Origin of the sequence: Streptomyces actinomycinicus (assembly GCF_016741775.1) — a bacterium.
Lineage (GTDB): Bacteria > Actinomycetota > Actinomycetes > Streptomycetales > Streptomycetaceae > Streptomyces > Streptomyces actinomycinicus.
Genome location: NZ_JAERRK010000009.1, coordinates 1 through 57671, shown reverse-complemented (window position 1 = coordinate 57671; position 57671 = coordinate 1). Strand labels below are relative to the sequence as shown.

Below are 57671 nucleotides of genomic sequence, written 5' to 3'. Positions count from 1 at the left end.
CGCGCCCGGCGCACCCAGAGCACGTCGTCGAAGAGAAGGGCGTCCTTGTTGCTGGGGGTGAGCCTTTTGAGCTCCAGATCCGGCCGGTGCAGTATGACGCGGCGCAGCCGCCCGGCCTCGGAGTCGACATGGAATCCCATGCCTCCATCCTGGCCGCCGGGCCCCCGCTTCACCCGCGTCTCGGCGGTTTCCGCACCCTCCACTTCTCGTCCCCTTGACGACAAGCGGCGTGATCTTTTATCGTCTTCATGACGAAAACAAGGGGGACCGATGGCCGACATCACCCGGCGCCTGGGCCGGCGCCACCTGCGCGGGACACCGACGGCGCACATCCGGCACCACCGCGGCGGCAAGCTGGTGCATGACGGCCCCGGGCTCAGCTTCTGGTACCGGGCCCTGACCGCCGCGCTCTCCGAGATCCCGGTCGACGACCGCGAACTGGCCATGACCTTCCACGCCCGTACGGCCGACTTCCAGGACGTCACGGTGCAGGCGACGGTCACCTACCGGATCGGCGACCCGGCGCTGGCCGCCGCCCGGCTGGACTTCTCCATCGACCCTGACACGGGCGTCTGGCGCGGCACCCCGCTGGAGCAGCTCGGCACCCTGCTCACCGAGACGGCGCAGCAGCACGCGCTGGACGTGCTCGCCCGTACGCCGCTGTCGGCGGCGCTGGTCGACGGCGTGGCCGCGGTGCGCGAACGGGTCGCGGCGGGCCTGGGCACCGAACCGCGGCTGCCGGCCACCGGCATCGAGGTGGTGGCGGTGCGGGTGATGGCGGTGCGGCCGGAGCCGGAGGTGGAGCGGGCCCTGCGCACGCCGGCCCGGGAGCAGATCCAGCAGGACGCCGACCGGGCCACCTACGAGCGGCGGGCCGTGGCGGTCGAGCGGGAACGCGCCATCGCCGAGAACGAACTGGCCAGCAAGATCGAACTCGCCCGCCGGGAGGAGCAGCTGGTCGAGCAGCGCGGCACCAACGCGCGCCGCGAGGCGGAGGAGCAGGCGGCCGCGGACGCGGTGCGCGCCGACGCCGAGGCGGCGCGCTCGGTCAAGCTCGCCGAGGCGGAGGCCGCCCGCTCGGTCAAGCTCGCCGAGGCGGAGGCCGCGCGCTCCGTCAAGCTCGCCGAGGCGGAGGCCGCGCGCTCCGTCAGGCTCGCCGAGGCGGAGGCCGCGCGGACGGCCGCCCTCACCGAGGCCGAGGCGGCCCGCACCCTCAAGCTCGCCGAGGCGGACGCGGCCCGGGCGGTGCGGGCCGCCCGTGCGGAGGCCGAGGGGGCGCGTGAGGTCGGCGAGGCACGGGCCGCGGCCCAGGCGGCCTGGCTGCGGGTGCACGCGGAGGCCGGTGTCGAGGGCGCGGCGACGCTCCGGGCGCTCACCGCGACCCGGCTGGCCGAGAACCTGCCCCGGATCGACAGCGTGACCGTCTCCCCGGACGTGCTGACCGGGCTGCTGGCGAAGCTCGGCGGCGACCCGGAGGCCGGGGCGTGAGCCTCGCCCCGCGGGCCGTACTGGTGCACCGCACCACGGAGTACGAGGAGCTGGTGGCCCGGCACGGCACGCACGGTCAGGCCGCCTTCTTCCTCGCCTCCCGGGGCCGGGACATCGAGGAGGTCGCCGGACGGCACCGCCGGGCCCGCCGGGCGCTGGCCGAGGTCACCGCCGCGGTCCCGCTGACCTGGCGTCAGGCACGCGTCGAGCGGGCGGATCTGGACCGGTTCCTGTTCGCTCCCGAGGACGTGGTCGTGGTCGTCGGCCAGGACGGACTGGTGGCGAACGCCGCCAAGTACCTCACCGGCCAGCGGGTGATCGGCATCGACGCCGACCCCGGCCGCAACCCCGGTGTGCTGGTCCGGCACCGTCCGCGGGACGCGGCGAAGCTGCTGCCGGCGGGGACGGCGGTGGACGAACTGACCATGGTGGAGGCCGTCGCCGACGACACCCAGCGGCTGGTGGCCCTCAACGAGATCTACCTGGGCACGCCGGGCCACCAGACCGCCCGCTACCGCCTGGGACTCGACGGCGACGGGGGTGCCGCCGAGGCCCAGGCCTCCTCCGGCGTGCTGGTGGGCACCGGCACGGGCGCGACCGGCTGGCTGCGCTCGGTGTGGCAGGAGCGTGGCGGCCGGCTCGCGCTGCCCTCCCCCACGGAGGACCGGCTGGTGTGGTTCGTGCGGGAGGCCTGGCCGTCACCGGCCACCGGGACGAGCCTGGTCGCGGGTGAACTCGGGGTCTCGTCGGCGCTGACGGTGACCGTCGAGTCCGACCGGCTGATCGCGTTCGGCGACGGCATCGAGACGGACGCGCTCCAGCTCACCTGGGGGCAGACGGTCCGGGTCGGGGTGTGCGGGCAGCGGCTGCGGCTGGCCTGTTAGCGGGGGCGGACCGGGGCGGCGGCAGCCCGGCGGGCCGGCGAGACCGCACGCGGCGGCTCCGGTCGCCCGGCCGGCGGGGGCGGGCCGGGGCGGCGGTGCCGGGCGGGGCGTCAGATGGCGGTGCAGGGCACCGGCCACTGCCGGAGGCGTGGGGGCAGGGTCACCGCCCATCCGCCGGTGGCCAGGACCAGCCGCTCGGCCGTGAGGAGACCGAGCGCCTCGCGCTCGGCAGGGTCCAGGGCGGCCACGGGCGTGGGCTCCAGCAGCCGGAGGAAGGCGGCGACGAGGCGGGGGTGGTCCAGGGTGAGCCGGACGGCCGTGCCCCGCTCCCTGCGGTCCAGCACGGTGACGAAGTCCGGGCCGCGCCGGTGGTAGAGGATGCCGTGCGCGTGGTCGGCCCGCCACGCCTCCAACAGGGCCAGGGACGCGGGTAGTTCGGCCGGCGGGGGCAGGTGGTGCAGGATGCCGGGGTCGTACCCGGGCGTGCCCGTCGCCCGCCAGGTCACCCGCAGACCGCGGCCCTGGCACTCGCGCAGGAAGCACACCGCCTCCGCCGTCCCGCGCCCGGTCCCGCCGATGTCCAGGGGCGCGGCCGTCTCCACCCGGCGCCCGGTGAGCCGGTGCGGCACGGCGCCGGGCAGCCCGCTCACCGGCCCCCCTCGGGCAGCCGCACCGGTTCGCCCCAGGTCGGCAGGGAGACGTAGGTGGCGCCGTCACGGAACAACAGGCCGAGGGCGAAGGCCTGCCGGACCCAGTCCGTCAGCTCCTGCACCGCCATCCCGTGGCCGTCGGCGGTCAGCAGCCGGTGCAGCGCGGGGACGGTACGGCCGTCCTCCAGGCCCCGCAGGGCCGCGGCGCGCCAGCCGGCGAACCGGTGGGTGCCGGGCGGACGCCCGTGCCGCCGCTCGTGCACCAGCAGTTCCGCGCCCGCCTCCTCGAACAGCAGCCGCGAGTGCGCGTGCCCGGCCCGCCACGCGGCCACGGCGTCCGTGAGCCGTTGCTCGACCGGGCCGGCGATGCCCGCGTCCTCGGTGTCGAAGAGGTAGACCAGGTCGCCGAGTTCGTCCTCGGGCAGGTCGTACACGTGCTGGTACATCTGCGCCGGGCGGCGTTTGCCGAAACCGAGGCCCGGGTCGGTGAAGTGCGGGCTGAACCGCTCCAGCTGGATGCGGTGGGCCCCGCTGGGCGGTTGCAGGTGCACCAGGGCCGGGAGCTGGTCGATGACGGGCGTGTAGTCGTCGGCACTCTCGCCCGGGAAGCCGTACAGCAGGTTCCAGGAGCAGGTCAGGGCGTGGTTCTCGCACTCGCGCAGGGTGCGGACGTTGCGGGCGCCGGTGACGCCCTTGTCCATCAGGTCCAGGACGCGGCTGCCCAGGCTCTCGATGCCGGGCTGGATGTGCACCGTGCCCGAGTCGCCGAGGAGCCGGAGCTGGGCGGGGGTGAGGTTCGACTTGACCTCGTAGTGCAGCCGCAGGTCCCAGCCGCTCGCGGCCACGCGGGGCAGGAAGTCACGGAAGTAGGCCATGTCGATGATGTTGTCGACGGTGACCACGTCGAGGATGCGGTGCCGGCGCACCAGCCGGTCGATCTCTGCCCACAGCCGCTCCCCCGGCTTGGCCCGGAAGGCCATGGCGGAGCCGTTCAGCCCGCAGAACGTGCAGTGGTGCTTCTCGCCCCACCAGCAGCCGCGGGCGCCTTCCACGACCAGCTTCGGATGGATGTGCTCCTGCACCGGGGAGGCGTCCAGGGCGGCTTGCCACTGGTCGTAGTCGGGCGAGGGGATGTCGGCCGGGGGAACGGTCCGCCGGGTCTCGGGGTTGGCCCGGGACACCGGGCCGTCCCACCAGCACAGGCCCGGGACGTCCGCGGGCCCGGTGCGCGCGTCCAGGTGGTGCAGCAGGGCCGGGAAGGCGTGCTCGGCCTCGCCGCGGACCACGTGGTCGACGAACGGGTGGTTGCGGTGCAGGGCGTGTCCCATGGGACCGTCGCAGTTGCTGCCACCGAGGACGATCGTCAACCCCGGGCGTCTTCGCTTGAGTTCACGGGCCAGGGCGAGCGAGGGGACGTTCTGCATGAAGGTGGTGGTGAAACCGACCACGTCCGGCTCGGCGGCCAGCACCTCGGTGGCGCAGGCGTCGACGAAGGGGGCCGCGTACGGGCGCATGGCGACGGCCGTTTCGACGGGGACGCCCCGGCCGGACGCGTAATCCCGCAGCCGGGCCAGACCCCAGCCGGGGTCGTCGTACAGGGCTCCGGAGAAGACCCAGTCGCCGAGGCCGTGGAAGATCGCGTCGCTGCCGACCTCCACGCAGTCCGCCGGCCGCAGCCGGCCGCCGGACCGCTCCAGCAGGAACTCGGCCCAGCGCAGCGAGCCGTGGAACTCGGTCACCTCGTCGCCGGGCCGGGCCTCCCGCACGATCCGGTTCAGCAGGCCCAGTTGCAGCGAGGGCAGGTCGAGCGGATGCCACGGCATCGTGACCAGATGGACGCGCATGGTCTCAGCGGGTCGGCCGCTTCTCCAGGATGGCCGGCCGGCGGGTGGTGCTCTGCTGGTCCTCGCGGACCACGACCTTCTTGATCTCCACGCCCACCGCTCCCCTCACGACGCGCGAACACCCTTGTGCCGCACGGCCGTCCACCATATGGACAGAACTGTGTGCGACACAAGGGCGATCTGTGACGGGCCGCCTACAGGCGCGGGTCCACCGGCTCCGACTCCAGCGCCAGCACCCCGAACACGGCCTCGTGCACCCGCCACAGCGGTTCCCCGTCCGCGAGCCGGTCCAGGGCCTCCAGGCCCAGGGCGTACTCGCGCAGCGCGAGCGACCGCTTGTGGTTCAGGAAGCGCCGGCGCAGACGGGCGAGGTTGTCCGGCCGGGTGTACTCGGGACCGTAGATGATCCGCAGGTACTCGCGGCCCCGGCACTTGACGCCGGGCTGCACCAGGCGCCCCTCGGCGTTGCGGACCAGCGCGCCGAGCGGCTTGACGACCATGCCCTCGCCGCCGCGGCCGGTCATCTCCAGCCACCAGTCGACGCCCGCGCCGACCGACTCCGGGTCGCCGGTGTCGACGTACAGCCGCCGGGTGGTCTGCAGCAGCCCGGTACCGTCGTGCTCCACCATCCGGTCGATCAGGGCCAGCTGCCCGTCGTGCGGGAGCACGGCGAGGTTGCGGCCCTGGGCGGCCAGGAGCTGGAAAGGAGCCAGCCGGACCCCTTCCAGGCCCTCGGTGGTCCAGCAGTAACGGCGGTAGGCGGCGGTGAACGCGGCCGCGTCACCGGCCCGTTCCCGCTGCCGCTCCAGCAGTCCGGCCACGTCGGCGCCACGGGCCGCGGCGGCCTCCAGTGCGGCGAGCGCACCCGGGAACACCGCCCCGGAGGCGGCGCCCACGGCCGCGTACTGGCTGCGCAGCAGGCCGGAGGCCTTCAGCGACCAGGGCATCAGCTCGGCGTCCAGCAGCAGCCAGTCCGTGCCGAGTTCCTCCCACAGTCCGGCGTCCGTGATCGCCGAGCGCAGCCGGCCGAGGATCTCCTCGGTCACCTTCTCGTCGTCGAAGAACGGCCGGCCGGTACGGGTGTACAGGGAGCCGGTGGGGCCCGTTCCGCTCTCGTGGCCGCCCGGACGGGAGGCGTCCCCGACGCCGAACCGCTTCCGGGCCGCCTCCGCGTCCCGGCACACCAGGGCCACGGCCCGCGAGCCCATGTGCTTCTCCTCGCACACGACCCGCGCGACCCCGTCGGCCGCGTACTGCGCGAAGGCCTCCCGCGGATGCTCCAGGTACCCCTCGACCTGCGAGGTCGCCGTCGGCGCCATGGTCGGCGGCAGGTACGGCAGCAGGCGCGGGTCGGTCGCGAAGCGGCTCATGACCTCCAGGGCCGCGGCCGCGTTCTCCTCCCGGACCGCCACCATGCCCGCGTGCCGGGTCTCCACGGCCCGGCGGCCGTGCACGTCCGCCAGGTCCAGCGGCCGGCCGTCGTGCCCGCCGGGCGCCTCCGAGCGCAGCGGCTTCGCCGGCTCGTACCAGACCCGCTCGGCCGGTACGTCGACCAGCTGCCGCTCCGGCCAGCGCAGCGCGGTGAGCTTGCCGCCGAAGACGGCACCGGTGTCCAGGCAGATGGTGTTGTTGAGCCAGGTGGCCTCCGGGACGGGAGTGTGGCCGTAGACCACCGCGGCGCGGCCCCGGTAGTCCTCCGCCCACGGGTAGCGCACCGGCAGCCCGAACTCGTCGGTCTCGCCGGTGGTGTCGCCGTACAGGGCGTGCGAGCGGACCCGGCCGGAGGTGCGGCCGTGGTACTTCTCGGGCAGGCCCGCGTGGCAGACGACCAGCCTGCCGCCGTCGAGGACGTAGTGGCTGACCAGTCCGTCCAGGAACTGCCGAACCTCGGCCTTGAACTCCTCGCTCTCGCCCTCCATCTGCGCGACGGTCTCGGCGAGGCCGTGGGTGAGCTGGACGTTGCGGCCCTTGAGGTAGCGGCCGTACTTGTTCTCGTGGTTGCCCGGCACGCACAGCGCGTCGCCCGACTTCACCATCGCCATCACCCGGCGCAGCACCCCCGGGCTGTCCGGGCCGCGGTCGACGAGGTCGCCGACGAACACGGCGGTACGGCCCTCGGGGTGCACACCGTCCACGTAGCCCAGCTCGGCGAGCAGGGCCTCGAGTTCGGACGAGCAGCCGTGGACGTCGCCGATGATGTCGAAGGGGCCGGTGAGGTGGGTCAGGTCGTTGAAGCGCTTCTCGGTGACGACGGTGGCGTTCGCGGCCTCCTCGGCCCCGCGCAGCACGTGCACCCTGCGGAAGCCCTCGCGCTCCAGGTGACGCAGCGAGCGGCGCAGTTCGCGCACGTGCCGCTGGATGACCCGGCGGGGCATGTCGGCGCGGTCGGTGCGGGCCGCGTTGCGTTCGGCGCACACCTCCTCCGGCACGTCCAGCACGATGGCGATGGGCAGCACGTCGTACTTCTTGGCCAGCTCGATCAGCTGCCGGCGGCTGTCCTGCTGCACGCTGGTGGCGTCCACCACGGTACGGCGGCCGGCGGCCAGCCGCTTGCCGGCGATGTAGTGCAGGACGTCGAAGGCGTCCCGGGTGGCGCTCTGGTCGTTCTCGTCGTCGGAGACCAGGCCGCGGCAGAAGTCCGAGGAGATCACCTCGGTCGGCTTGAAGTGCCGGCGGGCGAACGTGGACTTGCCGGAACCGGAGGCGCCGACGAGGACGACGAGGGAGAGGTCGGTGACGGGCAGTTCCCGTCCCGTGCGGTTCCCGGTCATGCGGCCTTCGCCTCCTTCTCGGTGCCGGTGCGGTCGTTGCGGTGGAACACGGCCATCTGGGTGGGCGGACCGACCTCCGGGTCGTCCGGGCCGACGGCGGCGAACTCCACGCCGTAGCCGTGCCGTCCGGCGACGTCCGCCGCCCAGCCGCGGAACTCCTCGCGGGTCCATTCGAAGCGGTGGTCACCGTGCCGGACGTGTCCGGCGGGCAGGGTCTCCCAGCGGACGTTGTACTCGACGTTCGGGGTGGTCACGAGGACCGTGCGGGGACGCGCGTGCCCGAACACGGCGTACTCCAGGGCGGGCAGCCGGGGCAGGTCGAGGTGCTCGACGACCTCGCTGAGCACGGCGGCGTCGTAGCCCTTGAGCCGGTTGTCGGTGTAGGCGAGCGAGCCCTGGAACAGCTTCACGCGGGACGCCTGCCGCTCCCCCATGCGGTCCAGCTTGAGCCGGCGGGAGGCGATGGTGAGGGCCCGCACGGAGACGTCGACCCCGACGACCTCGGTGAACCGCACGTCCTTCAGCAGCTCCTGCACCAGCTGGCCCTGGCCGCAGCCGAGGTCGAGCACCCGGGCGGCGCCGGACGCGCGCAGGGCGGCGACGATCGCCTCCCGGCGCTGCACGGCGAGCGGGGCCGGCTTCTCCTCGGCCTCGCCGTCCGTCTCCTGCGGGACCGCGTTGTCGAGGTCCTCGACCTCGCTGTCGTCGGCCTCGGCGAGGCGCACCAGTTCCAGCCGCTCCCTCGCCTGCCGGGTCAGGGACCAGCGGCGGGACAGGTACCGGCTGGTGATGAGCTGCTGCTCCGGGTGCGTGGGCAGCCAGCCCTCACCGGCCCGCAGCAGCTTGTCGACCTCCTCGGAGGAGACCCAGTAGTGCTTGGCGTCGTCGAGCACCGGCAGCAGCACGTACAGGTGGCGCAGCGCCTCGGCGAGGGTCAGCGCCTCGGACTCCAGGACGAGCCGGACGTACCGCGAGTCGCCCCACTCCGGGAACTCGGTGTCCAGGGCGACCGGGTCGGCGGTCACCGACCAGCCGAGCGGTTCGAAGAGCAGGCGTACGAGGCCGGGTCCGCCGCGGGCGGGCAGCGCCGGGACCTCGATGCGCAGCGGCAGCGGGGCGGCGGCACGCTCCGGGCGGGCGTTGCACACACCGCGCAGGGCGCTGGAGAACACGGTGCTCAGCGCGACCGCGAGCAGCGAGGAGGCGGCGTAGGGGCGGTCGTTGACGTACTGGGCGAGGGCAGCGTCGGGCGCGCCGCCGCGGCCCTTGCCCTTGCCGCGCCGGACCAGGGCGACCGGGTCGGTCTCCAGCAGCAGAGCGGCCGTGCAGCGCTGTTCCTCCGCCTCTGGGTAGAACACGTGCGCCGTGCCGTACGAGGTGGAGAACGCCTGTGCCTTGCCGGGGTGCTTGTGCAGCAGATACCCCAGATCGGTGGCCGGGTTCCCGGCCGTTCCGGTGGTGGAGATCGTCACGAACATGCTGGCGATTCTTCCCGGCCGGACCCTGGCCGACCACCTGTTTTCCTCACGGCGGCGGTCGGCCGGGGTACGCGGACCCGCCGGCTGGGCCGCCGACGGCTCGGCTCACGTCCCGGCGTTCACCTCCCGGCGCTCACGTCCCGGCGCTCGCCTCCCGGTGCTCACCTCCCGGTGCTCACCTCCCGGTGCTCACGTCCCGGCGCTCGCCTCCCGGTGCTCGCCTCCCGGTGCTCACGACTCCGCGTCGACGATCTTCCGGGCGTCGGCCATGGTCCGCTCGTCGGCCGCGCGGCCCTCCTCCAGCGCCTTCTTGTTCCTGGCGATGGCTTTCTTCTGCGCGCGGCTCTCGATGGCGTGCACCGTCTGGATGTACTCGGTGTCGAGCTTGCACCGGGCGTCGGCGGCGGCGGTCTTCTTCTCCTTGCGCGACGGCTTGTCGTTGAGGAACCAGTCGGGGTCGACGGACGACTTGTCCGGGCCGGGATAGCGGAAGCCCTTCTCCTTCATGCAGTGCGACCACTCGCGGTCGGCCTTCTTCCAGGCGGGGTCCTTCTTCGCCTCCTTGTGCGCCTGGTACCAGAGGGTGCCGGCGACCGAGTAGTAGCCGCTGAGCTTGATGCCGCCGATCTCCGTCGGCTCGGGCTCGGGACCGGAGATCTTGCGGAGCGCCTCGCCCATGCAGCCCTTCTCGGGGATGGGGCTGCCGTGCGCCCGGTGGCTCTCGCCGGACTCGTAGGTGCCGGTCAGCGCCGTGTACTGGTCGGCCGGCCACTCCATGGGCTGGTCGGTCGCCTCGTCCTGGATCCGGTCGTGGTAGCCGTGTTCGGCCGCCAGGTCGGGGTCGTCCACGCCGTACGGGCTGTCGTCGCCGAGCTTGCTCATGCTCGCGAGGGTGCCCTGCCGCACCGGGTACGTCGACTCGACCGTCCTGATGTCGAGCGTCTTGAAGCCGGTGAAGCCGAGCCGGACCATGCACTTCCTGGCGAGGATCCACTGCGCCGTGCCGACGGCCTTCCCCTTCGCGGACGCCGCGTCCGGGAGGTAGTCGTTCAACGGGAACGACCGCATGGTGTTGAGGCGGTGAGCCTCGTCGTCGGCGTCGTCGCCGCCGACGAACTGGCATGCCGACACGGCCAGCAGACCGGTGAGGGCAAGAGGGAGGAGTTTACGCACGCGGTCATATGATCAGCCCGAGATCATGTGCGCTGTGACGGAGGCCACAGTTCCGCCACAAGGCGTTCACAGGAGGGTCATGTGATCTCCGTTATGGCCGCACGGAACCGGAACTGATGGAGTGAGCCTTCGTCAACTGACCGATGACCGAAGGGGGAAACCATGACCACAGGCCAGGGAATCCGAGGCCGCGGCAGAGCCGCCGTCGTGCTGACGGCCGGCGCCGTACTCGGCGCGGGCGTCCTCGCGAGCGCTCCCGCCCAGGCTGCCGCGCCGGCGCCGGCGGCCGCCGCGCACCGCACCGCCGCTGCTGCCGCCGCGGCTCCGCAGGTTCAGGCGCAGGGCGCCTACGCGATGAACTCGGCCACCGGCAAGCAGCTGTTCGGCAAGGCTCCGGACGGAAAGCTGCGCACCGGCTCCACCACGAAGATCATGACCGCACTCGTGGTCCTCTCCCAGCGGAACGTCGACCTGCGCAAGAAGGTCAAGATCAAGAAGGAGTACACGGACTACGTCATCGACCCGGTGACGGACACCCAGCGCTACTCCAGCGCCAACCTGATCCTCGGCGACTCCATGTCGGTGGGCGACCTGCTGTACGGCCTGCTGCTCCCCTCGGGCTGCGACGCGGCCTACGCGCTCGCGGACACCTACGGCACGGGCTCGACGACGGCCCAGCGGACCAAGTCGTTCATCGGCAAGATGAACAGCAAGGCGCGCGAACTCGGCCTGAAGAACACACACTTCGACTCCTTCGACGGGGTGTCCAACGGCAAGAACTACTCCTCGCCGCGCGATCTGGCCAAGCTGGCCCAGACCGCGATGAAGAACAAGACGTTCAAGAAGGTCGTCGGCACCAAGGTCTACGACGACATGCAGTCGTACCGGCCGGGCGGCGGCACGCACGCCATGAAGCCGTGGAGCAACTCCAACAAGCTTCTCTCCACGTACCGGGGCGCGATCGGCGTGAAGACGGGCTCCGGCCCGGAGGCGAAGTTCTGCCTGGTGTTCGCGGCTACCCGCGGCTCCAAGACGGTCGTGGGCACCATCCTCGCGGACACCTCGGCGGACCAGCGCTTCAAGGACGCGACGAAGATCCTCGACTACGGCTTCACGCGCTGAGCGGAGCCGGGGGGATCACCCGGTCCCCCCGGCAGCAGGCCGGTCCCGGCGGGCTACGACAGCTGCGACTGGACCTGGGAGGAGATCAGTTCCAGGTGGTCCAGGTCGTCGAGGTCCAGGATCTGGAGGTAGATCCGCCGGGAGCCGACCGCGGCGTACCGGCCGATCTTGTCGACGACCTCGGCCGGGGAGCCGGCGAGCCCGTTGGCCTTCAGCTCGTCCACCTCACGGCCGATCGCGGCGGCGCGGCGGGCGACCTCCCGGTCGTCCTTGCCGACGCAGGCCACGAGCGCGTTGGAGTACGTCAGCGCGTCCGCTCCGCGGCCGGCCTCCACCGCGGCGGCCCGGACCCGGCCGAACTGCCGCTCACTGTCCTCGACCGAGGCGAACGGGATGTTGAACTCGTCGGCGTACTGGGCGGCGAGCCGCGGCGTACGGGTCGCACCGTGACCGCCGATGAGTACGGGCACCTTCTTCTGGGCCGGCTTGGGCAGCGCCGGTGAGTCGGTGAGGTCGTAGTGGACGCCGTGGAAGTCGAAGGTCTTGCCGACCTCGGTCGCCCACATCCCGGTGACGATCGCCAGCTGCTCCTCGAGCCGCGCGAACCTCTCCTTCGGGAACGGGATCCCGTACGCCTTGTGCTCCTCCTCGAACCAGCCCGCGCCGAGGCCGAGTTCCACCCGGCCCCCCGACATCCGGTCGACCTGGGCGACCTGGACGGCGAGCACGCCGGGCAACCGGAAGGTGCCGGCCGTCATCAGGGTGCCCAGCCGGATCCGCCTGGTCTCGCGGGCCAGGCCGGCCAGCGTGATCCAGGCGTCCGTGGGACCGGGCAGACCGTCCGCGTTACCCATGCGCAGATAGTGGTCCGAGCGGAAGAAGGCGTCGAATCCCAGGTCCTCGGTGGCCTTCGCCACGGTGAGCAAGGTGTCGTAGGTGGCCCCTTGCTGGGGCTCGGTGAAGATTCGAAGGTCCATACACCCATCCTGCACGCCACGGGCCACGTCAACCTCGCCGGTACCGTCCGGCGCGGCCGTCCCCGGTCGGGTGAAAATCGTCCACCCTGCGCGCGGGCCCCGGCGCGGGCCAGTGACCGGCCCCGGCGATGATCGTTGGGCCGTCGGAGCCGGACCGTCCGGCACCCGCGCCGGACGGTGGCCGCCGTCGCGCGTCATCGCGCCGGTCCTGCCGGCCCGGGGGCCGAGGAGGCCGTCATGTCCGAAGAGTCCGTCCCCCCGCAGGGAGGCCCGGCGGACCCGCCAGGGGATCCCACCGGCCGGCCGAAGGGCCTGCTGGAGCAGATGGAGGAACTGATGGCGGCGCTGAACGCGGACCTCTCCGCTCTGGACGCGGACCTCCAGGCGGCCGGCGACCGGGGCCCGGGCGACGAGGCCGGACTGGGCTGACGGGCCGCTCCCGGCACCGGGTGCCGCGGCGGCCGTCGGGACGAGCCGGGTCCGCAGGTACCCGTGAGGCCGCGCCGCGGGCGCTCGCCCGCGGGGCAGAGGCGGGACGTCCCCCGCTCACAGGGCGCCCGAGGGACTGTTCTCGCTTCCGCTCTCCGGTAACACCTCCTCCCGCGCCGCCAGCTTTCGCAGCATCTCCAGGACGCGGTCGCGGGACTCGTCGGCCGCGTCGATGGCCTCCATGCACTGCCAGTACGTCGTCTCGTCGGCCGCGGCGCTGGCCATGCCGACCAGGGCTATGCCGACCTCGCCGAGCAGGCCGCCGAGGCAGAGCAGCGTCTCGCGTGCGTCGGCCAGCTCGGTGAGCTGGGCGGCGCGCAGGTCACCGGGGTCGAGTTCGGGCGGGTCCAGGACGCCGCAGCCCCGGCCCGCCAGCTCGGTCAGTCCGAGCGCCTCGCCGCGCAGCTCCGGCGGGCCGGAGACCGCGAGACGGCTCCCGATCGCCTGGGCCAGGGCCTGCGCCTGCCAGACCTCGGCCATCATCTCCGCCGCGTCGGCGCCACCCGCCAGCGCGCGCCTGCTCGTGAGGATGAGCCTCACCGCGTCCATACGGCACCCCCGTCCGTCCTCCGTGCGCTGCCGCACGTCTGAGTGAACTCACCTAGTTCACTACCCAGCGTGAGGGCGCTTGGTGCGAAAAGCCAGAGGAAGACGGAAATCTGCGGACAACAATTCGGAATCGACAGGCATTTTGACTGCGGAGAGTAATAACGGAGTTTCCGGTTCCGCCTATTGGTCCTCCGGTCCGGGCGCCGGGAACCTCACTTCGTTGCGCTCGATCTTGGCGGCCAGGGCGGCCAGGGGGTCGATGCCCAGCACTTCACAGACCTGCAGCAGGTAGGCGAGCACGTCGGCGACCTCGTCCGTGACCCGGTGCGCGGTGTCGGGGTCGTCCATCACCCGGGCGGACTCCTCCGGGGTCAGCCACTGGAAGATCTCGACCAGTTCGGAGGCCTCCACCGAGAGGGCGGCGACGAGATTCTTGGGCGTGTGGTACGGCTGCCAGTTCCGCACGGCGGCGAAGTCGGCGAGCCTGCGCTGGAGTCCGGCCAGGTCAGGGTGTTCTGTCACGCGTTCATGTGTACCACTGTGACATCCGGGGCCTGGGCGGCCCACGAGGCGTCGCTCACCGCGGTCACACAGCGGATGTGCCCGCGCCGGCCCATCCGGGCGGCCAGCCCCAGCAGTTCCCCGCGCTGCGCGGGATCCAGGCCCCGGTCGAAGCCGTCGGCGAGGACGGTGAGGCTGCGCAGGGCGTCGGGCACCTCGCCCGGCGCGTCCAGGTCGAGGACGCCGGGCCCGGTCAGCAGGACCAGCGCCAGGGCGAGGTAGCGCAGTTCGCCGTCGCCGAGCCGGGCCAGTTCGGTGCGGAAGCCGTCGCCGCGGTCGAGCACCGCCCGTACCGTCCCGTCGGGCAGCGGCTCGGCGACCAGGTCGGCCACCGGCCCGGCGCACCCCACGTCCAGTGCTTCGACCAGCAGTCCGTGCCGGCGTGCGCATTCGGCCCGCGTGCGCCAGAGCACGTCGGCGAGGTTGTCGCAGCCGCGCAGCAGCCGGCCCGAGCCGGAGGGTACCGGCACGCGCATGTACGCGGGGTGGGGATCACAGGGGAAGACGGAGCGCAGGGCGACGACCATCTGCTCGGCCGCGGCCAGCACACGGCGCTGTCCGTCGGTCTTGCCGGCCACGCGCAGCGGCAGCAGGGCGGTGCCGAGGCGGTCGTCGGGGAGCGGGGCGCGGGTGACCGGGGCGGTGCCGGCGGTGTGCCAGGCGGCCTGGACGGTCCGGCGGCCCGGGTCGCGCAGGGCGGTCTCCAGCAGGACCACCCCCTGTGCGGTCAGCCGCTCCCCCACGATCCGCGGCTCCGGTTCGGCCTGGACGGCGACGTCGAGCCGGACCGGGCCTTCCGCACCGTCCGCCGTGCAGCCGATCCGGAAGCCCCGCCGCCCTCCGGCATCGGGCCGGGCCCGCTGCGGTACGCAGGCGCGGGGGTCCGCGAACACCTCGGCGAGCGGGGCTCCGCCGCCGAGGCGGGCCAGGGCCTCGTACGCCATGAGCGCCGTCGTCTTGCCGGAGCCGCTGGGCCCCGCGAACACGGTGACCGGCCCCAGCGGGAACGCGGCCCGGCGGTGTCCGGCGAAGGCCGACAGCCGCAGCTCGGTGATCCGGGCGCGGACGTCGAGGCAGGAGCGGGGGTGCGCGGGGGCGGTCCCGGCGGACGCATCGGCCGCCGGCGGCCCGGCGGACACGGAGGGCACGGCCATATGCGGACCGTAGGACTCCGACCCGACGGCGAACCGTTTTGCCGACGGCACCTTCCTACGATCGGGGGACACCCCCCTTTCCGGCTGCCACGGCCGCCCCGCGAGGACCCGGGCCGGCCCCTCAGCCGCCCGTGACGCCGGCGCCCTCCATCAGGCCGCTGACCTCCGTGCCGGGCGGGGTGAGCAGGAAGACGTTGCGGTCGACGCGGTGCATCCCGCTGCCCAGGCCGAAGACGACGCCCGTGCTGAAGTCGAGGACGCGCTTGGCGACCTCGCCCTCCGCGCTGGACAAGTCGAGCAGGACGGGCACTCCGGCCATCAGTGTCTCGGCGACCTCACGGGCGTCGGCGAAGACGTTGACCCGCAGGACCACGAAGCGGCGCCGGGTCTCGGTCTCGGCATCGGGCAGTGAGCGGTGGTCCACCGCGGACGGCCAGGCGTCCCGGCCCCGCAGCGGCACGACCTGGGCGAGCCCTTCCCACTGCTCATCGGTGACGTCGTAACGGCTCACCGGCTCCCCCCGACCTGACTCGCACTCATTCGTTGCACCAGCCAATTCTTACGCCAAGTCACCCGTTCGGCCCAACAACGACACGGTCCGCGACCGAGACGGACCACCCACGGGACCCCGATCCGCGATGGATTCACCCATATGTCCGCTTCTTTACCGGGCTCATACCCGACTCTTCACCAGCCTCCGTGTCCCGCTCACCGGCCGCCGCTAGCGTCCGGTGCCGTGCACGTGGCAGAAACACAACAGGTGACACCCGGCCGGCGGACACGGTCGGCGGTGCCCGCCGCCCCGGGCGTGCCCGCGCAGGCCCCGGACAGCCCCGCGCAGTGGCACCGGGTACTGACCCTGCTCGCCGACGTGAGCCTGTTCATCGGCACGCGGTCGGTGTGGACCCAGGCGGCCACGCACCGGCCGGCCCTCGCGGGGGTCGTCTCGGTCTGCTACGTCTCCGTCCTGGTCACCGGCGTACTGGCCCTGACGGTCCGCCGGACGCGCGCGCTGGCCCGCCTGGACCTGGTGGTGCTGGTGACCGCGGTGACGCTCACGCTGTGCGCCTGGGCGCTGAACCACGCCGGTGGCGACGAGGCCGTCCTCACCACCCAGGCGGCACGCGAACTGGCCGCCGGGCACCCGGTGTACGAGCGGCCCTGGCCCTGGCTGTTCCACCTGAAGGGTGTCGCGCTGACGCCGACCATGGACGGCGGGTACGACTTCACGTACGGCTATCCCCCGCTGGCCCCGCTGCTCGCCGTGCCGCTGCTGTGGCTGGGACACGGCGGCGTCCCGGCGACGGCGGCGGCGACCTGTGTGCTGGCCGGGGCCGCGGTGACGCTGTGGCGGCTGCTGCCGGTGCCGTGGCGCTCGGCGGCGACGATGGTCTGCCTGGGCTTCGGCCTCCTGCCGATGTACGCCCGCCAGGGCTATCCGGCGGTCATCGGCATGGCCCTGCTGCTGCCGTTGGTCGTGCGCTGGCCCCGGCTCGGCGCGCGGGGACGGCTGGGCGCGGCCGGGGTCGCGCGGGCCGCGTGCCTGGGGGCCGCGTGCGCCGCCCAGCAACTTCCCTGGTTCGTCGCGCCGTTCCTGCTGGCCGGGATCTACGCCGTGCGGCGGGGCGAACTGGGCGGGCGGGCGGCGGCGCGGGTGGTGCTGCGGATCACCGGGACCGCGGTGCTCACGTGGCTGCTGATCAACGCGTACTTCCTGGTGAGCGAGCCCGGGCCCTGGCTGCGGGGCATCGCCCTGCCGCTGACCCAGGGCGCGGTGCTGCACGGTCAGGGACTGGTGGACGTCTCGCTGTACTTCACCCACGGCAGCGACCGGCTCGACTGGTACGGCCGGGCGAGCATGCTGCTCGCCGCGGCCCTGCTGGCGCTCTTCGTGCTGTTCGTGCGGCGGCTCGGGCCGGCCGCGACCGTCTTGCCCTGGTGCGCCTTCTACCTGGCGACCCGGTCGCAGGACGGCTACTACCTGATGATGACCCCGCTGTGGCTGGCGGCGGCGGTGACCGCGCCCCCGGCGGAGTTCGCGCACGCCTGGCAGCCGCTGTCCCGCCTGCTGGCCGGCCCGCGCCGCCGGGCCGCCGCCGTCGCGGCGCTGGTGGCGCCCGCGCTGGCCGGCGCGGCCCTGGCGGCGACCGGGACGCCACCCCTGCGGATGGACGTCACGGCGGCCCGGCACAGCACGGCCCAGACCCTGTCCCGGCTGACCGTGCGGGTCACCAACACCGGTGGTGTCGCACTGACCCCGCACTACATGCTGACGACCGGCCAGGGCATGAGCCGGTACTGGTCGCCGGTGCGCGGTCCGGCCACGATCGCCGCGCACACGACGGTGACCGTGGAACTCCGGCCGCCGTCCGGCCGGTTCCCGGTGCCGTCGAAGCGGAGCACCCGGCTCAGGCTGCGCGCCTTCACGGCGGACCCGCAGACCCTGTCCACCCGGGACGTGCGGCGGGCCGGACTGGGCCTCGGGCCGCCGTCCGGGTGAAGCGGAGCGGCGCTGGTCACAACCGCAAGGGGAGAAACCTCACAGCCCGCGCTCCACCTCCGCTTCAGCGCCCTGCCCTAGCATCCGAGCCATGACGGTCCTGCCTGACGACGGGCTCTCACTGGCCGCCGAGTTCCCTGACGCGACACACGAGCAGTGGCAACGCCTGGTGGAGGGCGTACTGCGGAAGTCGGGCAAGGAATTCTCCGGCGCGGCAGCTGAGGACGCCCTGTCCACGACGCTCGAGGACGGGCTGCGCACCCGGCCCCTGTACACCGCGCGCGACGGCGCTCCCGACCCCGGTCTGCCGGGATTCGCCCCGTATGTACGGGGCGGCCGCCCGGAGGGCAGCAGCACGAGCGGCTGGGACGTACGGCAGCGGCACTCGGCGCTCACGGACGGCGCCGTGCTCGCCGACCTGGAGAACGGCGGCACCTCCCTCTGGCTGGCGCTGGGCGAGGGCGGCTTCCCGGTCTCCGAGCTGGGCCGTGCCCTCGACGGTGTCTACCTCGACCTGGCGCCCGTCGTGCTGGACGCCGGCCGTGACACCGAGGCCGCCGCCGAGGCACTGCTGCGGCTGTACGCGGAGCGGGGCGTCGATCCGGGGGCCGCGCGCGGCAACCTGGGCGCCGACCCGCTGGGCCACGAGGCCCGCACCGGCACCGCACTGGACTTCGCGCCCTTCGCCGCCCTGGCCGCGCGCTGCGCCGAGCAGTACCCGGGCCTGCGTGCGCTGACCGTGGACGCGCTGCCGTACCACGAGGCGGGCGGCTCGGCCGCGCAGGAGCTGGGCGCCTCGCTGGCCACCGGTGTGGCCTATCTGCGGGAGCTGACGGAAGCCGGGCTGGCTGTCGAACAGGCCGTCGCACAGCTGGAGTTCCGGTACGCGGCCACGGCCGACCAGTTCCTGACCATCGCCAAGCTGCGCGCGGCGCGCCGGCTGTGGGCACGGGTCGCCGAGGTGTGCGGGGCGCCGGGCGCGGGGGCGCAGGTGCAGCACGTGGTGACCTCGCCGGTGATGATGACCCGTCGCGACCCGTGGGTGAACATGCTCCGCACGACGGTCGCGACGCTCGCCGCGGGTGTGGGCGGCGCCGACTCGGTGACCGTGCTGCCGTTCGACCACGCGCTCGGGCTGCCGGACGCGTTCGCGCGGCGGATCGCCCGCAACACCTCCTCCATCCTCATCGAGGAGTCCCACCTGGCCCGGGTCGTCGACCCGGCGGGCGGCTCCTGGTACGTCGAGCGGCTGACGGACGAACTCGCCGAGGCCGGCTGGCGGTTCTTCCGGTCCGTCGAGCGCGACGGCGGCCAGGCGGCCGGCCTGCGCTCCGGCCGGATCCGGACCGATCTGGCGACGACCTGGGCGGAGCGCTCCAAGAAGCTCGCCAAGCGGCGCGAGCCCATCACCGGGGTCAGCGAGTTCCCGCTGCTGGCCGAGAAGCCGGTGGAACGTGCGCCCGCGCCCGAACCGCCGTCCGGGGGGCTGCCGCGCGTACGCCGCGACGAGGCGTTCGAGGAGCTGCGCGCCCGCTCCGACGCCCACCTCGCGGCGACCGGCTCCCGCCCGCGCATCTTCCTGGCCACGCTCGGCTCCGCCGCCGAGTACACCGCGCGCGCCACCTTCGCGGCCAACCTCTTCCAGGCGGGCGGCATCGAGCCCGTCACCGAGGGCGGCTTCGAGGACAGCGGCGCGACCGAGGCCGTGCTGTGCTCCAGCGACGCGCTCTACGCCGAAGGGGCAGGACGGGCAGCCGAGTCCCTGCGGGCGTCCGGCGCCAGGCACGTGTTCCTCGCGGGCCGCCCGGGCGACCACCCCGGCATCGACTCGTACGTCTTCGCGGGCTGCGACGCCATCGACGTGCTGTCCGCGACCCTCGACCGCATGGGAGTGTCCTGATGGGAATCCCCGACTTCTCCGGCATCGAGCTGGGGACCCCGGTCGCCGACGGCACTGCCGAGGAGTGGCGGGCGGCCGTGAAGCGGGCCACCGGGAGCGAAGAGCCGCTGTGGGAGACCCCGGAGGGCATCGGCGTCAAGCCGCTGTACACCGGGCGTGACCTGGAGGGCCTGGACTTCCTCGGCACCTACCCGGGCATGGCGCCGTACCTGCGCGGCCCGTACCCGACGATGTACGTCAACCAGCCCTGGACGATCCGCCAGTACGCGGGCTTCTCCACCGCCGAGGAGTCCAACGCGTTCTACCGGCGCAACCTGGCGGCCGGCCAGAAGGGCCTGTCGGTCGCCTTCGACCTGCCCACGCACCGGGGTTACGACAGCGACCACCCGCGCGTGACCGGCGACGTCGGCATGGCGGGCGTGGCCATCGACTCGATCTACGACATGCGGCAGCTGTTCGACGGGATCCCCCTCGACCGGATGACCGTGTCGATGACGATGAACGGCGCCGTGCTGCCGGTGCTGGCGCTGTACATCGTCGCGGCGGAGGAGCAGGGCGTACCGCCCGAGAAGCTGGCCGGAACCATTCAGAACGACATTCTGAAGGAGTTCATGGTCCGCAACACCTACATCTATCCGCCGAAGCCGTCGATGCGGATCATCTCCGACATCTTCGCGTACACCTCGCAGCGGATGCCCCGCTACAACTCGATCTCCATCTCCGGCTACCACATCCAGGAGGCCGGTGCCACGGCCGACCTGGAGCTGGCGTACACGCTCGCGGACGGTGTCGAGTACATCCGTGCGGGCCGGGAGGCGGGCCTGGACGTGGACGCGTTCGCGCCCCGGCTGTCGTTCTTCTGGGCGATCGGCATGAACTTCTTCATGGAGGTGGCCAAGCTGCGCGCGGCCCGCCTGCTGTGGTCCAAGCTGGTCTCGCAGTTCGAGCCGAAGAACACCAAGTCGCTGTCGCTGCGCACCCATTCGCAGACCTCGGGCTGGTCGCTGACCGCGCAGGACGTCTTCAACAACGTGACGCGTACGGCCGTGGAGGCGATGGCGGCGACCCAGGGCCACACCCAGTCGCTGCACACCAACGCCCTCGACGAGGCGCTCGCGCTGCCCACCGACTTCTCGGCGCGCATCGCCCGCAACACCCAGCTGCTCATCCAGCAGGAGTCCGGCACCACCCGGGTCATCGACCCGTGGGGAGGCAGCGCCTACGTGGAGCGGCTGACGTACGACCTCGCCCGCCGGGCCTGGCAGCACATCCAGGAGGTCGAGCAGGCGGGCGGCATGGCGCAGGCCATCGACGCCGGCATCCCGAAGCTGCGCGTGGAGGAGGCCGCGGCCCGCACCCAGGCCCGCATCGACTCCGGGCGGCAGCCGGTGATCGGCGTGAACAAGTACCGGGTGGACAGCGACGAGCAGATCGAGGTCCTCAAGGTCGACAACTCCTCCGTGCGTGCCCAGCAGATCGAGAAGCTGCGGCGGCTGCGTGCGGAGCGGGACGAGCAGGCCTGCCAGGACGCCCTGCACGCGCTGACCCGGGCCGCCGACGGCACCGAGAACCTGCTGGAGCTGGCCGTGCGCGCGGCCCGCGCCAAGGCGACCGTCGGTGAGATCTCCGACGCCCTGGAGAAGGTGTACGGGCGGCACGCGAGCCAGATCCGTACGATTTCCGGTGTGTACCGCAACGAAGCAGGCCAGTCCCCGTCCGTGGACCGCACCCGGGCCCTGGTGGACGCGTTCGAGGAGGCCGAGGGGCGGCGGCCGCGCATCCTGGTCGCCAAGATGGGCCAGGACGGCCACGACCGCGGCCAGAAGGTGATCGCGACCGCCTTCGCCGACCTCGGTTTCGACGTCGACGTCGGCCCGCTGTTCCAGACGCCGGAGGAGGTCGCCCGGCAGGCGGTCGAGGCGGACGTGCACGTGGTCGGGGTGTCCTCGCTGGCCGCCGGTCACCTCACGCTCGTCCCGGCGCTGCGCGAGAAGCTCGCCGAGGAGGGCCGCGAGGACATCATGATCGTGGTCGGCGGGGTGATCCCGCCGCAGGACGTGCCGACGCTGCTGGAGATGGGCGCCACGGCCGTGTTCCCGCCCGGCACGGTGATCCCGGACGCGGCCCACGACCTGGTCGAGCGGCTGTCGGCCGACCTCGGCCACGAGCTGTAGCGCCTATGCCGGCGATCGATCTCGACACGTATGTGAAGGGTGTGCTCGACGGGAAGCGGGCGCTGGTGGCCCGTGCCATCACGCTCGTCGAGTCGACCCGGCCGCAGCACCGGGCGCTGGCGCAGGAGTTGCTCACCGAGCTGCTCCCGCACAGCGGCCGGGCCCGGCGCATCGGCATCAGCGGGGTGCCGGGCGTGGGCAAGTCGACGTTCATCGACGCGTTCGGCACGCTGCTGACCTCACTCGGGCACCGGGTCGCGGTCCTCGCCGTGGACCCGTCCTCGACCCGTACCGGCGGCTCCATCCTGGGCGACAAGACCCGGATGGAGCGGCTCGCGGTCGACCCGGACGCGTTCGTCCGGCCCTCCCCCAGCGCGGGCACGCTGGGCGGGGTCGCCAAGGCCACCCGGGAGTCCATGGTGGTCATGGAGGCGGCGGGCTACGACGTGATCCTGGTGGAGACCGTCGGCGTCGGCCAGTCGGAGACCGCGGTCGCCGACATGGTCGACTCCTTCCTGCTGCTGACGCTGGCCCGCACCGGCGACCAGCTCCAGGGCATCAAGAAGGGCGTCCTGGAACTGGCCGACGTGATCGCCGTCAACAAGGCGGACGGCCCGCACGAGCGCGACGCCCGGGCGGCGGCCCGGGAACTGGCGGGCGCGTTGCGGCTGATGCACGGCAAGGACGCGTTCTGGACGCCGCCGGTGCTGCACTGCAGCGCCCGGGAGTCGACCGGTCTGGACACCGTGTGGGAGCGGCTGGAGCAGCACCGCACGCTGCTCGACTCCACCGGGCGGCTCGCCGCGAAGCGGCGGGACCAGCAGGTCGGCTGGACCTGGGCGATGGTCCGGGACGAACTGCTCGGCCGGCTGCACGCCGACCCCGCGGTGCGCGAGGCCGCGCCGGACCTCGAACGGCAGGTCAGGGAAGGGCGGTTGACGGCGACGCTGGCGGCGGACCGCATCCTGGCGGCGTTCGAGCAGCGTACGTCCCGCCCGTGAGCGACCGGTCCGGCCCGCGGTGTTCGCGAGAACCCGCGGGCCGGACGGCTCAACGGGCGGCGAGGATCTCCGTGTAGTGCCGGTTCTGCATGATGCCGAGGATGTTCCCGAACGGGTCGACGACCGAGGCCCCGACGAAGCCCTCGCCGAACTCACGGACCGGTTCGTGCGCCGTCGCGCCCAGGGAGACGAGGCGGTCGAGCGCGGAACGCACGTCGTCCACGTGCCAGTAGATCACCGCGCCGGCGGCGTGGCCGTCGCCGTGGGCGCCCAGGTCGCCCACGTACTTGCTGTCCAGCAGGCCCAGTTCGTGCTCGTAGTCGCCGATGCGGAACTCCGCGTATCCGGGGCGCCTGAAGTAGGGCCCGGTGCCGAGGAGTTCGGTGTACCAGCGCTCCGCGGCCGCCAGGTCGGCGGTGTGGAAGCGGACGGTGGTGAGACCTCGCAGCATCTGTGCTCCTCGTGCGTGGGGGGTTGCGGCGTCGCTACGAAAGTAGCCCCTGTCTAGGCCAGTTACTGTCCTAGATCCCCCGCCGCCTTCATGTTCGGTTTGGCAGTCCGATCAGGAAGCCTGATCGGTGGGACGGCCACCCCGGGGTGTTACCTCCGTAATCTCATGGAAGGTAACAGCCTCACGGGAGGGACCACCCAGATGATCGCCCTTGCCTCGCGCCACTACTACGAGACCCAGGTACCGCTGTCCGACGACCCGTTGCTGATCGCGGCCCGGCTCGCCGACTCCGGGCTGCACGAGTCGTACGTCGTCTACGAGAACGGGGGCAGCTGGGCCTACGCGGGCGGTGTGCGCGCCGAGCTGACCCTGGACCGGGACGGCGCCAGGCTCACCCAGGACGGCAGTCCGACCGTCGAACTCCCCTGGAGTGAGCAGCCGTTGCAGCTGGTCTCCGAGCTGCTCGACCGGGTCGAGGTCCCGTACTGGCGCGCCTACGGCTGGGCCGCCTTCGAGCTGTCGTACGCCAAGGACGGCGACCGCCGGCACCTCGGCGACCAGCGGCTGATGCAGCTCGTCGTGCCGCGCGCCGAGGCCCGGTTCGGCGCCGGGCACGCCCTGCTGCGCGCCGCCGACCAGGCCACGCTCGACGCGCTCGTCAGCACCGTCGTCGAGGCCACCCCGGCCGGCGGCGGGCAGCCGCGGGCGCTCGACGTGCGTGCCACCGACGGCACCGGCTACCGCGCGGCCGTGCGGCACGCCGTCGAGGACATCAACGCCGGTGAGCTGCACAAGGTGATCCTGTCCCGGGTGGTGGAGGTGCCCGGCGAGACGGACCTGACGGCGACGTACGTCGCCGGGCGCCGGGGGAACAATCCCGCCCGCTCCTTCATGCTCGACCTCGGCGGCACCGAGGCCATCGGCTTCAGCCCGGAGATCGTCGTCCAGGTCTCCGAGGACGGCCGGGTGGTCAGCCAGCCGCTGGCCGGCACCCGCGCCCTCACCGAGGACGTGCTGGTCAACGAGAGCCTGCGCGCCGACCTCTTCGGCTCCCCGAAGGAGGTCTACGAGCACGCCATCTCGGTCAAGGTCGGCGCGGACGAACTGGTCGACGTGTGCGTCGAGGGCTCCGTGGAGGTCCCCGAGTTCATGGCCGTGCGGGAGCGGGGCAGCGTGCAGCACCTCGCCTCGCGGGTCGCCGGCAGGCTCGCCCCCGGCCGCACCGCCTGGGACGCCTTCGGCGCCGTCTTCCCCGCCGTCACCGCCTCCGGCGTGCCCAAGGCCGCGGCCTACGACTCCATCCGCCGCCACGAGACCGAGACGCGCGGTCTGTACAGCGGCGCCGTGCTCACCGTCGACCACTCCGGTGCCATGGACGCGGCCCTGGTGCTGCGCAGCGCCTACCGGCAGAACGGCCGCACCTGGCTGCGCGCCGGGGCCGGCATCGTCGGACACTCCACGCCGGAGCGGGAGTTCGAGGAGACCTGCGAGAAGCTCGACAGCGTCGCCCGGTACCTGGTGCCCGCGGACGACGGGACGGGACGATGAGGATCGCCTCGGACATCCGGCTGGCCGGCATCGGGAGCTGGCTGCCGGAGGCCGTCACCACCGACGAGGCGGTCGCCCGTGGCTGGTACGCGGCCGCCGACCGGGACGCCTCCGGGATGCGGGCCGTACGAGTCGCCGGCGAACTGCCCGCTCCCGAGATGGCCGTACGCGCCGCCCGGGCCGCGCTGCAGCGCAGCGCCGCCACCGGGCTCACCCCCGACGACTTCGGGGCGCTGCTGCACTGTGCCACCTACCACCAGGGACCCGACGGCTGGTCCGCGCCGCACTACGTGCTCCGGCACACCCTCGACCGCCCGGTCGGCGCCGCGCAGATCGGGCCCGGCTGCCTCGGCATGCTCGCCGCACTGGAACTGGCCGCGCACCGGCTCGCCGCCGACCCCTCCCGGGACGCCGTGCTGATCACCTCCGGCGACAACTTCTCGGCGCCGGTGGTGGACCGCTGGAACGCCTCCAGGCTGTTCCTGCTCGCGGACGGCGGAGCCGCCGTGGTCGTCTCCCGGCGGGACGGCTTCGCCCGGCTGGTGTCCGTCGGATCGGCCTCCGCCCCTGTGCTGGAGGAGATGCACCGCGCCGGCGAACAGCTCTTCCCGCCCGGCATCACCGTCGGCCGCTCGCTCAACTTCGAGGAGCGCAGCGCCCATCTGCGCCGCCAGTGGGAGCAGGGCGCCGCCGCGCCGGCCGTGCACTTCGGCGAAGTGGTCGCCGACACCGCGGGCCGCGTCCTGGAGGAGGCCGGCACCAGCCTGGAGAAGGTGGCCCGGATCTGCCACACCGGATACGCCTCGGGTGCCCTGCACAGCATCTACCTCGCCCCCCTGGACGTCGAACCCGAACTCGGCACCTGGGAGTTCGGCCGCGACGTCGGTCACGTCGGCGCCGCCGACCCGTTCATCGGCCTGGAGCACCTGTGGACCCGGGGCGAGGTGGCACCGGGAGACCACGTGCTGCTGCTCGCGGCCGGGCCCGGCATGGAGGTCGCCTGCGCGGTCGTGGAGATCACGGCCGAGTGCACGGAAGGCCTCGCGGCAGGGCCGTCGTACGACGGCACACCCGCCGCCCCGCACCCGAACGCACCGAAGGAGGAGGGCCGATGATGCTCGACGGATGCACGCCCTGGCCCGCCGGGACCGCCGGGCGCTACCGCGGCGCCGGTCTGTGGCGCGGCACCGACCTCGGCTCGCTGCCGCGCGCCTGGGCGGACGCGCACGGCACCGCCACGGCTCTCGTCGCCGGCCCGGAACGCATCAGCTACGCCGAACTGGCGGACCGGGTGGACCGCAGGGCCGCCGGCTTCGTCCGCCAGGGGGTGCGGCCGGGCGACCGGATCGTGCTCCAGCTGCCCAACGTCCCGCAGTTCGTGGAGGTGGCCTTCGCCCTGTTCCGGGCCGGAGCCAAACCGGTGTTCTCGCTCACCTCGCACCGCGCCCAGGAGATACGGCACCTGTGCGAGCTGTCGGGGGCCGCCGGCTACGTGCTGCCCGGGCTGTTCCGCGGCTTCGACCACACCGCGCTCGGCCGCCGCCTCGCCGCCGAACTGCCCTCGCTGCGCCGCGTGTTCGTACTGGACGGCACCGGTGTCACCGACGGCGACGACCTCGTCGTACCCCTGGCGGACGTAGACGCGCAGCCGCTGCCGCTGCCCGCGAACGACCCCTCGGACGTCGCCTTCTTCCTGCTGTCGGGCGGTACGACCGCGCTGCCGAAGCTGATTCCGCGCACCCACGACGACTACGCGTACCAGACCCGCACGGTGGCCCGGCAGTCCGGGCTCGGCCCCGGTTCGGTGTACCTGGCCGCCCTGCCGGTGGAGTTCAACTTCACCTGGGGCTGCCCCGGAGTGGTCGGCACCCTGTCCTCCGGCGGCACCGTCGTACTCGCCCCCGACCCCACGGCCGACGACTGCTTCCGGCTGATCGAGACCGAGCGCGTCACCCTGACCTCGGTGGTGCCCACCGTGGCCCGGCTCTGGCTGGAGGAACGCCCGTGGTCGGACGCGGACCTGTCCAGCCTCGAGGTGCTGCAGATCGGCGGGGCCCGGCTCGAGCCGGAACTGGCCGCGCGGATCACCCCCGAACTGGGCTGCCGGCTGCAGCAGGTGTTCGGCATGGCCGAGGGGCTGCTCACCATGACCCGGCCGGACGACGACCCGCACGCCGTGCTCCACACCCAGGGGCGGCCCGTCTCGGAGGCCGACGAGCTGCGCATCGTCGACGCGCTCGGCGCGCCCGTGCCGCCCGGCGGGGCCGGCGAGCTGCTCACCCGCGGCCCCTACACCCTGCGCGGCTACTACCGGGCCCCCGAGCACAACGCGCGGGCCTTCACCGAGGACGGCTTCTACCGCACCGGTGACCTGGCCAGCATCACCCCCGAGGGCCGGCTGGTGGTCCAGGGGCGGATCAAGGACGTGGTGATCCGGGGCGGCGACAAGATCGCCGCCGGTGAGGTGGAGGCCCATCTCCTGGCCGTACCCGGCATCGTGGCCGCCGCCGTGGTGCCCGTCCCGGACGAACTGCTCGGGGAGCGGATCTACGCCTTCCTGGTCAGCCGCGCCGAGGACGGCCGCAAGCCGTCCCTGAGCGCGCTCAAGGCCGCCCTGCAGGAGCGGGGACTGGCCGACTTCAAGCTGCCGGACCGCGCCGAGTACGTACCGGACCTGCCGCTGACACCGCTCGGAAAGATCGACAAGAAGGTCCTGTCCGCGGCCGCCGCCGACCCCGCGCACCCCCGCGACCGGTGGCAGGCCCCTCCCGCTCCGGCGGACCGCGGGCCGTCACCCACCGTCCCGGCCGCCGGCCCGGCACCCGAGCACCCCGGGCCGGTCCGGACCGCCCCGGCCGCCGTCGCCGCCGCTTCGACACCCACGAGGTGAACCGTCATGACCGTACCCACCAGCTCCTCCCCGTCCACCGCCCGCGCCCGGGGCCGTGCCCCCCGCCGTACCGCTCCGCTCTCCGCCGACGAACTGCGCCGCGACGTGGCCACCGCGATCGGCGTCGCGCCGGAGTCCCTCGCCGGCGACACCCATCTGGTGCACGTCGGGCTCGGCTCCCTGGAGGCGATGCTCCTGGTCACCCGGTGGCGCCGGCAGGGCATCCCGGTCGACTTCGCCGCGCTCACCGGCGCCCCGACCCTGGACGCCTGGCACCGGCACCTCGACGAGGCCTGGTCCGCACGCGAGGCGGGAGCGGCGTGATGGGCGCCCTGCTGATCCGTGGCGGGGTGCTCTACCCCGCGGACGCCGCCGACCGGGTCGTGCCCGACGCAGCGGTGCTCGCCGCCGACGGCGTCATCGTCGCCGCGGGCCCGCGCGCCGAGGTCGAGGCGGCGGTCGAGCCGCACCACCGGGCCGGGCTGCGCGTCGTCGACGCCCACGACCGGATGATCCTGCCCGGCTTCGTCAACGCCCACTGGCACGAGATGTTCGCCATGCGCTTCCCCTTCAAGGGCGCGCTGCGCCCGGCCTCGGACCGCGACGACAAGCCGGTGTTCATGGCGCTGGGCGGCGACGTCCCGCAGATCTCCGTCGTGTTCGACACCTTCCACGACCACGTCGACCGGCTCACCCCCGACGAGGCCCTGGCCATCGCCCGCTACTCGATGTGGACCCAGCTGCGCTCCGGTGTCACCACGCTGGGCGACGTCGGCTCCCTCAACCAGCCGCAGGCGCTGGCCCGGGCCGCCCGGGACCTGGGCATGCGGATCACCGTGAGCACCTGGGCCGCCGACGCGGTGTGCGCCCCCGGCGACAGCCGGTTCCGGCGCACCCGGGACACGGACCTGGAACTCCAGCGGATCGAGGAACTGCTGGAGACGTGCGCGGCCGACCCCGGGGGCCTGGTGCGGGCCTGGCCGACCGCGGTCTACGGCACCAACATGAGCGACGAACTCGCGGCCGGTTTCGCCGAGCTGACCGCCCGCTACGACGTCCCGTTCGCCACCCACGTGGGCGCGCTGCGCAACGAGGCCGACGTGATGCTGGCCTACTACGGCGCCACCCCGGTACGGCGGTTCGCCGACGCCGGGCTGCTGTCGAAGCGGTTCATGGCGGTGCACTGCGGCTTCGCCGACCCCGGCGAGCGGGCGCTGCTCATCGACGCGGGGGCGCACATCAGCCACTCGCCCGCCAAGTACGGGCAGGCCGGCGAGTCCACCGTCTCCGAGACCCGGGTGATCCCGGAGTTCCGGCGGGCCGGGCTGGACGTGTCGGTCTCCACCGACGGCGCCGCGGTACCGCTCGGCGGGATGCCGGAGGCGATGCGGGCGGTGTGGCAGCTCTACAACGAGATGTACGCCGACCCCACCGAGGTGCTGCCCACCGACGCGCTCGCCATGGCCACCCGGCTGCCCGCCCGGGGACTGGACCAGGGCGACCGGATCGGCAGCCTGGAGCCCGGCAAGCAGGCCGACCTGCTGCTGGTACCCGCCGGTGACTGGCGCTACCTGCTCAACCCGCGCCCGCTGGAGGGCTTCCTGGCGCTCGGCGGCTCCCTGGACGTGGAGACCGTCGTGGTCGGCGGCCGGGTGCTGATCGAGGACGGCCGCTCCACCGAGCTGGACGAGGACGCCCTGGAGGCCGAGTACCTGGAGGCCCTGTCCTCCTTCACGGTGCGCTGCCTGGGCGTGGACGGCGACACCGTCGCGGCGGTGTTGCGCCGGCGCACCGAGACGCTCGAACGGCGCCGCCGGGCGGCCGCCGCCCATCACACGGGATGGAGGGGGGAACGATGACCGGGGCGCAGTGGAACGGCAGGGCAGCCCTGGACGGTACGACCGCCCTGGTCACCGGCGCCGCCGGCGGCATCGGGGCGGCCGTGGCCCGGGGGCTCGCCGCCGCCGGTTCCCGTGTCGCCCTGCTGGACGCCGACGGGGCCGCCCTGGAACCGCTGGCGAAGGAGCTGAGGGCCGGCGGGGCGAGCGTGCTGGCGGTCGCCGCCGACGTACGGTCCAGCGCCGAGGTGGATGCCGCTGTGGAGCGCGCCGAGTCCGCGCTCGGGCCGCTGGACCACCTGGTGAACGCGGCCGGCGTGCTGCGGACCGGGGAGGTCACCGGGTACAGCGACGAGGACTGGGACCTCACCTTCGCCGTCAACGCCGGCGGTGTCTTCCACGTCAGCCGGGCGGTGGTCGCACGGATGGTGCCGCGCCGCTCCGGGGCGGTGGTGACCGTCACCTCCAACGCGGCGTCGGTGCCGCGCTGGAACATGGCCGCCTACGCGGCGTCGAAGGCGGCGGCGACCAGCTTCACCCGGACGCTGGGCCTTGAGGTGGCCCGCTACGGCATCCGGTGCAACGTCGTCGCGCCCGGTTCCACCGAGACCCCGATGCTCACCGCCATGTACGCCGGCGGCGACTTCGCCCGGCCGTCCGTCGAGGGCTCACCGGACACCTACCGGCTGGGCATCCCGCTGGGCCGGCTGGCCCAGCCCGAGGACATCGCGCACGCCGTCCTCTTCCTGCTCACCGAGCAGGCCGCGCACATCACCCTGCACTCGCTCGTGGTGGACGGCGGCGCCGCGCTCGGAGCCTGACCCCCGGGCCGGTCCGGCCGGTCCCCGCACTCGACCGTGGAGTCATCATGCCGATACCTGTCATCGACCCCTATCCGATGCCGACGGAGGACGAACTCCCCCGTAACACCGCCCCGTGGACGGTCGACCCGGCCCGCGCCGTGCTGCTCGTCCACGACCTGCAGAACTACTTCCTGACCCCCTTCGGGCACGGCGGCCCCGGCATCGGCCGGCAGCCGCTGACCGATCTGCTCGACCACGCCGAGGCGCTGCGCGGGGCGTTCGCGGCGGCCGGCGCCCCCGTGGTGTACACCGCCCAGCCGGGCGGCATGAGCGACGAGCAGCGCGGGCTGCTCAAGGATTTCTGGGGCGCCGGGATGAGCGCGGACCCGGAGCACCGCGCGATCCCGGAGCGGATCGCCCCGGGCCCCGGGGACCAGGTCTTCACCAAGTGGCGGCCCAGCGCGTTCTGCCGTACCGATCTGCTCGGACTGCTGCGCCGCACCGGCCGCGACCAGCTGGTGATCTGCGGGGTGTACGCCCACGTCGGCATCCTGATGACCGCGCACGAGGGTTTCTCGCACGACGTCCAGACGTTCGTGGTGAGCGATGCGATCGCCGACTTCTCGGCCCGGCGGCACCGGGAGACCCTGGAGTACGTCGCCTCCCGCTGCTCGGTCACCCTGCCCACCCGGGCCGTGCTGGCCGCGATGGACGGGGGCAGGTCATGACCGCCCACCCGGTCCTGGAGCGGATCCTGGGCGCCGACCCGCCGCCGTTCGCGCTGCTGCACCGGCCGGGCGCGACCGGGCCCGGCCGGATCGACGTCCTGACCGGCCGGGTCGCCGTGCACGAGCTGATCGCGGACATACCGCTGCCGGACGCGCCGGCCGGGGCACGGCACGAGGTGCTGGCGCTGCTGCCGTACCGGCAGATCCGCGAGCGCGGCTTCGCCTGCCGCGACGACGGGGCGCCGCTGCTCGCCCTGGCCGTGGACGACCAGGCCGTGCTGCCGCTGCACGAGGTGCTCGACCGGCTGCCGGACGTGCCGATCGCCATGGACGAGGGCCGCTTCGACGCCGACGACGAGGAGTACGCCGCACGGGTGCGCCGGGTGCTCGCCGAGGAGATCGGGCGGGGCGCCGGGGCCAACTTCGTGCTGCGCCGGTCCTTCACGGCACGCATCGAGGGCTGGTCCGCCCGGACCGCGCTGTCGTTCTTCCGCCGGCTGGCCGGCCGCGCCCCGGGCAGCCACTGGACGTTCGTCGTGCACACCGGGGAGCGCACCTTCGTGGGGGCGTCGCCGGAACGCCATGTGAGCCTGGACGCCGGCCGGCTCGTCATGAACCCGATCAGCGGCACCTACCGCTACCCGCCGGGCGGTCCCGTGCCGGCGGAGGTGCTGGACTTCCTCGCCGACCCCAAGGAGGCCAACGAGCTGTACATGGTCCTCGACGAGGAACTGAAGATGATGGGCCGGGTCTGTGACGGGGGCGGCCGGGTGAGCGGGCCGTTCCTGAAGCAGATGGACCGGCTCGCCCACACCGAGTACCTCATCGAGGGGCACAGCTCGCTGGACGTCCGCGAGATCCTGCGCGAGACGCTGCTGGCGCCGACCGTCACCGGCGGCCCGCTGGAGAGCGCCTGCGAGGTGATCAGCCGTCACGAGCCGGAGGGCCGGGGGCACTACGCCGGGATCGCGGCCCTGATCGGCCGGGACGCCGCCGGTGCGCGCCGGATGGACTCGGCCATCCTGATCCGTACGGCGGAGGTCGACGCCTCGGGCCGGGTACGGATCCCGGTGGGCGCCACCCTGGTCCGTGACTCCGATCCGGCTGCGGAGGCGGCGGAGACCCGGGCCAAGGCGGCGGGGCTGATCGAGGCGCTGCGCGCCCCGGCGGGCGGGCTCCCGGGCGCCGTGCGCGGCCGGGCGGAGCCGGTCTCCGCGCACCCGGCGGTGCGGGCGGCGCTGGCCGGGCGCAACGTGCCGCTGGCCGGCTTCTGGTTCGAGGACCCGCGCGAGCGGGCACGGCCGTCGGCGGCGCTGGCCGGGCGCCGGCTGCTGGTGATCGACGCCGAGGACACCTTCACGCACATGGCACGCCACCTGCTCCAGGCGCACGGACTCCGGGTGGACGTACGCCGGCACGACGACGAACTCCCGCTCGACGCCTACGACCTGGTGATCGTGGGGCCGGGGCCGGGCGATCCCAGGGAGACGGCGGACCCGAAGATCGCCCGGCTGCGCGGGGTGACCTCGCGGCTGCTGCGGGAGGGCATCCCGTTCCTCTCCGTCTGCCTCGGGCACCAGGTGCTCAGCACACTGCTCGGGCTGGACCTGGTGCGCCGGGCGGTGCCCAGCCAGGGCGTGCAGCGCACGGTCGACTGCTTCGGGCGCAGCGAACCCGTGGGCTTCTACAACACGTTCGCGGCGCACAGCACCCGGGATCTGCTCGACTGCCCGGGCCGCGACGGGCTGGTCCGGGTGTTCCGGGAGGCGGACGGCGAGGTGCACGCCCTGCGCGGGCCAGGCTTCGCCTCGGTCCAGTTCCACCCGGCGTCGGTGCTCACGCGGCGCGGCCCGGAACTGCTCGGCGAGCTGATCGCCGAGCTGCTCGGTGAGGTAACGGGCCCTTATCGGGAGGCCGTTGTCCCGATCTCGATACCGGCATAGCGTTTTTGACGGTAGCGGAGCCCGGTGGCCGGCCGTCCGGCCGGACCGCCGCCGGCCCGCCCCGGCGGCACGGCGACACCGCCCGTCCTGCACAGGCCCCGCCCGGTCCTCGCACCGCACCTCAATCCGCCGCCCCACCCTGGAAGGAACCGTCCGATGCGCTTCGACAACATCTGGATCGCCGGCACCGGAGGCACCCTCGGCGCGTTCGAGCCGGTGGCCGCGGCGGTCGCCGACGGCCGCTACTCGGCCGAGGCCGCCGAGAGCACGGGTATGGTCAGCTACGCCCAGGCCACCCAGGCCCCGCCCGAGATGGCGGTGACCGCCGGCCGGCAGGCCGTCAAGGAAGCCGCCGAAATGGGCGTGCGCGTCGGCACCGACACCCTGCTGCTGCACAGCCACGGCCACTTCCAGGGCATCGACCTGTGGCCCGCCGCCTGCTGGATCGCCCGGGAACTGCTCGGGGAGCACGTCGACTCCACGCCGACGACGGTCAACGCCTGGTCCAACGGCTCCCTGGCCGCGCTCGACGTCGCCGCCTCCACCCTGACGGCCCGCCCGGACATGCCGTCCGTGCTGATCACGCTGGCCGACCGCTTCGCACCTCCGACCGACCGCTTCCACACCTCCCCCGGCATGGTCTTCGGCGACGGGGCCGCGGCCGGGGTCGTCACCCGGGACACCGGACGGCTGCGGCTGCGCTCGCTGGTGAGCCGGACCGACACCGTGCTCGAGGGCCTCTCCCGGGGCGCCGAGCCCTTCCGCACCGCGCCCGAGGGACAGCCGGACATGCGCCGCCGTACCCGCGAGTTCCTGGCGTCCGGCGCGGTCTCGCTCCGGGACGTGCACACCCGTACCGCCCAGTGCACCCGGAACGTGGTCGGCCGCGCCCTGGACGAGGCGGGGATCACCGCCGACGGGATCGACTGGTTCCTGACCCCGTTCGTCGGCCGGACCCTGTACCGGGAGAGCTTCCTGCGTCCGCTGGGCATCGCACCGCGCAACACCGTGCACGAACTCGGCCTGACGATCGGTCACCTCGGGCCCTGCGACCAGATGTACGGACTCGACCACCTGCTCCGCAACGACCTGCTGAACCCCGGTGACCGCGTCCTCGTGATCGGCACCGGCATGGGCTTCACCTTCTCCGCCGCGGTTCTCACGGCCGACGGCGTCTGACCCGTCACCGCGGACCGTTCCCGGCCGCGGGTGCGCAGCGGCTGATCGCGCAGTTCCCCGCGCCCCTCCGGGGCGCCCGGCCCACCGCGGGCAGTCGCGCCCCCAGCCCGGTGTCCCAGCCGTCCCAGCGTCCCAGCGTCCCAGCGTCCCAGCGTCCCAGCGTCCCAACGAAACGGAGCACAGTCATGACACCCTTTCGTTCCGCGAGCCTCGCCCCGAACCCCCCGGCCCTCTCGGTGCCGGCCCCCGCTCAACTGCCCACCCCGGACGCCCTGCGCGCACAGATCCCCCTGTCCGTCCTCGCGAAGAAGACCACCGCCCTGGCCCGCCGCGACATCGCCCGGGTGCTCACCGGTCACGACGACCGCATGATCGTCATCACCGGCCCCTGCTCCGTGCACGACCCCGACGCCGCCCTCGGGTACGCCGAGCGGCTGTCCGCGCTCGCCGCCGAGACCCGGGACCAGCTGATCGTGGTCATGCGGGTGTACGTGGAGAAGCCGCGCACCCGCGTCGGCTGGAAGGGGCTGCTCAGCGATCCCCGCCTGGACGGCTCGCACGACCTGCCCAGCGGGCTCGGTCTGGCCCGCGGTCTCATGGCCCAGGTGGCCGGCATGGGTCTGCCGGTGGCCTGCGAGTTCCTCGACCCGCTGGTCCCGCCGTACCTGGCCGACGCCGTGGCCTGGGGGGCGATCGGGGCGCGCACGGTGCAGAGCCAGGTGCACCGCCAGCTCGCCAGCGGCCTCGGCATGCCGATCGGGTTCAAGAACACGACCGACGGCGGGGTCGGGGACGCCGTGGACGCCGTCGTCGCCGCCTCCCGCCCGCACGTCCACCCGGGCATCGACGGTGCCGGCCGCGCGGCCGTCGTCGCCACGCCGGGCAACCCGCACGGCCATGTGGTGCTGCGCGGCGGCTCCGACGGCCCCAACTACGGCCCCGAGCAGGTCGCCGCGGCGCTGCGGGCACTGGCCGCCGCGGGGCTGCCGCAGCGGCTGATCGTCGACGCCAGCCACGGCAACAGCAACAAGGACCACGAACGGCAGCCGCTCGTGGTCGGCGACATCGCCGAACGGACCGCGGCCGGGGAGCAGGGGATCGCCGGCGTCATGATCGAGAGTTTCCTCGCCGCGGGCCGCCAGGACCTCGAACTCGGCCGCACCGGGCGGCTGGTGTACGGCCAGAGCGTCACCGACGCGTGCGTGGACTGGGCGACGACCGCGCGGGTCATCGACGACCTGGCCGCGGCGATCGACACCCGCCGTGCGTCGACCACCTGAGCCCTCGGCTCGCCGCACGCCAGCCACCTGAGTCCCCCCCCCCCCGGGGGTTGCCCGCACCGCCCGCCGCATCTCGCACTCGCGTCTCGCGTCTCGCAACATCCGACACCTCACCCGACATCCCACCCGAGAGGAACCAATGCCGTGGCTGTCACCACGAGTTCGTCCCTGCCCCTCGCCCGCGTCCTGGACGGCGCGCGGACCGGCGCCCTGCACCGGCGGCTCGTCACCGCCCCCGAGGCCGTCGCCGAGCGTCCCGAGACGTACGCGACGGCCGCCCTGGCGGCGCTCGTGCACCGCTACACCGGAGAGACCGACCTCCTGATCGGCCGCAGGCGCCGGCCCGGTGTCACCGAGCCGGTCGCCCTCCGCGTCGACGGCCGGACCACCGCCGGCGCGCTGCTGGAGGCCGTGGCGACGGCCCCCGTCGCGGCCGGGGACGGCAGCGGCCGCCCGGCGCACGCAGCCGTCGACACCACCGGACCCCTCTCCACGGCACTCGCCGCGCTGACCCTGTCCGCGACCGGTCAGTGCCTCGAACTCGCCTTGGACGCCGACGAGTTCGACGCGGCCGCCGCCGACCAGTACGCCCGCCACCTGGAGCGCACGCTGGCCGCGCTGGCCGCCGGTACGGACGGCACCGTCCGGGACATCGCCCTGCTGACCGACGAGGAGCTGCACCGCATCCTGGTGGAGTGGAACGACACCGAGGGACCGGTGGGCCCGGAGTACTTCCACGAGCTGGTCGCCGAGACCGCGCGCCGCACCCCGGACGCGCTGGCGGTGATCCTGCCCGGGACACGGCTGACGTACCGCGAACTCGACGGCCAGGCCAACCAGTTGGCGCACCGGCTGGCCGCCGTGGGCGTGCGCCGCGGGGACCGGATCGGAGTCTGCTTCCCGCGCGGCGCCGAGAGCCTCGTCGCTCAGCTCGCCTGCTTCAAGCTGGCCTGCGCGGCGATCCTGCTCGACAGCGACTTCCCCGCCGACCGCATCCGCTACATGATCCAGGACGCCTCGGCCGCCGTGGTACTGACCCTCGACGCCCACACGGAGAAGGTCAGCGGGCTCGCGCCGGTGATCGCGCTGGACACCGACGACTGGCGCACCGAGCCGGACACCGAGGTCAGCGAGCCGGTCGACGCGGACGACCTGATCCACATCTGCTACACCTCCGGGTCCACCGGCGCCCCGAAGGCCGTCATGGTCCGCTTCGGCGCCGCCCGCAACCTGATCCACAGCATGGCCGAACTGTGCGGCACGACCGGCGAGTCCCAGGGCACCTGGCTGGCCGCACCCGGGTACGGGATGATCGAGGTCGAGTGCTTCCCGGTGCTGGCCCGCGGCGGCACCGTGCACATCCCGGACGTGTCGGTGGTCTCCTCCGAGCACCGGCTGCAGGAGTGGTTCCTGCGCGAGGGCATCACCACCACCCTGCTGATGAAGCCGATGGCCGAGCGGCTGTGGCGTCTGGAATGGCCCGAGGACACCCCGCTGGAGAACATCCGGGTCTGCGGCGAGCGCATCCAGTCCTGGCCGCCGGCCGGCCTGCCGTTCCGGTTGATCAACCTGTACGGCTCCGCCGAGGCCACCGTCGTCGCCGCCTGCGACATCACCGAACTCGGCGAGCGGCTCGGGGTGCAGGGGCGGGCCCGCCGGCTCCCGCCGATCGGCCGGCCCACCACCAACGTCACCACCTACGTCCTCGACGAGGAACTGCGCCCGCTGCCGCCGGGGCTGGTCGGCGAGCTGTGCATCGCCGGTGTCAGCCTCTCGGCCGGCTACCTGGGCCGCCCCGAGGCCACCGCCGAGAAGTGGATCCGCAACCCGGTCGACCCCGGCCGCCACCCGGTGATGTACCGCACCGGCGACCTGGCCCGGTACTGGCCGGACGGCAGCATCGAGATCGTCGGCCGCACCGACAACCAGGTCAAGGTGCGCGGCAACCGGGTCCACCTCGGCGAGATCGAGGTCGTGCTCACCACGCTGCCGGGGGTCCGTCAGGCCGCGGTGCTGGCCCGTCAGGACGGTCAGGGCGACGTTCAGCTGACCGCGTACATAGAGCCCGCTGCGGAGGCCGTGCCGTCGGTGCGCGAGCTGCGCGGCGGTCTGGCCCGGCGGCTGCCGTCCTTCATGGTGCCGGCGGTCTACGTCATCGGCGGGCTGCCGCTCAGTGTCAACGGCAAGATCGACCGGGCGGCGCTGCCCGAGCCGCCGCGGTCGCGCCCCGAACTCGACACCCCGTACCAGGCCCCCGCCGGGGAGCTGGAGGTGACGCTGCTCGGGCTGTGGAACCGGGTGCTGGAGCTGGACGGGGTCGGCGTGCACGACAACTTCTTCGAACTGGGCGGGGATTCGCTGCGGGCCGCCCGGCTGACCGAGCTGGTGCGCAAGCGGTTCGTGGCGGACATCGAGATCGTCGACCTCTTCGACGAGCCGACCGTGGCGAGGATGGCGGCCGTGGTCGCGGACCGTACTCCGGCGGCCGCCGCCTGAGCGCCCGCGCGCCGGTCCGGCGCCGAACGCGACGCAGCCCCGCCGGGCCATCCGGCGGGGCGACGCGTGTGCGGTGCGGCGGACTTCAGGCGGGGCGACGCGTGTGTGCGGTGCGGCGGACTTCAGGCGGCCTGCGGCAGCGGCTCCGCCAGCCAGCCGTCGAGCGCGGCCATGAACGCCGTGTGGTGGCCGTACCAGGTGGAGTGGCCGGCCCCCGCGACGGACCGGACCCGTATGCCGCGGGCCGTCAGCCGCTCGGCCACGGCCGGCGGTACGAAGCGGCTCGGCTCGGGGTGGATCATCAGCGAGGGCAGGTGCTCCGGCGGGGCGAAGTCCATGCCGGCGACGGAGGCCAGCAGGCTCACCGAGGTCGCGACGTCGAACTGCTCGGCCGCGCGCGCCTCGACGACCCGGTCCTGCTGCTGCCAGCCGGGCTCCTGCCGGCCGAGGGCGTCGAGCGTGCGGCGGGCCTTGGCCTTGGTGTACGCCTCGGTGAGCGCCTCGGGGGTGAAGTCGCTGCGGCTGGGGCCGAAGGGAGTGTCCACGTACACCACCCGCCCGGGGGCCAGCCGGTCCAGGGCGGAGGCCAGCACGAAGGCGCCCATCGAGTGGCCGACGGCGAGCGCCGGGGCGGCCGGCACGGACTCCAGCAGCGCGGTGACGAAACCGGCCAGGTCGGCGGAGGGGTCGGCGGGGGAGAGTCCGTGGCCGGGCAGGTCGACGGCGACCACCCGGTAGCCGCGCGCGGCCAGCGCCGGGCCGACTTCCCACCAGCATTCCGAATTGCTCAGCATTCCATGGACGAGTACCGCGACGCGGTCGCCGCTTCCCCATTGACGAAGATGAAGAGTCATGCCCCGAAGAATAATGTTCACGACGTCCCGGGTCCGGGGCGCGTGACAGCGAATTGCTTATGGCAGCGAAAAGCCGCCGCCCCGCTGTTCGTACGGCGGGGCGGCGGCCGGGGAACGGGTTCTCAGTGCTCCGCGGTCTCCAGTTGCCGGATGATTTTCGCCAGCTGGGCGGCCCGGCTCTCCGCGCCGACCGCTTTGAGGAGCGGCAGCATCAGGCCGTAGCGCTTGGTGCGGTCGAGCCGCTCGAAGCGTTCCGCCGCCCGGGGCCGCCCGCGCAGCGCGGCCGCCAGGTCGTCCGGCACCTCGGCGAGGGCCTGTGACTCGTAGGCGGCGGCCCAGCGGCCGTCGGCCTGTGCGGCCCGGATCTCGGCGAGGCCCGGCTCGCGCATCCGGCCGGCCGCGATCAGCGCCTCCACCTTGCGGATGTTGACCATGGACCACACGCTGCGGGGCCGGCGCGGTGTGAGCTTCTGCAGGAAGAATTGCGCGTCGAGTGATTTGCGCTGGCCCGGGATCCAGCCGTAGCAGAGGGCCACGTCGAGGGCCTGGACGGAATCGACCGATGCGATCCCGGAACCTTTCTTGGCGATTTTCAGCCAGACTCCTTCCGACTGCGCGTGATTCTTCTCCAGCCACCCCTCCAGATCCCCCTCGCTGGGGAAGTGAATTACTTCGGCGTCGTCTTGCTTCGCGGGCATGCGGGCCATCTGCCTTTCGGATCGGGCGTGCGGACGTCTCAGGTACTGCTGAAGTCGGTGGCGCCGTGCAGCCAGGACACCACATCGTGCAGGTCCTCGGCGGAGTGCGCGGCGAGCAGGGCGTTGCGCTCATCGGCGCGGGCTCCGGCGGCGTGGTACAGCTCGCTGCCCATCCAGCGGGCGGTGAGCGTCGTGCGGGTGGTGCGCTCGCGTCGTACGCCGTTGTACTTCTCCAGGCGCTGCGGCACGTCGGCCGGGTCGCAGCGCAGCAGGGTGCCGAGCACCACCGCGTCCTCCAGGGCCATGCAGGCCCCCTGGGCGGCGTACTGGAGCATCGGGTGGGCGGCGTCGCCGGCCAGTGCGACCCGGCCGTCCACCCAGGTCTCGACCGGGTCGCGGTCGCACAGCACCCAGATCCGCCAGTCGCGGCCCAGCTCCAGCAACTCCCGGGCCGGGCCGGCCAGTCCGGCGAACCCGGCGAGGACGCGGGCGCGGCCGGCGGGGCTGCCGGTGATCTCGTGGCGGGCGCCGTCGTCGCGGGTGGCGGCGAGGTTGAGGTAGGAGCCGGCGCCGATGGGATAGTGCACGAAGTGCCACTTCGGGCCCGCCCACAGGGTCACCGCCCGGGTCCGCAGCCGCGCGGGGACCTCGGACATCGGGATGACGGAGCGGTAGATGGTGTGGCCGGAGATGCGCGGCGGGCCGTCGCCGACGAGCTGCTCGCGCACCGCGGACCGCAGGCCGTCGGCGCCGATGAGGGCCCGGGCCCGGAAGCGGTCGCCGGTGGCGGTCACCGCGGTCACCCGGCCGTCCGCCTGCTCGTAGGCGGTCACGCGCTGCCCGGCGCGCAGCTCGACGCCGGCGTCCCGGCAGCCGTCGAGGAGGGCGCGGTGCAGGTCCGCGCGGTGCACCACGGCGTAGGGGTTGCCGAACCGGGTCCGGTAGCCGCCGGTCAGCGGCATGGCGGCGACCGGCCGGCCCGAGATGCCGTCCATCAGGCGCAGTTCGTCGATGAAGTCGGCGCGGCCGGCGACGGCGTCCCGGACGCCGAGGGCCGCCAGGGCGTGGAAGGCGTTGGGTGCCAGCTGGATCCCGGCGCCGATCTCGGTGAACTCCGGCCGGCTCTCCAGGACGGTCACCCGGTGTCCGGTGCGGGCCTGACCCAGCGCGACCGCCAGTCCGCCGATGCCGCCGCCCGCGACGAGTATGTGAGTCATGGCTCGTTCCTGATCCTCTCCGCATGCGTGTGCCGGGATGGTGCGGCGGCCGGCCCTCCGGGGGACGAGGGCCGGCCGCGCGGGGTCCCGTCCGCGGACTCCCCCGTCCGCCCGGAGGGCGGTGCCGGAAGTCCGACGGCCGGGCCCGGGTGAGGGCGGCGGACCGCCGGTGGACTACTGGGCCGCGGCCTCGGCGGGGGCGCCCACGGCGTCGGGGGCCGGGGCCGGTCGGGTCTTCGGCCGGGCCGCCGTGGCGACGGCCGTGCCGCGCAGGCCGATGACCGAGACCGCGACGATGCCGACGGAGAGCGCCGCGGTGAACCAGAAGGCCGCACGGAAGCCGTCGACGGGGATGGCCCGGACCGCGCCGTGGGCGAGGCCGGCGGTCGCCACGCCCAGGGCGAGGCAGAGGCCGACGCCCAGCTGGCGGCCGGAGTTGTACAGGCCGGAGGCGAGACCCATCTGCGGCCCGCTCACCCCGCTGGTGGCGGCGACGGCCGTGGTGATCATCATGACGGTCACGCCCAGGCCGAGCAGCACACCGCCGGGCAGCACCACGAGCAGGTACGAGCTGTCGGCCGTGACCTGGGCGAGCAGCGCCCCGCCGGCGGCCAGGAGCACACCGCCGATGGTGAGGGTGTGCCGTGCGCCCAGCTTCTCGGTGAGGCGGATCACCGGGACGCTGGCGAGGAAGACCACGAACGCCTGCGGGAAGAAGGCCAGTCCGGTCTTGACGGAGGAGTATCCGAGGACCTGCTGCAGGTACAGGGTGATGAAGAAGGTCGACACCGACATCACACCGCCGGACAGGAACGCGATGATGTTCCCGGAGGACAGGCTGCGGTTGCGGAAGACGGACAGCGGCACGAGCGGTGCGGCGACCCGGGTCTGCACGATCAGGAAGGCGATCAGGAGCACGGCGCCGGCGCTCAGCGAGACGATGACGGGGGTGGCGTCCCAGCCCTTGTCGGAGGCGACGGTCAGGCCGTAGCTGAAAGCGCACATCGCGGAGGTGACGAGGACCGCGCCGGGCACGTCGAGGCGGGTGGCGCGGGTCTGGTGGTGGTCGGCGGCGAGCTTGCGGGCGGCGAGGGCGACCAGGACGATGCCGACCGGCAGGTTGACCAGCATCACCGCGCGCCAGCTGACGTACTCGGTGAGCAGGCCGCCGGCCGCGACCCCGCCGGAGAAGCCGGCCGAGGAGACCGCGCCGAAGACGCCCATCGCCTTCACCCGCTCCTTGCCCTCCGGGAAGCCGGCGGCGATCAGGGCGAGGACGGCCGGGGAGACCGCCGCGGCTGCGAGGCCCTGCAGCGCGCGTGCGGCGACGAGCACGAACGGAGCGGTGGCGAGGCCGCCGACCAGGGAGGCGAGGGTGAAGACGGTGAGCCCGGCGACGAACAGCCGCTTGCGGCCGATGACGTCACCGGCCCGGCCGCCGAGCAGCAGGAACCCGCCGTAGAACAGCGCGTAGGCGCCCACGACCCACTGCAGTCCGCTGTCGGTGAAGCCGAGGTCGCGCTGCATGCCGCCGAGGGCGACGTTCACGATGGCGAAGTCGAGGGCGAGCATGAACTGTGCGGCGCACAGCAGGAGGAGCGGCGGTCGCCCGCCGGTGGTGCCGGCCATGGGATTCCTTCCGGGTGGGGGGGATTGGCGGAGATGGATACCGGTCAACACGAGTGACCGGTATGGTCTGCGGAATGAGCGGGATCAGGAGCGTGACGGCCCCGGACGGGGCGGCGACGGGCGTGCCGACGGGACGGTCCCGGGTGCGGCAACCGGGCAACCGCGAGGTCGCGCCGGGCCGGCTCGCCCTGGTGCAGTCCTTCGTCAACAGCCTCAACGTCGAGTTCGGACCCGACGAGTTCGCCTCTCTCGGGGGGTTCACGCGCTGGCTTGCGGAGTACGGCCCGCCCGGCGCCGGCCGGGGCGTCACCGGGGCCGACCGCGAGCGGGCGGTCGAACTCCGCGAGGCGCTGCGGGCGTTGCTGCGGGAGAACAACGGCGGTGACCCCGATCCGGCGGCCCGTGCCGTCGTCGAGCGCATCGCCGCGCAGTGCCCGCTCGTCCTCGGCTTCGACGAGGCGGGCCTGCCCGGCCTGCGGCCGGCCCGCGAGGGCGCCGGGGGCCTGTTCGGCGAGGTCCTCGGCATCGTCGTGGAGGCGGCCGGGGAGGGCACCTGGCAGCGGCTGAAGTCCTGTCACGACCACCGCTGCGAGTGGGCCTTCTACGACCGTGCGCGCAACCGCACCGGCCGCTGGTGCTCCATGGCGGTGTGCGGCACCCGCTCGAAGATGCAGGTCTACCGCCAGGGCCTCAAGACGGCCGGCGCGAGCGGACCACAGGGCGGCGGCCGAAGGGCCGGATAGGCCGGACCACAGGGCGACTGAAGGGCCCGCGTGACCGGACCACAGGGCGGCTGAACGGGCGGCGCGATGGGACCGCAAGGCGGCTGAACGGCCCGCGTGACCGGACCGCGGGGCGGCTGGGCGGGCGCCGGTGGCGCGGGGGCCGGACGTCACGGCGCGTACTCCCTGCCCAGGACCAGCCGGGCCACGGTGAGCTTGGTCGCCGCGGCCGTGCCGTCCGCCAGCTGCAGGCCGATGACGTCCCGCAGCCGCTGGGCGACCGGTCCGTCCTCGCTCCAGCCCAGGTGCCCCATGGTCAGCAGCGCCTGGTGGGTGGCTTCCACGGCGGCCTTCGGCGCCCACCACTTGGCCATGTTCGACGGGATGCGCGGATCTTCGCCGCGGTCCGCCCGGCACAGCGCCTCGTAGGCGACCAGGCGGGCCGCGTGCAGCAGGGTGGTGTGCTCCACGAGCGGGAACGCCACCGACTGGAACCTGCCGAGGGGCTGCCCGAAGGCGGTCCGCCGGGTGGCATGGGCGTACGCCTCGTCCAGGGCGGCGTTGCCGACCGCGATCGCCATCAGCGCGATCAGCGCCCGGGAGACCCCGAAACCGCGCATCACGGCCGCGAAGCCGCCGCCGGGTTCGCCGACCAGGGCGTCCGCTCCGACCCGGACCCCGTCCAGGACGACACGGCCCCGGCCGCCGGCCCGGCAGCCCAGGTCGGTCAGCCGCTCCCGGTGCACCCGGGCGTCGTCCAGGGGCAGGTAGAAGGCGCTGATGCCGCGCGCTCCGTCCCCGCCGGTGCGGGCGAAGACCAGGGCGTGGGTGGCGTGCGCGGCGATCATGATCGAGGTCTTCTCGCCGGACAGCACCCAGCCGTCGCCGTCCGGCCGTGCGCTCGTCCCGATGCCCGCCGCGTCCGTGCCGTGCCCGGGCTCGGTCAGCGCGAGGGCGACCACGGCCTCGCCGCGGGCGATCGGCGGCAGCCACCGGGCGCGCTGCCCGGCGGTGCCGTTGTCGGCGAGGACTCCGCCGATGAGCGCGGCGTTCAGCACCGGGAAGCAGACCGCGAGATCGGCGGCGGCCAGCTGCTCCAGGGCGATGCCCGCGCTGACGGCGTCCAGGCCGCGGCCGCCGTACGCCTCGGGGATGCGCAGCGCGAACAGGTCCGCGCCGGCCAGGTCCGCGATCAGGTCCGGGCGGTAGGTGCCGGTACGGTCCTGTTCCCGGCGGTGCGGGGCGATCCGTTCGGCGGCGAACCCGGCCACGAGCTTGGCGAGTTCGTTCTGCGCCGGGGTGAACGTGAAGTCCATGGAGCTTCCTTCTTCCGGGATCCCGGACGTCAGGCGGAGCGGCCGGCGGTGCGCAGCAGGTCGCGCAGGGCGAATTTCTGGATCTTTCCGGAGGGGGTGCGCGGCAGTTCGGGCAGCACTTCCACCCGCTCCGGCCAGTACGTCTTGGCCATGCCGAGCCCGGCCAGGTGCTCGCGCAGCTCGGGCAGTCCGAGCGCGGGCCCGGTGGTGACCAGGAAGGCGCAGGCGCGCTCGCCGAGCCGGGCGTCCGGGTAGCCGACGACCGCCACGTCTTTGATCGCCGGGTGCCTGAGCAGCGCGCCCTCGACCTCGACGACCGGTATGTTCTCGGCGCCGCGCAGGATCATGTCCTTGACCCGGCCGGCGATGCGGATGCCGCCGTGGCCGTCGTCCCGGGCCAGGTCGCCGGTGTCGAACCAGCCGTCGGCGGTCACCGAGGCGTCGTAGGTCTCCTGCCGCCGGAAGTAGCCCAGGCACTGGGCGGCGCCGCGCACCTGGAGCCGCCCGTTCTCCCCCGGCGGTACGGCGGTGCCGTCCTTGCCGGTGATGCGGACCTCCATCCCCGGCACGGCGGTGCCGTCGCTCGCGGCGGCCCGCAGCGGCGGCTGGCCGGGCCGGGTGACGGTCACACAGCCGTTCTCGGTCATGCCCCACAGCGCGTACACCCGGCAGCCGAGCACCTCGTCGGCGTCCTCGACGAGCAGGGGTGCGATGGGCGCGCTGCCGGTGGCGAAGCTGTGCAGCGCCGACAGGTCGTGCGGGGTGCGGCGCTGGGCCTCGATCAGGTCGGACAGGAAGGTGGGCGCCCCCATGAAGAACGTCACCCGCTCCTCCTGCAGGATGCGCAGCATGCGCTGCGGGTCCCACCGGTCCACCTGCACGGCGGTGGCACCGAGCAGCATCGGCATCACGAAGTTCCAGGTGAATCCGGCCTGGTGGGTGGTGGGCGAGCCCATCGCGGTGATCTCGTCGCCGGTGAGACCGAGTACGTCGGCCTGCGCCTTGTTCATCGCGTACAGCGTGTTGTGGCTGTGCACGACGCCCTTGGGCTCCCCGGTGGTGCCGGAGGTGAACATGATCTGGGCGGGGTCGTCCGGGCCGGCCTCCAGGGAGTCGAGCGAGGCGAGCAGGTCCGGGTCGGGGTCGGGGCCGTAGAGGTCGCGGGTGAAGTCCAGGGCGCCCTCGGTGAGCGGACCGTCGCCGCCGAGCAGCACCCGGTGGCGCAGGGTGGGCACGGCACCGGCGACCTCGGCGCTCATCCGGTCGTAGGAGAAGCCGCGGATGTCCGCGGCGGCGATGTAGACCGGGCTCTCGGTGAGCCGGGTCATGAACTCGACCTCGCGGCGGCGCATGGTCGGCACCACGGGCCCGGCCACCGCGCCGATCCGGGCGGCGGCCAGGCACAGCGCCACCAGTTCCCAGCCGTTGGGCAGTTGGAGCGTGACCACGTCGCCGCGCCGCACGCCGAGCCGGAGCAGTGCGGCAGCCAGCCGGTCGACCCGGCGGGCCAGCTCGACGTAGCCCACGGTGTGCGTCCCGGCGCCGGAGCAGCAGACCAGGGCGGGCTTGCCGGGCCGCTCGGCGGCCCAGCGGCGCAGGTCGTGCAGGATCGTCTCGTCGCGCCAGAACCCGGCCCGGCGCCACCGCTCGCCGTCGGGGGACGGGGTGTACGGCTCGTGGGGTGCTGTGGTGGTCATCGGGTGCCTCCCCCAATGGTGCCGAGCGCCCGGCGGGCGCGGGCGGCGATGGACTGGGCGCTGACGCCGCCCTGCTGGAGCAGGTGGCGCTGGCTGCCGGCGACCTCGACGAAGGCGTCCGGCATCGCGATCCGGTGGACCCGGACCGGCAGCACGGCCAGCTCCTCGGCGACCGCGGAGCCGAATCCGCCGGCCGCCCAGTGCTCCTCGACCGTGATCAGGGTGTGCTGGTCGGCCAGTGCCTCCAGCAGGGCCGGGGTGTCAAGCGGCTTGACGGTGTGCAGGTGCAGGACGTTCGCCGAGATGCCGTCCGCGGCAAGCAGTTCGGCCGCCTCCAGGGCCGCCAGCACCGGGTAGGGGCCGCAGGCGGCGAGCGTGAGGTCCGTACCGCGGCGCAGGACCTGTGCCTTGCCGAGCCGGGGCGGCTCGGCGCCGGCCGGCAGGGCGGGGGTCGCCGAGCGGCCGAGGCGCAGGTAGACGGGTCCGCCCGCGGTGAGCGCCTGGCGCAGCAGGACGGCGGTCTGCTCCGGATCGCCGGGGACCACCACGGTCATGTGGGGCAGCACCCGCATCGTCGCCAGGTCCTCCAGGGCGTGGTGCGTGGGGCCCAGGTGACCGGCCGACACACCGGCGTGGGTGGCGGCGATCAGGACCGGCAGGTCGCCGAGCGCGATGTCGAGTTTCACGGCCTCCAGGGCCCGGGACGCGGCGAACGCGGCCATCGTGTGCACCAGCGGGATCCGGCCCTCCCGTGCGAGCCCGGCCGCCGCACCCATGAGGGTGTGCTCGGCGATCCCCAGGTTCAGATAGCGGTCCGCACCGGCCCCGAAGTCGACGCCGGCGAACAGTCCGGTGTCGGTGTCCAGCACCACCAACCGCTCCTCGCGGGGCAGGAGTGCGGCGACGGTGTCGCGGTAGACCTCACGCGCGGAACGCTCGGCGGGGGCGACCGGATGCGCCCCGCTCGCCTCGGCCGGACGGTCGGCGGGCGTGGGGGTGGTGGCCGTGGCGGCGGTGGCCGTGGAAGCGGTGTGCGGGGCGGTGGTGGCCGTGGAAGCAGCGTGCGTGGGGGCGGTGGCCGTGGCGGCGGTGGCTGTCGAAGCGGGCGGGGCGGCGGTGGCCGTCGAAGCGGTGTGCGGGGCGGTGGTGGCCGTGGCGGTGGTGGCCGTCGAAGCGGTGGCCGTGGTCATCGGCGGGCCTCCGCGTCTGCGCGCAGGGCCTGCAGGAGCTGTTGTTGCTGGCGGCGGCCGAGCCGGGCGAAGTGGCTGCGGGCCTGGCCCTCGATCTTGGCGACGCCCTTGCCCTTGACGGTGTGCGCGATCAGGACGGTGGGCCGCTCGGGATCGGGTGCCGCCGAGAGCGCGGCGGTCAGCGCGTCGGTGTCGTGGCCGTCGGCCTCCAGGACCCGCCACCCGAAGGCGCGCCAGCGGTCGGCCAGCGGTTCCAGCGCGCCGACCGACTCGGTCGGGCCGCTGATCTGCAGGCCGTTGCGGTCCACGATCGCGGTGAGCCGGGCCAGCCGGTGCGCGGAGGCGACCGAGGCGGCCTCCCACACGGAGCCCTCCTGGAGTTCGCCGTCGCCCATCACCACGAAGCAGCGGCGGCCGGAGCCCTCCAGCCGGTGTGCCAGGGCATGCCCGACGCCGACGGCCAGGCCGTGGCCGAGGGATCCGGAGGGCATCTCGACCCCCGGGATCCCGGGGTGCGGGTGGGCGGTGAAGCGGCTGCCCGGCCGGGCGTACGCGGCCAGCTCGCCGGCCGGGAAGTAGCCGGCCTCGCACAGGGTTGCGAACAGGCCGATGCCACCGTGCCCCTTGCTGAGCAGCAGGATGTCCCGGTCGGGCATGCCGGGGAAGCGCGGGTCGTGGCGCAGCACGCGGAAGTAGAGCACGGCGAGGATCTCCGCCAGGGACATCGAGCCGCCCAGGTGCCCGCCCTCGGCCGAGGCGCACATCGTCACGATGTGCTCCCTGATCCGGGTCACGGTCTCGAGCAATTCGGCTCCGCCGCGGGACAGTTCGGCTCCGCCGCGGGACAGTTCGGCTCCACCGCGGGGCCGTTCGGCTCCGCCGCGGGACAGTTCGCTTCCACCACGGGGCTGTTCGGCTCCGACGTGGGACAGTTCGGCTCCGCTGCGGGGCAGTTCGGTCCCGAAGGGGTCGGCGGGGCGGTCGGCGGTCGGTGCGGCCGGCGGCGGGGTGCCGCGCAGCAGGGGCGGGCTGCTCATGCCTGGTCCTCTCGGCGGGATGCGGTGGCGTACGGCGGAGCCGGGAACGGGCGGTTCGGCTGCTCCGGGGCGGCAGGCGGGTCGGTCTGCGGCGGGTGAGTCGGTCGGGCGGCAAGGCGGGACGGTCTGCGGGGCGCGCCGCCAGCGGCACGCGGCGCCGGCAGCGGCAGCGGCAGCGGCAGCGGCAGCGGCAGTTCGGTCGCTCAGTTGGGGTGCAGGCCGGTGAACTCCAGTCCGCGTTCCTCCGGTTCGCCGAAGCGCACGTTCATGCACTGCACGGCGTTGCCCGCGCCCCCCTTGACGAGGTTGTCCAGGGCCGCGATCACGGTGACGGTGGAGGCGCCACGGTCCAGGGCGAAGCCGACGTCGCAGTAGTTGGAGCCGGAGAGGATCTTGGCGTCGGGGAAGCGGTGCATGCCGCGGCGGGCGGCGACGACCCGGACGAAGGGCTCGTCGCCGTACCAGGAGCGGTAGGTGCTGCGGATGGCGCGCTCGTCCACCCCGTCGGCCAGCGAGGCCCGGGACAGCAGCTGCACGCCGCGGACCGCCTCGATGCCGGTCGCCGTCATGTGGATGGTGTGCCCGGTCGCCTGCGCGATCTCGGCTTCGTGCCGGTGCCGGGTGGGCGCGAACACCCTGAGCGCGCCGCTGCGTTCGGCGTGCAGGTTCTCCGAACCGGCCTTGGCGCCGGAGCCGCTGGATCCGGTGCGGGCGTCCACCGTGATGTCTCCGCGGACCAGCCCGGCACGGGCGAGCGGGACCAGGGAGAGCAGGCCGGCGGTGGCCATGCAGCCGGGTACCGAGATCCGGTCGGCGGCGCGCAGCCGGTCGCGGTGGAACTCGGGGATGCCCGGGACGAAGCTGCCGATCAGGCCGGGCGCCTCGTGCGGGGTGCCGTAGTAGTCCTCGTAGACGTCGGTGTCGTGCAGCCGGAAGTCGCCGGACAGGTCGATGACGACCCGTGCCGAGTCGAGGTACGCGGGCATCCGCTGCATGGTCTCGCGGTGGGGTGTGGCCAGGAACAGCACGTCGGGGTGGCCGAGTTGGTCGTACGACGAGAAGGTGAGGCGGGTGCGCCCGCGGAGGTTGGGATGGATGCTGTCGACCGGCCGGCCGCGCAGCGTGCGCGAGACAGCGGCCACGATCTCCACCTGGGGGTGGCCGACCAGCAGGCGGAGCAGTTCACCGCCGATGTAGCCGGCCGCGCCGACGACGGCTGCCCGGATCATGCCTGTGCCTCCTCGATCAGCAGGGCGGCGAGGGCGTCCGCCGCGTCGATGTCCGTGCCGTGGCTCTGCTGCAGTCCGCGGAACTCCACCCGGTCGTTGACCTCGAGCACGGTCAGCCGGCCGTCCGGGTCCTGGAGCAGGTCCACGCCGGCGATGTGCGCGCCGACGGCGTCCGCCGCGGACACGGCGAGTGCGGTGAGGGCGGGGTCGAGCGGACAGCGCTCGCTGACCGCTCCGCGGGCGACGTTCGTACGCCACTGCTCGCTGCGGCGGTACGTGGCGCCGACCGCCCGGCCGCCGACCACCAGGACCCGGATGTCCCGGTCGGCCTTGGCGACCTCGCGCTGCACGTAGACGATGTGCGACTGCGGGGAGGGCAGCGCGGCCAGGTGCTCCAGCACGGCCGCGGCCATCGCGGGGTCCGTGACCCGGGTGACCAGACGGCCCCAGGAGCCGACCAGCGGCTTGATCACCGCCGGGTAGCCGATCTGTTCCAGGGCGGACGGCGCCGCCTCCGGGGTCAGTGCGAGGACGGTCTCGGGGGTCGGCACACCGTGGGCGGTCAGTGCCGCCGTGGTCTGCCACTTGTCACCGCACACCGCCGTCGCCGCGGCGGTGTTGAGCACCTTGGTGCCGGCCGACTCCAGGGCGCTCGCCGCGTACAGCGCCCGGTAGTGGCCGACCTCGCGGTTGAGGACGGTGCGCGGGCCGGTCCAGGGCGTGGCCGCCCGGACCGACAGCGCGCGGGGGTCGATCTGCTCGCACGCGGCGCCGCGCCGCTCCAGGGCTGCCAGGATGCTCTTCTCCTCGAAACGGACTCGCGAGGCGAGCACGCCGAGCCGCGGTGCCGCGGAACTCATGGCCTTGTTCTCCTTCCCCTGTGTCCTCCCGGCGCTCTGTGGCCGGGTGGTCCGGTGGCCGTGTGGCCGTGTGGCGGATCCGGGCCGGCTACTCGCCCCAGTCCTCCTCGACCTCGGGGGCGAGCACGAGCCGGGGCGGCTCGACGGATTCGACCTCCAGTTCCGTACGGCACTCCGGGCACTCGAGAATTTCACCGACCCGGGCGTCGTTCTCCCAGGGCACCTCGGCGTCGCACTCGAGGCATTCACTGACCGTCAGGGTCTGCGGCATGGTAATTCCCCTCACTCGATAGAAGGCGGTGGAACCAGAGCGACTGTATCCCCGGAATTTCCGCGTTTCGGCCGGGTTTCATGAGCGGCTCGAATGGGAGTGAATGCGGTCGCTTATGCGCGTGGGAATACAGGGGTCTTCAGACCGCCGACGTGCTGAGCGCGGCCGTCCCGGGGCGGGCGGGAGCGCCGGCGTCGGCGGCGTGTGCGGGAGCGGACTTCGCGGGGCCCGAGGGAGCGGATCCGGCGCCGTCCGCGGTTCCGGCCGGCTCCAGCGGATATCCCTGGAGCGCCTGCCGGAACGCCTTCTCGGCGATCCCGGCGAAGCCCTCCGGGGCGGCGCCGGACGCCAGGGCGAGGGTGACCGGGAGCGGTGCCGGCGGTTCCGGCAGGCCGGCGTGGGCGGTGCGGGCGAGGCCCCACAGCTCGTCGCCGTTGGCGATGAGGCAGGTCATGCCCAGGCCGGCCTTGGCGGCCGAGCGCAGGCCGATCAGCTCGGGCCCCTCGTAGGCGATGCGCCAGGGGACGCCCGCGCCGTCGAGGACCTCGCCGACCAGCCCGCGCAGGGTGCAGGGGGCGGGGAACAGGGCCAGCGGGAGCGCGTCCCGTTCACGGGTGGCGGGCCGGCCGAACCATGCCATGCGCATCCTGCCCAGCTCCAGGCTCTCGGTGCCGGCGTCCGAGGGGCCGGCCTGCAGCAGCAGGGCCACGTCGAGCTGACCTGTGCTCAGCTGCTGCGCCAGCGCCTCGCTCACGCCCGTGCGGACCCGCAGCTGCACATGGGGCAGCCCGCGGTTGACCCGGCGCAGGAACTCCGGCAGCACCTCGGCGAGCTGGCTGGTCACACCGACCGACAGCAGTACCTGGCCGGCCTCGGGCACGAAGCGGGCGACGGCCTCGTCGTTGAGCGCCACCATGCGGCGGGCGTACTCCAGCAGTTCCTCGCCCTGCGGGCTGAGCCGCATCTCCCGGCCGGTGGCGGCGAAGACCGGGCCCTTGATGAGGCCGCCGAGCTGGCGGATCTGCTGGCTGACCGCGGGCTGGGTGATGTGGAGCGCCTCCGCGGCCCGGCGGAATCCGCCGTGCTCGACCACGGCCACCAGCGCCCTCAGGCGATTTATCTGCAGGTCGTGACCCATTCTCTCACCCCGTCATCGGTCGGATTCCTGAAGCTGACAGCAGCCTAGGGCGGACCCCTTCGCAGCGGCCACGGCGCTGGTCACGGGATGCATATGAGATCTTCATGCCCGCCGTGTGCAGCCGTCCTGAACGGGAATCACCACCCCTTATTCAGCCCATAAAAAGTGGGCGTGGAATTCGTCGGCCGAAATCCTGTGCGACGCCCTAGGCTCAAACGCACATCAAGGCCGTTCCTCGACTGCTCAAGGAGAACAGAATGCTGGCAGCACCCGCCTCTTCGGCAGTACAGCAGGGAGTCCGGATACAGCTCGCCGACCCGTCCCTCGCCGAGCGCAGCCCGGGCGAGGAGTTCGCCTGGTCCGTGCGCGGGGCCGCGGCCGGCGAAGACCGCGTCATCCCGTTCCGCGCCCATCTCCCGGCGGTTTTCCCGCTGTTCGCGACCCGCCCCCGCTATGCCGTACGGCACCTGCTGAAGACGGCCTCGGTGGCCGACGGTCCGGTGCCTTTCGTGCATGAGCCGGCCACCCGGCTCGCGGCCTCCGGCACCTCGTACCGGACCACTCCGGAAGGGTCCTTCACCTCCCGGCTGGAGCACGCCGAACTCACCGACCTCAAGGTGCGGGTGCCGCTGCCCGCCGGGCTCCTGGACGAGCCGGCGCTGCTCGCCTCCTTCGTCGACTACCGGGTGCTGGTCCGCCTGTCCGTCGTGGAGAACCAGACGCTGCTGCACGGCAGCGAGGACAAGGCCGTCACCGGTCTGCTGGAGCTGCCCGGCATCCGCCGCGGTCCGCTCGGGGACGACGTGTACGCGGCCATCACCGAGGCGGCCGCCGAGGTCGAGGAGACCGGTGGCTCCTGCGACGGCATCGTCGTCCACCCGTTCACCTACTGGGAGCTGGTCCGGGCCGGTGTGCTGGGCCAGCTCGGTGCGGCGGGCATCACCGTCTCCCGCACCCGCATGATCCCGCGCCACCGGGTCCTGCTCGGCGACTTCCGGGCCGCCGTCACCCTGCTGGTGCCCGGGGTCGCCTCGCTGGCGCTGCTGCGCGGCCAGGGCCCGGACGGGTCCGACGTGGTCGAGGCGACCAGCCGGGTCGGTCTCGCCGTCCACCTGCCGCAGCACTTCCTGCTGCTGTCCCGCGACTGATGCCGCGGACCGACCACGCGCCAGCCGACGAAGGGAACCCCATGTCCGGCCCCCCTGTCCGTGTCCTGTACATCACCGGTTGGATGCGCAGCGGCAGCACACTGCTCGGCAACGTCCTCAACGAGCTGCCCGGCGTGCGGCACATCGGTGAGCTGCACTTCCTGTGGAAGAACGGTGTCCTCGGCACCGGGACGAACTCCACGTGCGGCTGCGGCCGGCCGCTGACCGGGTGCCCGCTGTGGTCGGAGGCGCTCGCGGCCCTGCCCGCCGGCGGCACCGCGGCCACCGCGCACCGGATGCTGTCCCTCCAGCGGAACCTGATGCGCACCCGGCACACCCGGGCCAGGCTCGCCGAGGCGCGCGGCGCCCGGCCCGCCGCGCCGGGGGTCACCGAACTGCTCGACCAGTCGGCCGCCGTCTACCGGCGGATCGCCGCCGAAGGCGCCGGCCGGCTGGTGGTGGACGGCTCCAAGTGCCCGGCAGAGGCGGCGGCCCTGCTGGGCCGGGCGGATCTCGACGTCCGGGTGCTGCACATCGTGCGGGACCCGCGGGCCACCGCCCTGTCGTACCGCAGCGCGAAGGAGTACATCGACCCGATGTCCCCGGCCCGTTCGAGCGGCTACTGGACGGCCTTCAACCTCGCATCCGAGCTGGTCGGTACGGCGGCGGGCGCGCGTTACCTGCGGATCCGGCACGAGGACCTGTGCGCCCGGCCCCGGGCCACGACGGCCGAGGTGCTGCGCTTCGCCGGCCTGGACGACGAGGTACCGGTCGACGACGGCGGCCGGATCGGGCTCGGCGTCAACCACACGGTCACCGGCAACCCGGACCGGCTGCGCCGCGGGGAGACACGGATCCGCCCCGACGACCGCTGGCGCACCGCACTGTCCCCGTCCGACATCGCCGCGGCCACGGTACCGGCGCTGCCGCTGCTCGCCCGGTACGGCTACCCGGCGGCACCGTCCCGCCGAACGGACACCGGCCCACGCGACACCCCGGGCGCCGGTCCACGCGACACCCCGGCCCCCGGCCCACGCGCCACCTCGGGCGCCGGTCCACGCGACACCTCGGCCCCCGGCCCACGCGACGCCTCGGGCGCCGGCCCGCGCCACGCCTCGGCCCCCGGTCCGCGCGGCACGGACCGTTCGCGGCCCGTGGCACAGCCCGCCGTCGTCGCGCCCCGGTGGCCGGGTGAGTTGTGGTGAACCTCGGACTCGCGGGCAGGGCCGCGCTCGTGGCGGCCTCCAGCAGCGGCATCGGGCTCGCCGTGGCCAAGGTGCTCGCCGCGGAAGGCGCCGACGTGTCGATCTGCGGCCGTGACCCCGAGAGGCTCGCCACGGCCCACAAGGAGGTGGACGCCTGCGGTCCCGGGCGGGTGCTGAGCCGCACGGTGGACCTGCGTGACGAGCACGCCGCAGGCGCGTGGGTGGCGGACACCGCCCGGACGTTCGGCGGGCTGCACGTCGTCGTCAGCAACTCCGGGGGTGTGCCGTTCGGTGCCGTGGAGGACTTCGAGGTCGCCGAGTACCGCGCGGCGGTCAACGACAACCTGCTGCCGCACGTCGCCCTGTCCCTGGCCGCCGCGCCCCATCTGCGGCGGGCCGGCTGGGGCCGGATCGTGATGATCACCTCCGAGTCCGTGCGTCAGCCCCATCCGGGCAGCGGTCTGTCCTCGGTGGCCCGGCTCGGTGTCCTCGGCTTCGCCAAGGGCCTCGTGGACGCCTTCGGCCCGTCCGGTGTGACGGTCAACGTGCTCGCGCCCGGCTTCCACCGCACACCCATCCTCGACGTGCAGTACGGCGACGAGGTCGAGGAGCGGCTCGCCGAGGTCGCGGCGTCCCTGCCGCTCGGCCGGATCGGCCGGGCGGAGGACCTGGGCGCCCTGGTCGCCTTCCTGGCCAGCGAACAGGCCGCGTTCGTCACCGGCACCGTCCTGGTCGCCGACGGCGGCAACACCCGCGGCATCGGCTGACGCCCACCCTCCACCCGACCCACCGACCACCCCACCCCGCCCCACCGGCCGGCACCCGTCACCCGACCGACGCCCCGGCCACCCCGCCCCACCGGCCGGCGTCCGTCAGCGAACCGGCACACCGGCCGTCCCGCCCCGCGGCACCGGTCCGCCACACCGGCCGGCGCCCGCCACGGATCCGGCACACCGGCCACCCGCTCCACCCCCGGCCGACTCCCCGTCACCACCCGCCCCGAGAGCCGAAGGAGTACGCACATGCCCCCGGGAACAGCCCCGCCCCTGGGCGAAGTCGCCGGCGCGCGGCCGCCGGCGCTCTACGTGGTCAAGCTGGGCAGCGCCACCCTGTCCCACAGCCGTGTCTTCGACGAACTGCTCGCGCTGCGCGGCCGCGGTGCCCGGCTGCTGGTCGTCGCAGGAGGAGCGGCCGGCATCGCCGAGCACTACCGGCGCACCGGACGCGAGATCCGCACCCTGCGCTCCCTCGGCGGCGACGAGATCCGCTACTGCCCGCCCGAGGAGATGCGGCACATCGTCGCCGCGTACGAGGAGGTGACCCTGCCCCTGGTGGAGGAGGAGCTGACCCGGCGCGGTCTGTCGGTCTTCGCCTCCGTGGCCCGTGGCGGCACCCTGGTGACGGCGAAGGCCAACGGGCCACTGCGGGTCCGGGAGGACGGCCGGGTCCGGATCGTCCGCGACCACCGGGCCGGAACGGTCACGTCCGTCGACGCGGCCCGGATCGGCGCACTGCTCGACGCCTTCGACGTCGTCTGTCTGTCCCCGCCGGTCGCCGACGCCGAGGGCGGCACGCCGCTCAACGTCGACGCCGACGTGCTCGCCGCGACCGTCGCCCGCGCCCTGGACGCCGACCACCTGCGCCTGGTGACCGGCACCGCCGGCCTGCTGGCCGACCCCACCGACCCGACCAGCACCCTGCGCCACCTCGCCGAGGGCGAGGGCGGCCGGTACGCACGGGGCCGCATGCGGCAGAAGGTGCGCGCCGCCGAGATCGCGATCGGCGGCACCTCCGACACGGCGATCACCGGCCCGCACACGGTGTCGTCGGCGGGCGCCACCCGGTTCTGGGGGACCACGCCGCCCGCCGTCGACCTGAGCCTGCTGTCCCGGGCGGTGCAGCTGTCCTCCGTCTCCCGGGACGAACGGGAGCTGGCGGTCTTCCTCGCCGAATGGTGCGCCGACCACGGCCTCAAGAGCGAGATCGACGCCGTCGGCAACCTGGTCGTCACCCGGGGTGCGGGAGACCGGCGCCTGATGATGCTCGGCCACCTGGACACGGTTCCCTACCGGTGGCCGGTCCGCTGGCACGGCGAGGTGCTGTCCGGCCGCGGCTCGGTCGACGCCAAGGCGAGCCTGGTGACGTTCCTGCAGACCCTCGCCGACTACGACCCGCCCGAAGGAGTCGAACTGCGGGTGGTCGGTGCCGTGGAGGAGGAGATCACCGGGGCGGGTGCCTTCCGCGTCCGGGACGCCTACCCGGCCGACGCGGTGATCGTGGGCGAGCCCAGCGGCGCGTCGGCCCTCACCCTCGGATACTACGGCCTGGTCAAGGTGCGTCTGCACACCCGGGAGAGCGTCGGCCACACCGCCGGCGAGGGGGTCCGCACGGCCGGCGACCGGCTCGTGGACGCGCTGACCGCGCTGCGTGCCGCGGCCGCCCGCACGGCTCCCGACGCGCTCCTCGCGACGCTGGGCATCCAGGCCCTGAACGGCGGCGACGTGCAGGACGGCGAGGCCGTGGTGGACCTGCGGCTGCCCCCGGGCCACGCCGTGCGGACGATCACCGACGTGCTGCGCGCCGCGGTGCCGGAGCCGGTCCGCGTCGAAGTGCTGCGCGCCACTCCCGGGGTCGCCACCCCACGCACCAGCCCGCTGGTCAAGGCGTTCCAACGAGCCTTCGCAGCAGAGGAGTTGAAGCCCCGCTACCTGATGAAGAAGGGCAGCAGCGACATGAACACGCTGGCCACCACCTGGCACGGCGTCCCCATGGTCGCCTACGGCCCCGGTGACGCGAGTCTCGACCACACCCCCGCCGAGCACGTGTCCGCGGCCGAGTTCCGGCAGGCCGGGCGTCTCCTGGCCGCCGCCGTCCGAGAATGGAGCACGATGTGACCACCCTGCAGACCACCGCCCCGGACCCCGGCCTCCTCTCCCGTTCCGCCACGGCCTCCTACTGCACCTGCTACCCCGGCGCGACCGTGTGGCTGACCGGGCTGCCCAGCTCCGGGAAGACCACGGTCGCGCGCGCCGCCGCCGGCGTCCTGCGCCAATCCGGCCGCCGGGTGGAGGTGCTCGACGGCGACGAACTGCGCAGCACGCTCTCCGGGGACCTCGGCTTCTCCCGCGAGGACCGGCACCGCAACGTGGAGCGCACCGGCCGGATCGCACAGGTGCTGGCCCGCAACGGCATCCTGGCCCTGGTCCCGGTCATCGCCCCGTACGCGGACTCACGCGCCCTGGTGCGCGCGCTGCACCGCGAGAGCCGGACGGAGTTCCTGGAGATCCATGTCGCCGCCCCGGTGGACGTCTGCGCGGTGCGCGACGTCAAGGGCCTGTACGCCCGCCGTGCCGCGGGCCAGATCAGCGGGCTGACCGGCGTCGACGCCCCGTACGAGGAGCCGCTCGCCCCCGATCTGCGGATCGACTCGCACACCGAGTCCGTGGACCGGTCCGTGGCGGCGCTGCTCGCCCTGCTCGCCGAGCGGGGGCTGGCATGACCGCCCTGACCAGCGCCCCGGCCGCCGCCCCCGCCGCGAACCCGTACACGCTGTCCCATCTCGACGTCCTGGAGTCGGAGTCCCTCCACG

General features: G+C 73.7%; 49 protein-coding genes (1 of these 49 running past the window's edge). 25 read left to right on the top strand and 24 right to left on the bottom strand.

What is annotated here, in order from left to right; genetic code table 11:
- On the bottom strand, positions 1-140 hold the 5' end (the start) of the coding sequence (locus JK359_RS19600; RefSeq protein WP_201837297.1) for an arginine deiminase. The gene continues 1084 nt to the left of window position 1, outside the view; the window shows 140 of its 1224 coding nt (coding positions 1-140); the start codon lies at positions 138-140; the stop codon falls past the left edge of the window.
- A 130-nt stretch (positions 141-270) separates the two neighbouring features.
- Between JK359_RS19600 and JK359_RS19595 the strand changes: the two genes are divergently transcribed.
- Both JK359_RS19595 and JK359_RS19590 read left to right on the top strand, forming a co-directional pair.
- Positions 271-1488 carry an SPFH domain-containing protein gene (locus JK359_RS19595; RefSeq protein WP_201837295.1) on the top strand — a complete coding sequence of 406 codons (1218 nt, stop codon included), beginning with the start codon at positions 271-273 and terminating at the stop codon, positions 1486-1488.
- The gene (locus JK359_RS19590) at positions 1485-2372 is read left to right on the top strand and encodes a hypothetical protein (RefSeq protein WP_201837293.1); all 888 of its coding nucleotides are present in this window, start codon (positions 1485-1487) and stop codon (positions 2370-2372) included. The genes JK359_RS19595 and JK359_RS19590 overlap by 4 nt, the downstream gene beginning before the upstream one ends.
- Before the next feature lie 110 nt (positions 2373-2482).
- Here JK359_RS19590 and JK359_RS19585 read toward each other — a convergent pair whose 3' ends face one another.
- The 5 genes from JK359_RS19585 to JK359_RS19565 form a co-directional block, all read right to left on the bottom strand.
- The gene (locus JK359_RS19585) at positions 2483-3022 is read right to left on the bottom strand and encodes a DUF5825 family protein (protein ID WP_307788181.1); all 540 of its coding nucleotides are present in this window, start codon (positions 3020-3022) and stop codon (positions 2483-2485) included.
- Positions 3019-4866: a RiPP maturation radical SAM C-methyltransferase gene (locus tag JK359_RS19580; RefSeq protein ID WP_201837291.1), complete on the bottom strand. Its 1848-nt coding sequence runs from the start codon at positions 4864-4866 to the stop codon at positions 3019-3021. The genes JK359_RS19585 and JK359_RS19580 overlap by 4 nt, the downstream gene beginning before the upstream one ends.
- Positions 4867-5060: 194 nt before the next feature.
- A complete protein-coding gene (locus JK359_RS19575; protein ID WP_201837289.1) occupies positions 5061-7637 on the bottom strand; it encodes a polynucleotide kinase-phosphatase in 2577 nt (858 codons plus the stop codon).
- Positions 7634-9115: a 3' terminal RNA ribose 2'-O-methyltransferase Hen1 gene (locus JK359_RS19570; RefSeq protein ID WP_201837287.1), complete on the bottom strand. Its 1482-nt coding sequence runs from the start codon at positions 9113-9115 to the stop codon at positions 7634-7636. The genes JK359_RS19575 and JK359_RS19570 overlap by 4 nt, the downstream gene beginning before the upstream one ends.
- 231 nt (positions 9116-9346) lie before the next feature.
- Entirely contained in the window at positions 9347-10288 is a 942-nt protein-coding gene (locus tag JK359_RS19565; RefSeq protein WP_201837285.1) for a hypothetical protein, read from the bottom strand.
- Positions 10289-10450: 162 nt separating this feature from the next.
- Between JK359_RS19565 and JK359_RS19560 the strand changes: the two genes are divergently transcribed.
- A complete protein-coding gene (locus JK359_RS19560) occupies positions 10451-11410 on the top strand; it encodes a D-alanyl-D-alanine carboxypeptidase family protein (protein ID WP_201837283.1) in 960 nt (319 codons plus the stop codon).
- A gap of 53 nt (positions 11411-11463) precedes the next feature.
- On the opposite strand, the gene JK359_RS19555 is transcribed toward JK359_RS19560, so the two are convergent.
- A complete protein-coding gene (locus tag JK359_RS19555) occupies positions 11464-12387 on the bottom strand; it encodes an LLM class F420-dependent oxidoreductase (protein WP_201837281.1) in 924 nt (307 codons plus the stop codon).
- A 237-nt stretch (positions 12388-12624) separates the two neighbouring features.
- Here JK359_RS19555 and JK359_RS19550 point away from each other — a divergent pair, with 237 nt between their 5' ends.
- Positions 12625-12816 (top strand): hypothetical protein, encoded by a 192-nt coding sequence (locus JK359_RS19550; RefSeq protein WP_201837279.1) that lies wholly within the window; start codon positions 12625-12627, stop codon positions 12814-12816.
- Positions 12817-12933: 117 nt separating this feature from the next.
- Here JK359_RS19550 and JK359_RS19545 read toward each other — a convergent pair whose 3' ends face one another.
- The 4 genes from JK359_RS19545 to JK359_RS19530 all read right to left on the bottom strand — a co-directional run bounded on the left by JK359_RS19545 (position 12934) and on the right by JK359_RS19530 (position 15651).
- Complete coding sequence (locus JK359_RS19545; protein ID WP_201837277.1) at positions 12934-13425, bottom strand: DUF6099 family protein; 492 nt, start codon at positions 13423-13425, stop codon at positions 12934-12936.
- Positions 13426-13605: 180 nt separating this feature from the next.
- Positions 13606-13947, bottom strand: coding sequence for a nucleotide pyrophosphohydrolase (locus JK359_RS19540; RefSeq protein WP_201837275.1), 342 nt, complete (start codon positions 13945-13947; stop codon positions 13606-13608).
- The gene (locus JK359_RS19535; protein WP_201837273.1) at positions 13944-15140 is read right to left on the bottom strand and encodes an AAA family ATPase; all 1197 of its coding nucleotides are present in this window, start codon (positions 15138-15140) and stop codon (positions 13944-13946) included. The genes JK359_RS19540 and JK359_RS19535 overlap by 4 nt, the downstream gene beginning before the upstream one ends.
- 121 nt (positions 15141-15261) lie before the next feature.
- Entirely contained in the window at positions 15262-15651 is a 390-nt protein-coding gene (locus JK359_RS19530) for a cell division protein SepF (RefSeq protein ID WP_201837271.1), read from the bottom strand.
- 225 nt (positions 15652-15876) lie between these two features.
- On the opposite strand from JK359_RS19530, the gene JK359_RS19525 reads away from it, so the two are divergent.
- The 4 genes from JK359_RS19525 (at position 15877) to meaB (ending at position 22715) form a co-directional block, all read left to right on the top strand.
- Positions 15877-17640 carry a hypothetical protein gene (locus JK359_RS19525; protein WP_372445434.1) on the top strand — a complete coding sequence of 588 codons (1764 nt, stop codon included), beginning with the start codon at positions 15877-15879 and terminating at the stop codon, positions 17638-17640.
- A gap of 91 nt (positions 17641-17731) precedes the next feature.
- Positions 17732-19540, top strand: coding sequence for a methylmalonyl-CoA mutase family protein (locus JK359_RS19520; protein WP_201837269.1), 1809 nt, complete (start codon positions 17732-17734; stop codon positions 19538-19540).
- Positions 19540-21714, top strand: a complete 2175-nt coding sequence (scpA, locus tag JK359_RS19515) for a methylmalonyl-CoA mutase (protein WP_201837267.1) — start codon at positions 19540-19542, stop codon at positions 21712-21714. Before JK359_RS19520 ends, scpA begins: the two co-directional genes overlap by 1 nt.
- A 5-nt stretch (positions 21715-21719) precedes the next feature.
- Positions 21720-22715: a methylmalonyl Co-A mutase-associated GTPase MeaB gene (meaB, locus tag JK359_RS19510; RefSeq protein WP_201837266.1), complete on the top strand. Its 996-nt coding sequence runs from the start codon at positions 21720-21722 to the stop codon at positions 22713-22715.
- Between the two features lie 49 nt (positions 22716-22764).
- Here meaB and JK359_RS19505 read toward each other — a convergent pair whose 3' ends face one another.
- On the bottom strand, positions 22765-23166 hold the full coding sequence (locus JK359_RS19505; RefSeq protein ID WP_201837264.1) for a VOC family protein: 402 nt from the start codon (positions 23164-23166) through the stop codon (positions 22765-22767).
- 165 nt (positions 23167-23331) lie between these two features.
- Here JK359_RS19505 and JK359_RS19500 point away from each other — a divergent pair, with 165 nt between their 5' ends.
- From JK359_RS19500 to JK359_RS19450, 11 genes are all read left to right on the top strand, one after another.
- Positions 23332-24714: a salicylate synthase gene (locus JK359_RS19500; RefSeq protein ID WP_236678125.1), complete on the top strand. Its 1383-nt coding sequence runs from the start codon at positions 23332-23334 to the stop codon at positions 24712-24714.
- A complete protein-coding gene (locus JK359_RS19495; protein WP_201837262.1) occupies positions 24711-25829 on the top strand; it encodes a ketoacyl-ACP synthase III family protein in 1119 nt (372 codons plus the stop codon). Before JK359_RS19500 ends, JK359_RS19495 begins: the two co-directional genes overlap by 4 nt.
- Entirely contained in the window at positions 25826-27604 is a 1779-nt protein-coding gene (locus JK359_RS19490) for a (2,3-dihydroxybenzoyl)adenylate synthase (protein WP_201837260.1), read from the top strand. The genes JK359_RS19495 and JK359_RS19490 overlap by 4 nt, the downstream gene beginning before the upstream one ends.
- A 6-nt stretch (positions 27605-27610) precedes the next feature.
- Positions 27611-27928 carry a phosphopantetheine-binding protein gene (locus JK359_RS19485; protein ID WP_201837258.1) on the top strand — a complete coding sequence of 106 codons (318 nt, stop codon included), beginning with the start codon at positions 27611-27613 and terminating at the stop codon, positions 27926-27928.
- Positions 27928-29463: an amidohydrolase family protein gene (locus tag JK359_RS19480; protein WP_201837256.1), complete on the top strand. Its 1536-nt coding sequence runs from the start codon at positions 27928-27930 to the stop codon at positions 29461-29463. The genes JK359_RS19485 and JK359_RS19480 overlap by 1 nt, the downstream gene beginning before the upstream one ends.
- Positions 29460-30263: a 2,3-dihydro-2,3-dihydroxybenzoate dehydrogenase gene (locus JK359_RS19475; RefSeq protein ID WP_236678124.1), complete on the top strand. Its 804-nt coding sequence runs from the start codon at positions 29460-29462 to the stop codon at positions 30261-30263. The genes JK359_RS19480 and JK359_RS19475 overlap by 4 nt, the downstream gene beginning before the upstream one ends.
- 47 nt (positions 30264-30310) lie before the next feature.
- Positions 30311-30973: an isochorismatase family protein gene (locus JK359_RS19470; RefSeq protein ID WP_236678123.1), complete on the top strand. Its 663-nt coding sequence runs from the start codon at positions 30311-30313 to the stop codon at positions 30971-30973.
- Positions 30970-32916, top strand: coding sequence for an anthranilate synthase family protein (locus JK359_RS19465; RefSeq protein WP_201837252.1), 1947 nt, complete (start codon positions 30970-30972; stop codon positions 32914-32916). Before JK359_RS19470 ends, JK359_RS19465 begins: the two co-directional genes overlap by 4 nt.
- Before the next feature lie 156 nt (positions 32917-33072).
- Positions 33073-34095 carry a ketoacyl-ACP synthase III family protein gene (locus JK359_RS19460; RefSeq protein WP_201837250.1) on the top strand — a complete coding sequence of 341 codons (1023 nt, stop codon included), beginning with the start codon at positions 33073-33075 and terminating at the stop codon, positions 34093-34095.
- 185 nt (positions 34096-34280) lie between these two features.
- Entirely contained in the window at positions 34281-35375 is a 1095-nt protein-coding gene (locus JK359_RS19455; protein WP_201837248.1) for a 3-deoxy-7-phosphoheptulonate synthase, read from the top strand.
- A 144-nt stretch (positions 35376-35519) separates the two neighbouring features.
- Positions 35520-37871, top strand: coding sequence for an amino acid adenylation domain-containing protein (locus JK359_RS19450; RefSeq protein WP_201837246.1), 2352 nt, complete (start codon positions 35520-35522; stop codon positions 37869-37871).
- Between the two features lie 122 nt (positions 37872-37993).
- On the opposite strand, the gene JK359_RS19445 is transcribed toward JK359_RS19450, so the two are convergent.
- The 4 genes from JK359_RS19445 to JK359_RS19430 form a co-directional block, all read right to left on the bottom strand.
- Positions 37994-38725, bottom strand: coding sequence for an alpha/beta fold hydrolase (locus JK359_RS19445; RefSeq protein ID WP_201837244.1), 732 nt, complete (start codon positions 38723-38725; stop codon positions 37994-37996).
- Positions 38726-38847: 122 nt separating this feature from the next.
- Positions 38848-39423: a YdeI/OmpD-associated family protein gene (locus tag JK359_RS19440; protein ID WP_201837242.1), complete on the bottom strand. Its 576-nt coding sequence runs from the start codon at positions 39421-39423 to the stop codon at positions 38848-38850.
- Positions 39424-39461: 38 nt separating this feature from the next.
- Entirely contained in the window at positions 39462-40640 is a 1179-nt protein-coding gene (locus tag JK359_RS19435) for a 3-hydroxybenzoate 6-monooxygenase (protein ID WP_201837240.1), read from the bottom strand.
- Between the two features lie 174 nt (positions 40641-40814).
- A complete protein-coding gene (locus JK359_RS19430; RefSeq protein WP_201837238.1) occupies positions 40815-42269 on the bottom strand; it encodes an MFS transporter in 1455 nt (484 codons plus the stop codon).
- 74 nt (positions 42270-42343) lie between these two features.
- Between JK359_RS19430 and JK359_RS19425 the strand changes: the two genes are divergently transcribed.
- On the top strand, positions 42344-43012 hold the full coding sequence (locus tag JK359_RS19425; RefSeq protein ID WP_236678122.1) for a CGNR zinc finger domain-containing protein: 669 nt from the start codon (positions 42344-42346) through the stop codon (positions 43010-43012).
- A gap of 149 nt (positions 43013-43161) precedes the next feature.
- On the opposite strand, the gene JK359_RS19420 is transcribed toward JK359_RS19425, so the two are convergent.
- The 8 genes from JK359_RS19420 to JK359_RS19385 all read right to left on the bottom strand — a co-directional run bounded on the left by JK359_RS19420 (position 43162) and on the right by JK359_RS19385 (position 51729).
- Positions 43162-44307: an acyl-CoA dehydrogenase family protein gene (locus tag JK359_RS19420; RefSeq protein WP_201837236.1), complete on the bottom strand. Its 1146-nt coding sequence runs from the start codon at positions 44305-44307 to the stop codon at positions 43162-43164.
- A 29-nt stretch (positions 44308-44336) separates the two neighbouring features.
- A complete protein-coding gene (locus tag JK359_RS19415) occupies positions 44337-46004 on the bottom strand; it encodes an AMP-binding protein (protein ID WP_201837234.1) in 1668 nt (555 codons plus the stop codon).
- Positions 46001-47194, bottom strand: coding sequence for a transketolase family protein (locus JK359_RS19410; RefSeq protein ID WP_201837232.1), 1194 nt, complete (start codon positions 47192-47194; stop codon positions 46001-46003). The genes JK359_RS19415 and JK359_RS19410 overlap by 4 nt, the downstream gene beginning before the upstream one ends.
- Complete coding sequence (locus JK359_RS19405) at positions 47191-48231, bottom strand: transketolase (protein WP_236678121.1); 1041 nt, start codon at positions 48229-48231, stop codon at positions 47191-47193. Before JK359_RS19405 ends, JK359_RS19410 begins: the two co-directional genes overlap by 4 nt.
- A 203-nt stretch (positions 48232-48434) precedes the next feature.
- The gene (gene argC, locus JK359_RS19400; RefSeq protein ID WP_201837230.1) at positions 48435-49460 is read right to left on the bottom strand and encodes an N-acetyl-gamma-glutamyl-phosphate reductase; all 1026 of its coding nucleotides are present in this window, start codon (positions 49458-49460) and stop codon (positions 48435-48437) included.
- Complete coding sequence (locus JK359_RS19395; protein ID WP_201837228.1) at positions 49457-50320, bottom strand: RimK family alpha-L-glutamate ligase; 864 nt, start codon at positions 50318-50320, stop codon at positions 49457-49459. Before JK359_RS19395 ends, argC begins: the two co-directional genes overlap by 4 nt.
- An 88-nt stretch (positions 50321-50408) precedes the next feature.
- Entirely contained in the window at positions 50409-50591 is a 183-nt protein-coding gene (locus JK359_RS19390) for a lysine biosynthesis protein LysW (RefSeq protein WP_201837226.1), read from the bottom strand.
- A 139-nt stretch (positions 50592-50730) separates the two neighbouring features.
- Positions 50731-51729, bottom strand: a complete 999-nt coding sequence (locus JK359_RS19385; protein ID WP_201837224.1) for a LysR substrate-binding domain-containing protein — start codon at positions 51727-51729, stop codon at positions 50731-50733.
- A 257-nt stretch (positions 51730-51986) separates the two neighbouring features.
- Here JK359_RS19385 and JK359_RS19380 point away from each other — a divergent pair, with 257 nt between their 5' ends.
- From JK359_RS19380 to cysC, 5 genes are all read left to right on the top strand, one after another.
- Entirely contained in the window at positions 51987-52877 is an 891-nt protein-coding gene (locus tag JK359_RS19380) for a family 3 encapsulin nanocompartment shell protein (protein ID WP_236678120.1), read from the top strand.
- Between the two features lie 41 nt (positions 52878-52918).
- Positions 52919-54082 (top strand): sulfotransferase, encoded by a 1164-nt coding sequence (locus JK359_RS19375; RefSeq protein WP_236678119.1) that lies wholly within the window; start codon positions 52919-52921, stop codon positions 54080-54082.
- Positions 54079-54849, top strand: a complete 771-nt coding sequence (locus JK359_RS19370; protein WP_201837222.1) for an SDR family NAD(P)-dependent oxidoreductase — start codon at positions 54079-54081, stop codon at positions 54847-54849. Before JK359_RS19375 ends, JK359_RS19370 begins: the two co-directional genes overlap by 4 nt.
- Positions 54850-55104: 255 nt before the next feature.
- Entirely contained in the window at positions 55105-56976 is a 1872-nt protein-coding gene (locus JK359_RS19365; RefSeq protein WP_201837220.1) for a M20/M25/M40 family metallo-hydrolase, read from the top strand.
- 86 nt (positions 56977-57062) lie between these two features.
- Positions 57063-57581 (top strand): adenylyl-sulfate kinase, encoded by a 519-nt coding sequence (cysC, locus tag JK359_RS19360; protein WP_307788193.1) that lies wholly within the window; start codon positions 57063-57065, stop codon positions 57579-57581.
- Positions 57582-57671 lie beyond the last annotated feature (90 nt).

Coding starts and splice junctions, on each gene's coding strand:
- JK359_RS19365 (WP_201837220.1), top strand. CDS start 55,105: ATGCCCCCGGGAACAGCCCCGCCCCTGGGCGAAGTCGCCGGCGCGCGG.
- JK359_RS19440 (WP_201837242.1), bottom strand. CDS start 39,423: ATGCCCGCGAAGCAAGACGACGCCGAAGTAATTCACTTCCCCAGCGAG.
- JK359_RS19495 (WP_201837262.1), top strand. CDS start 24,711: ATGAGGATCGCCTCGGACATCCGGCTGGCCGGCATCGGGAGCTGGCTG.
- JK359_RS19460 (WP_201837250.1), top strand. CDS start 33,073: ATGCGCTTCGACAACATCTGGATCGCCGGCACCGGAGGCACCCTCGGC.
- JK359_RS19575 (WP_201837289.1), bottom strand. CDS start 7,637: ATGACCGGGAACCGCACGGGACGGGAACTGCCCGTCACCGACCTCTCC.
- JK359_RS19580 (WP_201837291.1), bottom strand. CDS start 4,866: ATGCGCGTCCATCTGGTCACGATGCCGTGGCATCCGCTCGACCTGCCC.
- JK359_RS19535 (WP_201837273.1), bottom strand. CDS start 15,140: ATGGCCGTGCCCTCCGTGTCCGCCGGGCCGCCGGCGGCCGATGCGTCC.
- argC (WP_201837230.1), bottom strand. CDS start 49,460: ATGATCCGGGCAGCCGTCGTCGGCGCGGCCGGCTACATCGGCGGTGAA.
- JK359_RS19475 (WP_236678124.1), top strand. CDS start 29,460: ATGACCGGGGCGCAGTGGAACGGCAGGGCAGCCCTGGACGGTACGACC.
- JK359_RS19545 (WP_201837277.1), bottom strand. CDS start 13,425: ATGGACGCGGTGAGGCTCATCCTCACGAGCAGGCGCGCGCTGGCGGGT.
- JK359_RS19425 (WP_236678122.1), top strand. CDS start 42,344: ATGAGCGGGATCAGGAGCGTGACGGCCCCGGACGGGGCGGCGACGGGC.
- JK359_RS19445 (WP_201837244.1), bottom strand. CDS start 38,725: ATGACTCTTCATCTTCGTCAATGGGGAAGCGGCGACCGCGTCGCGGTA.
- JK359_RS19405 (WP_236678121.1), bottom strand. CDS start 48,231: ATGAGCAGCCCGCCCCTGCTGCGCGGCACCCCGCCGCCGGCCGCACCG.
- JK359_RS19410 (WP_201837232.1), bottom strand. CDS start 47,194: ATGACCACGGCCACCGCTTCGACGGCCACCACCGCCACGGCCACCACC.
- JK359_RS19435 (WP_201837240.1), bottom strand. CDS start 40,640: ATGACTCACATACTCGTCGCGGGCGGCGGCATCGGCGGACTGGCGGTC.
- JK359_RS19560 (WP_201837283.1), top strand. CDS start 10,451: ATGACCACAGGCCAGGGAATCCGAGGCCGCGGCAGAGCCGCCGTCGTG.
- JK359_RS19465 (WP_201837252.1), top strand. CDS start 30,970: ATGACCGCCCACCCGGTCCTGGAGCGGATCCTGGGCGCCGACCCGCCG.
- JK359_RS19570 (WP_201837287.1), bottom strand. CDS start 9,115: ATGTTCGTGACGATCTCCACCACCGGAACGGCCGGGAACCCGGCCACC.
- JK359_RS19500 (WP_236678125.1), top strand. CDS start 23,332: ATGGAAGGTAACAGCCTCACGGGAGGGACCACCCAGATGATCGCCCTT.
- JK359_RS19390 (WP_201837226.1), bottom strand. CDS start 50,591: ATGCCGCAGACCCTGACGGTCAGTGAATGCCTCGAGTGCGACGCCGAG.
- JK359_RS19415 (WP_201837234.1), bottom strand. CDS start 46,004: ATGACCACCACAGCACCCCACGAGCCGTACACCCCGTCCCCCGACGGC.
- meaB (WP_201837266.1), top strand. CDS start 21,720: ATGCCGGCGATCGATCTCGACACGTATGTGAAGGGTGTGCTCGACGGG.
- JK359_RS19480 (WP_201837256.1), top strand. CDS start 27,928: ATGGGCGCCCTGCTGATCCGTGGCGGGGTGCTCTACCCCGCGGACGCC.
- JK359_RS19505 (WP_201837264.1), bottom strand. CDS start 23,166: ATGCTGCGAGGTCTCACCACCGTCCGCTTCCACACCGCCGACCTGGCG.
- scpA (WP_201837267.1), top strand. CDS start 19,540: ATGGGAATCCCCGACTTCTCCGGCATCGAGCTGGGGACCCCGGTCGCC.
- JK359_RS19380 (WP_236678120.1), top strand. CDS start 51,987: ATGCTGGCAGCACCCGCCTCTTCGGCAGTACAGCAGGGAGTCCGGATA.
- JK359_RS19430 (WP_201837238.1), bottom strand. CDS start 42,269: ATGGCCGGCACCACCGGCGGGCGACCGCCGCTCCTCCTGCTGTGCGCC.
- JK359_RS19595 (WP_201837295.1), top strand. CDS start 271: ATGGCCGACATCACCCGGCGCCTGGGCCGGCGCCACCTGCGCGGGACA.
- JK359_RS19470 (WP_236678123.1), top strand. CDS start 30,311: ATGCCGATACCTGTCATCGACCCCTATCCGATGCCGACGGAGGACGAA.
- JK359_RS19520 (WP_201837269.1), top strand. CDS start 17,732: ATGACGGTCCTGCCTGACGACGGGCTCTCACTGGCCGCCGAGTTCCCT.
- JK359_RS19555 (WP_201837281.1), bottom strand. CDS start 12,387: ATGGACCTTCGAATCTTCACCGAGCCCCAGCAAGGGGCCACCTACGAC.
- JK359_RS19490 (WP_201837260.1), top strand. CDS start 25,826: ATGATGCTCGACGGATGCACGCCCTGGCCCGCCGGGACCGCCGGGCGC.
- JK359_RS19385 (WP_201837224.1), bottom strand. CDS start 51,729: ATGGGTCACGACCTGCAGATAAATCGCCTGAGGGCGCTGGTGGCCGTG.
- JK359_RS19420 (WP_201837236.1), bottom strand. CDS start 44,307: ATGGACTTCACGTTCACCCCGGCGCAGAACGAACTCGCCAAGCTCGTG.
- JK359_RS19395 (WP_201837228.1), bottom strand. CDS start 50,320: ATGAGTTCCGCGGCACCGCGGCTCGGCGTGCTCGCCTCGCGAGTCCGT.
- JK359_RS19455 (WP_201837248.1), top strand. CDS start 34,281: ATGACACCCTTTCGTTCCGCGAGCCTCGCCCCGAACCCCCCGGCCCTC.
- JK359_RS19485 (WP_201837258.1), top strand. CDS start 27,611: ATGACCGTACCCACCAGCTCCTCCCCGTCCACCGCCCGCGCCCGGGGC.
- JK359_RS19375 (WP_236678119.1), top strand. CDS start 52,919: ATGTCCGGCCCCCCTGTCCGTGTCCTGTACATCACCGGTTGGATGCGC.
- JK359_RS19550 (WP_201837279.1), top strand. CDS start 12,625: ATGTCCGAAGAGTCCGTCCCCCCGCAGGGAGGCCCGGCGGACCCGCCA.